This is a genomic window from Pseudomonas sp. FW305-25 (assembly GCF_017351415.1).
In the GTDB taxonomy this organism is placed as follows: Bacteria; Pseudomonadota; Gammaproteobacteria; order Pseudomonadales; family Pseudomonadaceae; genus Aquipseudomonas; species Aquipseudomonas chlororaphis.
On sequence record NZ_JACNDE010000015.1, the window covers coordinates 1 to 54,018 of the forward strand.

A 54,018-nucleotide genomic window follows, 5' to 3' on the forward strand; every position below is an offset into this window, starting at 1 on the left:
CGCGCCAGCCAGCCATGGGGCTTGTATTGATGGGAGCTCGCGGCAAGACTGCACGGCTCCGGCGCTTAATACCGGGCAGCCAAGGAGCCACCATGCCATCAAACAAACGCGAGCAGGCGCGTCTCGAACGCCGCCTGGTCGCCAGCCTCACCGACGCCTGCGAAACCGCCAAGGCAGAAATCGTCGGTTTCTCCTGGCTGACCCATGTGGTCGATTACGCGGCGTTTCCCGCCAGCCTGAGAGTGGTATGGGTATTCGACACCCAGGCCAGCAAGGCCCTGGCCCTGGCCTGCGGGCAGGGCGAGCGCATGCTCGAACTGACAGCCATGGCGCTGCATGACGCCGGCGTGGAGTTGCAGGCGCTGGCGGCCCATGTGCGGTACGACAGCGAAGAACAATGCCAGCGCATCAACGGCGGCAACTGGCAACAACGCCTGGCGCGGCTGGGCTGAGCGCCGCTGGCAAGCGCGGCTAAACGTCGCACCCGACCAAGGTCGCACACAACCTGTCATCCATTTGGCAGGAAGCGGGGCGCCTCGTTTTGCTACCATGCGTGGCTTTTACGGATGGGCCGCCTGGCGGGTCGTCTGGACTTTCGGCTCCTCAAAGGGCGGTAACGAATGAGTGTTTTGTTGAGTCGCCGCGAGGTGATTGCAGGTATGGGGATGTTGGGTCTCGGTCTTCTGGCCGGCTGCGATACCCGGGGCCAGCTGTCGTACAAATATGGCAAGGACCTGAGCGACAAGATCATGGGCCGTACCTTCAAGCTGAAGGACACCGAGGGCAACGTCAGGACGCTCTCAAGCTATAGCGGCCTGATGCCGATGGTGTTCTTCGGTTTCACCCAGTGCCCGGCCATCTGCCCCACGACGCTGGCGCGCGCGGCCCAGGCCAAGAAACTGATGGGCCGCGACGGCGACCGCCTGCAGGTGATCTTCATCACCCTGGACCCCGAGCGGGATACCCCGGAGGTCCTCGACGCCTACGTCAAGGCCTTCGACCCGTCGTTCGTCGCGCTGTACGGCACGCTGGAGCAGACCGCGGCCACGGCCAAGGAATTCGACGTGTTCTACGAGAAGATCCCCAGCGGTTCGACCTACACCCTGTCCCACACCGCCACCAGTTTTGTCTACGACTCCCGGGGCACGTTGCGCCTTGGCTTGTCCCAATCGCTTACCGCGCAAGAGTGCGCGGAAGATCTACTGACCGTCATGGAGGTCTGCTGATGTACCCGGCCCTGAATAAAACCGCTATCGCCCAACGCGCCAAACGCATCCTGATCGGCCTGTCCCTGCTGGGCCTGGCGGGCCAGGCCGCGGCCCAGACCCAGGTCGACGACGCCTGGGTACGCGCCACCGTCGCCGGGCAACAGGCGACCGGGGCCTTCATGACCCTGACCGCCAGCGACGACAGCAAGCTGCTCAGCGTCGAGTCGCCAGTGGCCAAGATCGTGCAGATTCACCAGTCGAGCATGCACAACGATGTGATGAGCATGCGCCCGGCGGACTTCGTTGCGTTGCCGGCCGGCCAGGCCGTGGCCCTGGACCCCCACGGTTATCACGTGATGCTGATCGACCTGGTCGCCCAGGTGAAGGAAGGCGACAAGGTGCCGCTGACCCTGGTGGTGGAAAATGCCAAGGGCGAGAAAGAGTCGATCAAGGTCGAGGCCCAGGCCCGCGCCCTGAATATGCCCGACCACAGCAAGATGCAGCATTGATGGTTGGCAGCACCTGCGACGACCGACAGCCAGGCTGACGCATGGCCAAGGAAATCGACAACCCCTGCATCGCCGTTTGCCAGTTGAGCGGCGACCTGTGCCTGAGTTGCGGGCGCAGCAAGGACGACATCCGCCAATGGAAGCGCATGAAGCGCCCGGAAAAGATGGCGGCGGTGCAGCGGGCGAGCCAGCGCTTGAAGACGCTGCGCAAGAAGGGCGGCGGCGCCAGCCGCTGATCTCCCCCCAGCCGGCCTCCAGCGCCGGCCTTCAGATTCCCGGCGTCTGCGCCGCACACTCCCGTAACCAGGCGATACAGGCCGAGACCCGTCGCGGCAGGGTCTCCAGGGCCGGGTGGACGATGTAGTAGTCGTATTCGCCGCTGCGGGTAAACCCGGTGAAGGGCAGCACCAGCTGGCCTTGCCCGATCGCCTCGCTGACCAGATGCTCGCGCCCGATCGCCACGCCGGCATGGTGGATGGCGGCGGTAACGCAAAGGTCCGAGCGATCGAAAGTCACCCCGCGTTTCGGCATGGCCACATCACCGCCATGCTGGCGAATCCACAGCGCCCATTCGGAATCGAAGGTGGCGTGGTCCCAGGCCAGTGAGTCATGCAGCAGGGTGCAGTGCTGCAGTTGCTCGAACGCGCCGGTCAATCCATGGCGTTCGGCGTATTGCGGGCTGCACACCGGTGCGACCCGCTCCTGCATCAGCTTGTGTGCCACCAGCCCATGGAACTCGCCATTGCCGTAGTACAGCGCCAGGTCGATCTGCCGGGTGCGGAAGTCGATGCGGTCGTTGCCTACGCGCAGGTCGAGCCTGACCCCGGGAAAGCGCTGGCCGAACTCGGCCAGGCGCGGCACCAGCCAGGAGTGGGCGATGGACGGGTGGGCGTACAGGGTCAGCGGCCCGGCCAGGTCGGCGTCGACCGGCTGGGCCAGGACTTCGGACAGCTCGCCCAGGGTCTGCTGGAGGATCGCGAAAATCCGTTCGCCGGCCTCGGTCAGCTCCACCCGTCGGGTCAGCCGGCGGAACAGCTGGATCGACAGCTCCGCCTCCAGCCGGGCGATGCGATGGCTGACCGCGCTGGCGGTCAGGCACAACTCATCGGCGGCCTTGCTGAAACTCAGGTGGCGGGCCGCGGCCTGGAAGGTGAACAGGTTCGAGAACTGGCTGCTGTTGAGCTTGGCATCCAGTCGGGGCGGTAGGTTGTACAAGCCGGCGCTTCTCCTGTCGGTCGGTTATGAGCCTTGCAGCACCCGGGCGCCTTGCGCCAGGTAGGCCTGCATCTCGGTGTCCGGGACCATGCTGCCGCCCGTGGCCCAGACCAGGTGGGTGGCCCGGGCGTAAGCCGCGGCGCTCAGGCCGCTGCGCTGCAGGTACTGGTCACGCTGTGCCTGCACCCGGGCGATGCCTGGGACACCAGCCACCGCCGAAGGCTCCAGGTACAGCTGTTGGTGCTTGGCCATCAGCCAGACCAGGGCATGCAGTTCGTCATCGCTGACGGTGTAGTAACCCTCGATCAGCCGCTGCATGGCGCGGCCGACAAAACCCGAGGCGCGGCCGACGGCCAGGCCGTCGGCGGCGGTGAGGTTGTCGATGCCGAAGTCCTGCACCGACACCTCGTCATGCAGCCCGGTGTGCACCCCAAGCAACATGCACGGCGAATGGGTGGGCTCGGCAAATATACAGTGAACGGCATCACCGAACGCCAGCTTCAAACCGAACGCCACGCCGCCAGGGCCACCGCCGACGCCGCAGGGCAGGTAGACGAACAGCGGGTGCTCGGCATCGACCCGGACCCCGGCCTGTTGCAGTTGCCGGCTCAGGCGTTCGGCGGCCACGGCGTAGCCGAGGAACAGGTCGGTGGAGTTTTCATCATCGACGAAATGGCAGGCCGGATCGGCGCTGGCCTGCCGGCGCCCCTGGGCCACGGCGATGCTGTAGTCGCTCTGGTATTCCATGACGTTCACGCCATGGGCGCGCAGCTTGTCCTTCTTCCATTGGCGGGCGTCGGCGGACATGTGCACCGTGACCTGGAAGCCTAGCCGGGCGCCCATCAGGCCGATGGACAGGCCCAGGTTGCCGGTGGAGCCGACGGCGATCCGGTAGTGGCTGAAGAACGCCCGGGCCTGGGGCGAGTCGAGCACGCTGTAGTCCTGGTCCGGGTGCAGCAGGCCGGCCTCCAGGGCCAGGCGTTCGGCGTGCTTGAGCACCTCGTAGATACCGCCGCGGGCCTTGATCGACCCGGAGATCGGCAGGTGGCTGTCCTGTTTGATCCACAGCGCGCCGGGCAGGGCTTGCCCATAGCGGCTGGCCAGCACCGCCTGCAAGGCCGGCAGCGGCTGGATCGGCGATTCGAGAATGCCGTGGCTGGCCAAGGTCTCGGGAAAAGCCACGCGAAAATACGCGGCGAAACGCGCAAGGCGGGCGCTGGCGTCGGCCACGTCGGCGGCGCTCAGCGCAAGATCGCTGAGGCCATCGGCCAGGGGCGCGCGGGTGGCGGTGAACCAGGTGGTTTCGCGCAACGCCATCAGCTCTTCGAGCAGCGGGAAGCGACGGGTCCAGGTAGCGAGTGGCTGGCCTGCGATCATGGGGAAGTCTCCTGTGGCAAAGGTTTAAACGAAATGAGAGAGGGCCAGGGTCAGCAGCAAGGCCACCGCCGAGGCCAGGACCGTGGCGCTGGTGAAGGTCTTGAGGGCATCGGCCAGCGACACCCCGAGGTATTCCTTGACCACCCAGAAGGCTGAGTCGGTGACGTGGGTCCAGCCGATGGCCCCGGCGCCGATGGCGACCACGATGATCTCCTTGCTGTAGCCGGAGTCGACGCCCAGGGTCGGCAGCACGATGGCGGCGGCGCTCATCATGGCCACGGTCGCCGAGCCCACCGCGAAGTGCATCAGGCCCGCCACCAGCCAAGCCAGGACTACGGGGTTGATGTCCAGCCGGGTCAGGGAATCGGCCAGCACCTTGCCCACGCCGCTGTCGATCAGGATGCCGTTGAAGGCGCCGCCGGCACCGATGATCAGCAGGATGCTGGCCAGCGGCGGCAGGCTTTTCTGGGTGTGCCCCAGCAGGTCTTGCATGCCCAGGCCACGGCGCAAGCCCAGGGACCAGTAGGCGAAGACCACGGCGATCAGCAGCGCCACCAGCGGGTTGCCGAAGAACGACAGCAGCCCGGACAGCGTCGAGCCGGCGGGCAGGGCGCTGGCGAAGGTCTTGCCGATCATCAGCAGCAGCGGCAGCAGGATGGTCAGCAACGTCAGCCAGAAGCCGGGCAGCACTCGTTCGCCACGGGCCTCGCAGCGCTCCTCGAGGAAAGCCGCCTGCCAGGGTTCGGCCTGGCTGCGCGCCACCAGGCGGATCCACAGCGGCCCGGCGACGATGGCGGTGGGCAGGCCGACGAGCAGGCCGTAGAGGATCACCTTGCCGACGTCGGCCCCCAGCAAGTGGGTAATGGCCATGGCCGCCGGGTGCGGCGGCAGCATGCAGTGCACGCACATCAGCGACACCGCCAGCGGCACGCCGAGGTGCAGCAGGTTGAGGCGGGTGGCCTTGGCCACCACGTACACCAGCGGAATCAGCAGGATGTAGCCGACCTCGAAGAACACCGGGATGCCGGCGATGAACCCCACCAGCATCATCACCCAGGAGGCGCGCCGCTCGCCCAGGGTGTCGAGCAAGGTCCGGGCGATGCGTTCGGCGCCCCCCGATTCCTCGAGCATCTTGCCGAGGATACTGCCCAGCCCGATGATCGCGGCGAGAAACCCCAGGGTATCGCCCAGACCCTTCTGGAACGATTCGAGCATGGCATTCAAGGGCATCCCCGAGCCCATCCCGACCAGGCCGCAGGCGGCGATCAGCGCCAGAAAGGCATGCACCCTGAACCTGACAATCAGCACCACGATCATCACGATCGCGGCTAACAACACCCACAGCAACGCGCCATTGCTTTGCATCGGCCAACCCTCTTATTGATTTTGTGACGGGGTCCGTCAAAGGACTTCGCGGGGCGAGAGTTAACGCTTGGCCGCGCGGGGCTGACAAAAGATCATTGCTCAGCAGATGGGTGATGCTGGGTCAGGCGTGGGAATGGGCTTGGGAATGGGAGCCGCGAGGCCGGTCCGGCCGTGGAGTCCCGGGCCACGGGCGTGACCCGGTCGAGGGGTGTGAGTCAGCCGGCAGTGCTTTCCGGCAGCTTGGCGATGACCTTGATCTCGAAGTCGAAGCCATAGAGCCAGGTCACGCCCACGGCGGTCAGCGTCGGGTGCGGCGCCTGGCCCCAGAACTCCGGCACCACCTTCCAGATGGCTTCGAATTTGTCCTCGGGATCGACGATAAACACCGTGACATCGATCACATCCTCGAAGGAGCTGCCGGCGGCCGCCAGGATGGCGTTGAGGTTGTTGAAGGCGAGGCGGACCTGGGCCTCGAGGTCCGGCTCGGGCGAGCCGTCGGCGGTGCTGCCGACCTGCCCCGAGACGAACAGAAAGCCATTGGAGCGGATCGCCGGCGAGTAGCGGTTGCGCTGGTAAAGCGCCTGGCGTCCGGGCGGAAAAACCACGTCGCGCTGAGTCATGTGTTGCCTCCATCGATAAGGGCCGAAGCCGGCCTGGAATGAACGATGAAGCTGACTCTAGGCACTTGCGCCGGGCCGATAAACCAGCAACCGTAGCCATCACTGTTTGTGGAATCCAAACAATCCAATGGTTAGCCGGGGTGGAAATGGACCGTTTCGATGCGATGCAGGCCTTTGCCCGGGTGGTGGAGGCGGGCAGTTTCACCAAGGCCGCCGACACGCTGCACATGAGCAAGACCAGCGTGACGCAACTGGTGCAGCAGCTGGAGGCGCGCCTGCGGGTCAAGTTGCTCAACCGCACCACGCGCCGGGTCCACCTGACCGCCGACGGCGCGGTGTATTACGAGCGTGTGGTGCGCCTGCTGGCCGACCTCGACGATGCCGAGACCAGCCTGTCCAGTGCCTCGGCGCTGCCCAGGGGACGCCTGCGGGTGGATGTGCCCAGCCCGTTGGCGAGCATGATCCTGGTGCCGGCGCTGCCCGGGTTTCACGCCCGCTACCCGGACATCCAGATCGACCTGGGCGTCAGCGACCGCATCGTCGATGTGCTTGGCGAGAACGTGGATTGCGTGGTGCGCGGCGGCGAGTTGACGGACCAGTCGCTGATGGCGCGGCGGGTCGGCGACCTCCAGCTGGGCGTGTATGCGGCGCCCGGCTACCTGGAGCGCCTCGGCGCCCCCGCGCATCCGCGCGAACTGGAGGATTCGTTGCATCGCATCGTCGGTTTTCTCTGGGCGCGCACCGGCAAGGCCTTGCCCTATGCCATGCACGGCCACGGCGAGAGCCTGCAGATCAAGGGCCGCTATGTGCTGGCGGTCGACGATGGCAATGCCTACCTCGCCGCCGGCCTGGCGGGCCTGGGCGTGCTCTGGCTGCCGGACTACATGGCCCGGGCGCATCAGGAACGGGGCGAGCTGGTGCGTCTGTTCGAGGACTGGCGGCTCGAGCCGATGCCGATCTACGTGGCGTTCCCGCCCAACCGGCATATCAGCATCAAGCTGCGGGTGTTTATCGACTGGGTCGCCGAGCTGATGGCCGAACATGCGCCCATCGCCAGCCGAGCAGGGGCGTGAAGCGACCGGTTACATGAATTTTCTGGGCGCCGCCCAGAAACCCGCCAGAGCAGCTTTACTTGTCCAGGCAAGTCGCGCCTGTAGATGGCCGTTCGGCCGCCGCATTCTGCCCGGGACCGGCATTGCGAGAAGGACACGGAGTGTCGTTCAACCCCGTACAAAACCCTTGTCGCCCCCCTGACATGAACGCCTGTTGAAGCAGTCGTTTGCTGGCCAGTACCTCATCGCGGTCTGGTCGCGCCCGTGCCATCGCAGCCCGGGCGCCGCCTCTTTAAAGGAGTAAAGACATGACTCAGTACGACAAACAGCTCAACAACCCCAAACAGCCGTCGCGCCAGGCACGCCTGGAAAGCACCGGCGCTGAACGCCTGACGCTGGCCAACGCCGGGCCGATCCAGATGGGCTTCTGGGTGCCCAACCGGGTATGGGCCACGGCCAAATTCCTGGTGCCGCTGCGCAACCTGATCGCCGAGAAGAAAAAGGCCGGCACCCTGACCCCGATGCGCACGCAAATCATCGAGTTCAAGACCTGGGTCACCCACAACAGCGTGTACCGCATGTGGGTCAACTCGATGATCGAACAGTCGAACGCCTACGTGGCGACCCTGGACGAGGCGACCAAGGAGCAGATCAAGGACACGGACGGCGATGCACTGTGGATCGCCGGCTACGACAGCTTCTTCGAGATTCTCAACGAGATCATCAGCACCTCCTCGTCGTTCAACACCACGGCCCAGGTCGGCACGCCGATGAACGCCTTCCTGGCGGTGTCGATGGGCACCGAGGCGGGTGTCGCGCTGTTCCATGACACGACCTTCAACCAGCAGTTCAAGAAGGTCCTCAATGCCTGGAATGCCTTCCTCAAGAGCAGCGCTTCCCTCGACAAGCTGGACATCAACGACCCGGAAAAAGAGGGCTCGTGGATCTCCGCGGCGGCCCATGAGGCCGGGGTCTGGACGCAGATGGAGCATGACCCGAACCTGCCCGGCTACGGCTTCGATTCCTGGAACGCGTTTTTTATTCGCAGGTTCGTGCCTGGCGCGCGGCCGTTCCAGGGCAATCCGCTGACCCAGGTCGATATCGGCTGCGAGACCACGCCCTGGCAGTACGAAAACGATGTGGCGTTCGAGACCGAGTTCTGGATCAAGGACGTCAATTACTCGCTGCTCGATCTGTTCGGCGGCCAGGAGCAGTGGGCCGCGCCGTTCCAGGGCGGGCAGGCTTACCAGGGCTTCCTGTCGGCGACCCACTATCACCGCTGGAATGCCCCGCTCGACGGCAAGCTGGTGCGCTCCTGGGTGCAGCCGGGCACCTATTTCGCCCAGCGTCCGGCCCAGGGCGAAGGCGAGGGCACCTGGGAGGGCACCGAGTCGCAGCCGTACCTGGGGCATGTCGCCGCCCGGGCGATCTTTGTCTTCGAGCACCCGACCTGCGGTTATGTCGCGCTGATCTGCATCGGCATGGTCGAGGTCTCGACCTGCGTGATCGAGCCGCCGTTCATCGTCGACGAAGGCGCGGCACCGGTGAACATCACCCGTGGCACCGAGATCGGGCATTTCGAGTTCGGTGGTTCGACTCACATGATGATCTTCCAGAAGGGCCGGGTGCAGTTGGAGGACTGGGCAGTGAACGCGGTCGCGCACCAGAACGACCCGCAACCGACGCCCATGGGCACGGTGATCGCCACGGCGCTGCTGAACAAGGGCTGAGCCGCCGAGTACAAGCGACGGCGCGCTCGCGCCGTCGCCTGCAAACCGCTGTCAGCCGCTGGCCTGGACCAGGTACTTGTGGAACCACGCCAGCGTCCGGTCCCAGGCCAGGGTGGCCGCCGCCTCGTCGTAGCGCGGGGTCGAGTCGTTGTGAAAGCCGTGGTTCACCCCGGGGTAGATATAGGCTTCGTAGGTCTTGCCCGCGGCTTTCAGCGCCTGCTCGTAGGCCGGCCAGCCTTCGTTGATGCGGGTGTCCAGTTCGGCGTAGTGCAGCAACAGCGGCGCCTGGATCCGCTCGACTTCCGCGCTGTCCGGCTGGCGCCCGTAGAAGGGCACGGCCGCCGCCAGTTCCGGGTAGGCCACGGCCGCGGCATTGGCCACGCCACCGCCATAACAGAAGCCGGTGATGCCGACCTTGTCGGTGCTGGCGTCGTGCTCGAGCAGCCATTGGACGGCGGCGAAAAAGTCGTTCATCAGCTTTTCCGGATTGATCTTCAGTTGCAGCTCGCGGCCCTTGTCGTCGTTGCCGGGGTAGCCGCCGAGGGAGGTCAGGCCGTCGGGGGCCAGGGCGAGGAAACCAGCCTTGGCCAGGCGCCGCGCGACGTCTTCGATATACGGGTTGAGCCCGCGGTTTTCATGGGCCACCACCACCGCCGGCAATTTGCCTTCGGCTTTCGCCGGGCGCACCAGATAACCCCGGACCTGTTCGTGGCCCTTGGGCGAGGGGTAGGTGATGTATTCGGCGACGATCGCCGGGTCGGTGAACGACACCTGTTCGGCCAGGGCGTAGTTCGGCGTCAGGGCGGCGAGGGTGGCGCTGGCGGTCAGCCCGACCAGGGTGAAGGCCGCCGCCCGGTCGAGAAACTCGCGGCGGCTGATCTTGCCGTGGGCGTAGTAGTCGTAGAGCTCGAGCAGCTCGGGGGCGAAGTCTTTGGCACTGAGACGTTGCATCGCGCGTTATCTCCTCACTCATGGGCGTCCGGGTGCCCCATGACTTGTGGGCGGGACGAATTCGCCCCGGTTGCCTCAGTAAAGCAAGCCTGGGCCCGGGCGGCCAATGCGCAGGGCCGGCGTTGTGTTTGGGCAAAGCCTTGGCTAATCTCGCATAAACACGCAAAAACAGGCATAACCATGCAAAACCAGCATTCTATCGCCGAACTGCCCCATGTGCGCCGGCAGAAGATCCTGTTGCTGCTCGAACGCGACGGCAAGGTCATGGCGTCCGAGCTGGGCCAGCATTTCGCGGTTTCCGAGGACACCATCCGCCGCGACCTGGCGGAGCTGGCCGATGCCGGGCTGCTGCAGCGGGTGCACGGCGGCGCGCTGCCACGGCCCAAGGACACCGGCAAGGATGTGTTCACCCGCCTGGGCGAAAGCAGCGAGGTCAAGCGCCACCTGGCCAGGCTCGGCGCGCAGCGGGTGCAGGAAGGGCAGATCGTGATGTTCGACTCGGGCTCGACCACGCTGCTGATCGCCCAGTCGCTACCTGCCGATATCGGCATCACCGCGGTCACCGCTTCGCCGCTGATCGCCGTCGCCCTGGCCGAATACGCGCGCAGCCAGGTGATTCTCGCCGGCGGCCGGCTCAACCCGGCGACCCTGTCTTCCGGCGGCCATGAGGCGGTACGCCTGATCCAGGGCATCCGCGCCGACCTGCTGTTCACCGGGGTGTGCGCGATTCACCCGGAGGTCGGCATCACCTCGCTGCACTTCGACGAAGTGCCGGTAAAGCAGGCCTTGCTTGACAGCGCTTCCCAGGTCATCGCGGTGACCACCGCCGACAAGCTCGGCGCGGTGGAACCCTTCGCCGTGGCGCCGTGCAATCGCCTGCATACGCTGATCACCGAGCAGCATCTGGCCTCGGGCAGCATCGAGGACTACCGGCGCCTGGGCATCGAGGTGGTGCAGGCGCCGGTGTGACGGCGGCGCCGCTTCAGGGTACTTTCTCTACCCATGAGCCTCGCCAACAGGACAGCGTGTCGCCATGAAACCGAGCTTCGAGCAGATCCCCACCACGGCCACCGCCTCCTGGTCGATGCTCGATCGGCGTCTGGCCGAGGACATTCCCTTCGAATGGCACCACCACCCCGAATACGAACTGACCCTGACCCTCAACAGTCGCGGGCAGCGCTATATCAGCGGCGATGTGCGTGCCTATGACGATTGCGACCTGGTGCTGGTGGGACCGAACGTGCCCCACAGCTGGAGTTCGCAGCAGCGGATCGACCCGCGCCAGCCCCATGTCGCCCTGGTGATCTGGTTTTCCGAAGCCTGGGCGACTGCCCTGGTCGAGCTGTTTGCGGAAATGGCCGGCCTGCGCCCCCTGCTGGCCGCGGCCCGCGGTGCCTTGCAGTTCAGCGGCGAGGCCGCGCGGGAGTCTCGCCCGCTGATCGAGGCCATGGTCGCCCAGGATGAACCGACGCGCCTGGTGTCGTTGCTGGCCTTGTTGACCCGCCTGAGTCGCGACCGTGGCGCCGAGAAGATCCTGCCGGCCGCCGCCGGCCCGGCGGTGCTTGAGGACGGGCGTCTGCAGCGGGTGCTGGAGCATATTCACGCGCATTACTGCCAAGCGTTGAGCATCGCTGAGCTGGCGCGGATGGCCTGTGTCAGCGTCTCGGCGTTTCACCGGATGTTCCGCCGCCATACCCGGGCGACGCCCCTGGAGTACATCGCCCGCCTGCGCATCGGCCGTGCCTGCGCGCTGCTGGTGCAAGGGCCGCAGACCCCGGTGACCCAGGTTGCCGAGGCCGTGGGCTATGGCTCTCTGGCCCTGTTCAATCGCCAGTTCAAGGCCCGGCAGGGCATGACCCCTTCGGCTTTCCGCCAGCGCCACCGCGCGCATTTCCAGTGACAGCATCCTGCTGCCAGCGGCGCTGGAAACGCCACAATCGTATCGGTCGACGCGCCAAACCCCACTGCCTGCGGCCAGGGCCCTGGGGTTTCATGGCAACAGCGCGGCGCCATGCTCGCGCTTCTCCCGACCCGAACGACACAGGCCATGACCATGAATCCTTACGCTGCCTTCCACTGCCAGACCCTGCCCGACAACTACCGTGAGCACATAGTGCGGATGAAGCGCGCCCTGCGTGCGCGGATCGGCGACGTACAGTCGCTGTTCGCCGAGGTCAGCGCCTTTATCGAGCAGGAGATCGCCTCGATCGATGCCCAGGGCGGCCAGGCCTGGCCGCAGCTGGACTATGCGCAGATCGCCGCGGGCCGGGTCAGCGCCGAACAGCGCGCGGCGATCCACCGGCGCGGTTGCGTGGTGGTGCGTGGGCATTTCGCCCGGGACAGGGTCAGCGCCTGGGACCAGGATCTGCTGGGCTATCTGGCGCGCAATGATTTCGAACGGGTTTACCGCGGCCCGGTCGACCGCTTCTTCGGCAACCTGGAGGCCTCGCGGCCGCAGATCTTGCCGATCTACTGGTCGCGGGCGCAGATGCAGTTGCGCCAGCACGAGCGCATGGCCCGGGTGCAGGTCTTTCTCAATCGGCTGTGGAAGAGCGAGTCCCAGGGCCGGCAATGGTTCGACCCGCAGGTGAATGCGCTGTACCCCGACCGGGTCCGGCGCCGGCCGCCGGCCGCCGGGCACCTGTTCCAGGGGCCTGGGCCCGCACACCGATTCCGGCGCCCTGGAACGCTGGCTGCACCCGGCCTACCTGAAGGTCTTCGACAGCCTTTACCGTAATGACTTCGCGGCCTACGACCCCTGGGACGCAGCGCATCGCACCGAGGTCGACGAGTACGCTTACCGCGACACGGTGACGTGCTCGGTGTTCAGGACCTTCCAGGGCTGGACCGCGCTGTCGGACATGCGTGCCGACCAGGGCGTGCTGCACTGCGTGCCGATTCCCAAGGCCATGGCCTACCTGCTGTTGCGCCCGTTGCTCGACGACGTGCCGGAAGATGAATTGTGCGGCGTGGCGCCGGGCCAGGTGTTGCCGGTTTCCCGGCAATGGCACCCGCTGTTGATGCAGGCCTTGCGGCCGATCCCCGAGGTGCGCGCCGGCGATTCGGTGTGGTGGCATTGCGACCTGGTCCACAGCGTGGCCGCCGTGGAAAACCAGCAGGGCTGGGGCAATGTGATGTACGTGCCGGCGGCGCCCATGTGCGCGAAAAACCAGGCTTATGCCAAGGCGGTGTATGACGCCTTCGAGCGGGGCGTATCGCCGCCGGACTTTCCCCGGGAAGACTATGAAAGCACCTGGCAGGGCCGGTTCGGCCCCGAGGAACTCAACGCCATCGGCCGGCGCGGCCTGGGGCTGGAGTGACCTCTGGGCTATCGGGGCTCAGGCCGAGGGCGGTGGTGTCTGCTGAGGGGCCGGGCGAGGGATGCCGGGCTTATTCGACCCGACGGAATACCAGCGCCTTCAAGCCGCTCTCGATATCGCTATCGGGAAACTCCGGCGGGTTGTCCAGGCGTTGCTCGAAGCGCAGGCCCGGGGCTTCGCGGGTGACACCGTCGATCAGGAAGTCCGAGCCGACGGCCGGGTCGTTCATGCAGGCCAGCACGCAGCCGTCGGCCGTGAGCAGTTCTGGCAGGCGCCGCAGCACCCGGGCGTAGTCCTTGGTCAGCAGGAAGCTGCCTTTCTGGAACGAAGGCGGGTCGATGATCACCAGGTCGTAGGGCCCGCCACTTTTTACCTTGCTCCAGGACTTGAACAGGTCGTGGCCGAGAAAGCTCACCCGGCTCAGGTCGTGGCCGTTGAGCCGGTGATTGTCGCGGCCACGGCTCAGGGCCGCGTGCGACATGTCGAGGTTGACCACATGGGTCGCGCCGCCTTCGATGGCCGCCACCGAGAAGCCGCAGGTGTAGGCGAACAGGTTCAGCACGCGCTTGCCCCGGGCATTGGCGCGCACCCAGTTGCGGCCGTAACGCATGTCGAGAAACAGGCCGTTGTTCTGCTTCTGGCCCAGGTCCACCCGATAGCGCAGGCCTTCCTCGACCAGGGTCCATTCATCGATAGGTTCGCCCACCAGCCAGTCCACCGGGCTTTGCAGCTGATAACGGTGTTGCAGCAGCAGGGTGTGGGCACCACAGGCCTGCCACTGCGGCGAGGTGCTGAGTGCCAGCAGCAACTGCTTGAGCGCCTCCAGCTGCTGCGGCTCCGGCTCCTTGAACAGCGCCACCAGCACCACGCCCTGCAGCCAGTCGACGGTCACTTGCTCCAGCCCCGGCCAGCAACGCCCGCGGCCATGGAACAGGCGCCGGGTTTCCGCCGGAGCGGACGCCAGGGCTGTCAGCAGGTGATGGTGCAGGATGGAGAGGGCGTCGGGGTTCATCGCAGGAGGGCCGGAAATAAAAGGGCGGGCATTTTAAACACAAATGCCGCGTGGGGAACGCGGCAAGTCAGTGGCCTGCACCCGTGCCGATGGCCGGGGCTATGTCGAGCGGGGCTGCCGATCAGGTGTGGAACAGGGCGATGGCAAAGGAAACCACGATCATGCAGGCGACCGCAAAATTGATATTCATGACGTACTTGTCCGACGGTATTGAAGGTGGCGCCATTCTGAAGGCATCGGTGGAAAATGAAAAATCCGCTTTCATGATTTGAATGATCGACGGCAGTGATGGTTGACGGCGGCGTGGCAGGAGGGCCGCCAGGCGGCGGGCGAGTGGATATCTGCACGAAGCTGATTATGCTTCAGGGAAACCTGGCAGCGATGCGAGGCCGTCAGCCTGTTTCCATGCTTTGTGCAATCCGTAGTTCGATGAGCTTCAGTTCGGTGACATCAGTTCAATGAGCTTCAGTTCGATGACATCAGCCCAGGGCCTGGGTGCGGCAAGGGTAGTAAGGCACTCCGGCCTATAACAAGAACAAGACGGAGAACCCTCATGCCGGCAATCGATAGTACAACCACGGGCAGCACGCCCAACCGCGGGATCACCCGGGAGGAGCGCAAGGTCATTTTCGCTTCGTCCCTGGGCACCGTATTCGAGTGGTACGACTTCTACCTCTACGGCTCGTTAGCCGCGATCATCGCCAAGCACTTCTTTGCTGGCGTCAACGAGACCACCTCCTTCATCTTCGCCCTCCTGGCATTCGCCGCGGGCTTTGCCGTGCGGCCGTTCGGCGCGATCGTGTTCGGCCGCCTGGGCGACATGATCGGGCGCAAGCACACCTTCCTCATCACCATCGTGATCATGGGGGTCTCCACCGCTGTGGTCGGCCTGCTGCCCAGCTATACGACCATCGGTGTGGCAGCGCCGATCATCCTGATCAGCCTGCGCCTGCTGCAAGGCCTGGCCCTGGGCGGCGAGTATGGCGGCGCGGCGACCTATGTGGCCGAGCACGCCCCCAAGGGCAAGCGCGGCTACTTCACGTCGTGGATCCAGACCACGGCGACCCTGGGCCTGTTCCTGTCGCTGCTGGTGATCCTCGCCTGCCGCACGATCCTCGGCACCGAAGCCTTCGAGGCCTGGGGCTGGCGGATTCCCTTCCTGCTGTCGATCCTGCTGCTGATCGTCTCGGTGTACATCCGCCTGCAACTGAGCGAGTCGCCGGTGTTCCAGAAGATGAAGGCCGAAGGCAAGTCGTCCAAGGCGCCGCTGACCGAGTCCTTCGCCCGCTGGGACAACCTCAAGATCGTGATCATGGCGCTGCTCGGCGGCACCGCCGGCCAGGCGGTGGTCTGGTACACCGGGCAGTTCTACGCGCTGTTCTTCCTGCTGCAGACGCTCAAGATCGACCCGCAGACCGCCAACCTGCTGATCGCCGGCTCGCTGCTGATCGGCACGCCGTTCTTCATCCTGTTCGGCAGCCTGTCGGACCGCATCGGTCGCAAGGGCATCATCATGGCCGGCTGCGTCCTCGCGGCGCTGACCTACTTTCCGATCTTCCATGCGCTGACCCAATACGGTAACCCCGACGTCTTCAGCGCCCAGGCGCGCAACCCGGTCACGGTGATCGCCGATCCCGCCCAGTGCTCGTTCCAGTTCGACCCAGTGGGCAAGGCCAAATTCACCAGTTCCTGCGACCTGGCCAAGAGCGTGCTGGCGAAGAAAGCCATCCCTTACGCGAACGAGAAGGCCGAGCCGGGCGCCGTGGCGCAGATCCGGATCGGCGACAAGGTGATGGCGAGCTTCGAAGGCACCGGCATGCCGGCCGCCGACTTCAAGGCGCAGAACGATGCCTTCGTCGCCACCCTGGGCAGCGCCCTCAAGGACGCCGGCTACCCCGAGAAGGCCGATCCGGCCAAGACCAACTATCCGGCGGTGCTGGCATTGCTGACCCTGCTGGTGATCTACGTGACCATGGTCTACGGCCCGATCGCCGCCTGGCTGGTGGAGCTGTTCCCGGCGCGCATCCGCTACACCTCGATGTCGTTGCCGTATCACATCGGCAACGGCTGGTTCGGCGGCTTCCTGCCGACGGTGGCGTTCGCCATGGTGGCGGCCACCGGGGACATCTACTACGGGCTCTGGTACCCGATCGTCATCGCGGTGATGACGGCGATCCTGGGCACCTTGTTCCTGCCGGAAACCAAGGATCGGGACATTCACCACACTTGAGGTGCGCACGTCCTCTCCCGCCTGGGAGAGGGCGTGCCTGTGATTGCGCGCGACGCAACGCCAAGTCCCATCCTTATCGAGTTCATCGAGGGCGCTCCTTGAGCGGCCAAGCCGAACATCCGCTTTAGCCCGTCGCAGTGGTTCAACGCTCCAGGCAGCGGGCGCCACGGCCTTTCCCCATTCAAATCAATTGCAACGCCTCTCCACGTTCATCAAACCGTGTCGCTCAGGGGTATGTCCTGTCGTTTTTTGGAATTGCCGGATTTGAATAAAGGTGCTTATATGAATTCATGTATTAATGTATCCAATTATCCAGGTAGCCAAAAATGCAACCTCTACCCTGTGAGCTCATCAAGGATCAGTGTTTCGTCGCGGGTCACTGGATCGAGGCGCCAGACAAGCGAACGTTCAGCGTGACCAATCCGGCTACCGGCCAGGCGATTGGCTCGGTGCCCCGTGTGGGCGCTGCGCAGACCCTGGATGCCATTGAGCGAGCCAGGCTGGCCCAGCAGAGCTGGAAGATGCAGCCCGCCAAGGAGCGGGCCAGGCTGTTGTTCCAATGGGCCGAGCTGGTTGAGTCGCACACTGAAGAGCTGGCCCGCATCCTGACGGCGGAGCAGGGCAAGCCGCTGGCCGAGGCGCGTGGTGAAGTGGGCTCCACGGTGGCCTATCTGCGCTGGTTCGCCGAGGAGGCGCGTCGTATCGAGGGGCAGGTGCTGCCGTCGCCTTCGGAGGACCAGCACTACCTGGTTTTTCGCGAACCGGTGGGCGTGTGTGCGGCGATCACCCCGTGGAATTTCCCTTCATCGATGATCGCTCGCAAAGTCGCCCCCGCGCTGGCGGCGGGCTGCACCCTGATCCTCAAGCCCGCGGAGCAGACACCGTTGTCGGCATTGGCCTTGGCTGCCCTGGCAGAAGAGGCTGGTTTGCCGGCAGGGGTCTTCTCGGTGATTACCGGGGATCCGCAAGAGATTGGCGACGTGCTGTGCGCGAGCGACACGGTAAGAAAGATCAGCTTCACCGGGTCTACCCAGGTGGGGCGCATGCTGATCGCGCAATGTGCCCCGTCCATCAAGAAGCTGTCGCTGGAACTGGGAGGCAACGCACCTTTTATCGTCTTCGAGGATGCGGACCTGGACGCCGCCGTGAAATCCCTGGTCGCGGTCAAGTTTCGCAACGCCGGGCAGATGTGTACCAGTGCCAACCGCGTTCTGGTGCATGCGGGCATTTACGATGAATTCCTCGAGCGTTTGATTGACGCGGTGAAAGCGCTGAAGGTGGGCGATGGCCTGGACCCAGGCACGCAGGTCGGCCCTCTGATCGACGGACGTGCCGTGCATAAGCTCGACGCCTTGATCGGCGATGCCGTGGTCGGGAATGCGCGCCTGTTGCTGGGCGGCAGCCGGCACTCGCTGGGCGGCACGTTCTTTGAACCGACGGTCCTGGCAGAAGTGGATGCCTCAATGCGCATGGCCCGTGAGGAAATCTTCGGGCCGGTTGCCGCCTTGTATCGCTTCTCTTCAGAGGAAGAGGCCATCGCCATGGCCAACGCCACCGAATACGGTCTGGCTGCCTATTTCTTCAGTCGGGACATGGCGCGGGTGTTCCGTGTGCTGCGCCAGTTGGAGTACGGCATGGTCGGCGTCAACAGCCATTTGATCGCCAATGAAGTCGCGCCTTTTGGCGGAGTCAAACAATCCGGACTGGGCCGCGAAGGGGCCCGGGAAGGAATCAATGAGTATCTGGAAACCAAGTTCGCTTGTATTCAGGTTTGAGTTAAGCCCTTTCCATGCTGAGTGAAAAATAATGCACAAAACATTCAACTGGGATCTTCCCTATCCATCGCAAAAGATGCCGCTGCTGGCGAAGAACGTTGTCACCACTTCGCAGCCGCTGGCGGCGCAAGCCGGCGTGCGAATGCTGCTGGCTGGCGGTAATGCGGTAGATGCGGCGTTGGCCACGGCAATCGCCCTGACCGTGGTCGAGCCGGTCATGAACGGAATCGGCGGCGACCTGTTCGCCCTGGTATGGGACAACGGCCAGCTGCACGGTCTCGATGCCTGCGGACGGGCCCCCGCGGCTTGGGACCTGGAACATTTTGCCGGCCAGCGCCAGATGCCGACCAAAGGTTGGGACAGCGTGACGGTGCCGGGGCAGGTAGCGGGTTGGGCAGCCCTGTCGCGACGTTTTGGCAAGTTGCCGTTCCCGCAGTTGTTCGGGCCGGCGCTCGAGTATGCGCAGGAGGGGTTCGCTGTCAGTCCGCAGATCGCCCGACAGTGGCAGGCCCAGGCCCCCGACCTGATGGAGCAGCCAGGTTTTCGCGAGGCCTTCACGCGAGACGGTAAATTGCCTGCGGCAGGTGACTGGTGGCGTTTTCCCGAGCAGGCGGCGTCGCTTCAGAGCATCGCGCAAAGCCATGGCGAAAGTTTCTATCGTGGCGAGCTCGCCGAACGGATCCTGGCCTTCGCCAGGCAATGCGGAGCCGCCTTGTGCGCTGACGACCTGGCGGCCATGGAAGTGGAATGGGTCAAACCGATCAGCCAGGACTTTCGCGGCTACACCCTGCATGAGATCCCGCCCAGCGGCCAGGGCATCGCCGCCCTCATGGCGCTGGGCATGCTCGAGTCGTTCGATATTGAATCCATGGGCCTCGACAGCCCCGATGCCTATCACGTGATGATCGAAGCCATGAAGCTCGCCTTTGCGGATCTGCATGCGCATGTCGGTGATCGCACGCACATGAAGCATTCGGCCGAGGCGCTGCTGGACAAGAACTATCTGCGCCAGCGTGCACAGCTCATTCAGCCCCAGGCTTCATCGGTGGTCGCCGGTACTCCAGCGCTTGGCGGTACGGTCTATCTCGCCGCGGCGGACGCCGACGGGATGATGGTTTCGTTTATCCAGTCCAACTACAAGGGCTTCGGCTCCGGGGTCGTCGTGCCCGGCACCGGCATCAGCCTGCACAACCGTGGCATGGGGTTTGTCCTGGAGCCTGGGCATGTGAACCAGGTCAGCCCGGGGAAAAAGCCCTTGCACAGCATCATCCCGGGTTTCATCAGCCGGGGAGGCGAGCCGGTCATGGCCATGGGGGTGATGGGCGGCAGCATGCAGGCGCAAGGTCACCTGCAAATGATGACGCGCCTGGCCTGCTTCGATCAGAACCCGCAGGCCATGAGCGATGCCCCGCGCTTTCGCGTCGAGGCGGGGCCCGTCGTTCACCTGGAGGCGCATACCCCGGCCCATGTCATTGAATCGCTGAAAAACCGCGGTCACCACCTGCAGATCCATGAGCCCGGGAGCATGGAGTTTGGCAGCGCCCAGCTGATCCAGTGCGGCGCAAACGGCAGCTACGTTGCCGCCTCCGATTCCCGTCGTGACGGCCAGGCTGTCGGTTACTGATCCACCCCATACAAGAGAATAAAAACATGCACGCACCTACCGAACAGAACCTTTCCCGCCTCGATGCACAGCATCACTTGCACGGGTTCAGCAATGCAGTGAAGAACCGCGAGGAAGGCTCGCTGATCATGGACCGCGGGGAGGGCATCTACGTTTTTGACGAGCAGGGTGAGAAGTACATCGAAGCACTGTCCGGCCTCTGGAGCGTGGCGGTCGGCTTCAGCGAGGAGCGCTTGGTCGAAGCGGCTGCACGGCAGATGAAGAAGCTGCCGTTCTACCACACCTTCACCCAGCGCTCGAACCAGCCCTTGGTTGAACTGGCGCAAAAGCTGATCGCCCTGGCGCCTGTTCCCATGAGCAAGGCCTTCTTCACCAACTCCGGTTCCGAGGCCAACGACACGGCGATCAAGCTGGTGTGGTATCGCGCCAATGCCTTGGGGCAGCCACAGAAGACCAAGATCATCTCGCGCAATCGTGCCTACCACGGTGTAACGCTGGGTGCCTCCAGCCTGACCGGCCTGCCTCATGTCCAGGGTGGTTTCAACGCGCCGTTGCCGGGTTTCTTTCATTTGACCGCGCCGCACTATTACCGCGAAGGCCGGCCGGGTGAGTCCGAAGCGGATTTTTCCCAGCGCCTGGCACAGGAACTGGAAGCGCTGATTATGCGCGAGGGGCCGCAGACCATTGGCGCCATGTTCGCTGAACCCTTGATGGGCGCGGGAGGGGTAATACTGCCACCGGCCGGTTACTGGACCTTGATCCAGGCGGTCCTTGAAAAGCACGACATTCTGCTGGTCGCCGATGAGGTGATCTGCGGCTTCGGGCGGACCGGCAAGATGTTCGGCAGCGAGCACTTCGGCATCACCCCGGACATGATGGTGCTCTCCAAGCAGCTTTCATCTTCCTATCTGCCGATTTCCGCTTTGCTGATCAACGAAAAGGTCTACTCGGCCGTCGCTGCGCAAAGTGCGAGTCGCGGCACCTTTGGCCATGGCCTGACGGCAGGGGGGCATCCGGTGGCTGCCGCGGTGGCGCTGGAGAACATCAAGATCATCCAAGAGCGTGAATTGGTGGCGAAGGCCTGTGCCCTGGGCGAATACCTGGCCACTCGCCTGGCCAGGCTTGCCGCGCATCCGCTGGTAGGCGAGGTGCGGTCCCTGGGTTTGATCGGGGCGATCGAACTCGTTGGCAACAAGGATGACAAGACGCCATACCTGGCCGCCGGAAATCTGGGGACGATGATGTCCGCTGCGTTGTTCCGTCGTAAGGTCATTACGCGCAATATCGGTGATGCCATTGCGTTGTGCCCGCCGTTGATCATTACTCAAGAGCAACTTGCAGACCTGTTGGACCGTTACGAAGAGGCGCTGGCCGAAGTGACTGCCGAGGTCCAGGGCAGTCGTTGAAACACGAGACAGGAGCACGGCGGCATGAAAGTTGAACAGCGTTTAAAAGAGATGGGCATTGAATTACCGCTTGCCGAAGTGGGCGAACATTACTACGGCACCAAATATGGAAAAATGAAACCTCACTATATCAGCGGCAACTTGTTGTTTCTGTCCGGGCAAACCGCCGGGTTGAATGCCCAAGGCGAGGCGAGATATCCCGGCCGCGTAGGGCGTTCCATTGATGTCGATCAGGCGCGTGAAGCGGCAAAGTTGACGGGTATTAATTGCATTGCCGCGATCAAGAATGCCATTGGTGATCTGGATCGCGTAGTGGGTATTGCCAGGGTTCTTAACTTTGTAGCCTGCGACATTGATTTTACCGAGCCGCATCTGGTGTCGAGCGCCATGAGCGATTTACTGGTGGACGCCTTTGGGGAGACAATAGGAATTGCCCCAAGGGCAACCATCGGAGTCACGTCGCTAGCGGACGATTACTGTTTCGAAACTTGGGTGACTGTCGAGTTTTCCTGAGCATATACAGAGGGTGTCATGGCTGAGCAAATCGAATTTAACGGACTCGCACTTTCGGCTGAAGGTGAGGCATATCGCTTCATCGAAAGCGGAATCCGGCAGGGCCGTTATCGCGCGGGAGAGCGGCTCGTCGCCGAGGATATTGCCGCTGAAATCGGCATGAGCCGAATGCCGGTACGCGAAGCCTTCCGCAGGCTTTCCGCCGAAGGACTGCTGCATATCAGGCCGAACCGCGGGGCAATCGTGCGCGGCTTGAATGCGCAGGAAATGCGCGAAGTATTCGAAATTCGTGCCAGCCTTGAAGCCCTGGCGGCCGGTCTCGCCATGCCCAGGCTGACGCCGCAATCCATTGCAACTCTGGAACATTTGCTTGACCAGATGGAACTGTGCAACTCGGATTATTCCGAATGGGTCACTAAACATCGTGAGTTCCATGAGTACCTGTCGGGATTGGCCGGCATGCCACGTCTCAATGCTCAGCTCGTCGGCTTGCATTCCTCGCTGGAGCCTTACATGCGCATATGGCTTGAACATGCGGATAAGCCGATGACTTCGCGGGATGATCATGCGGGCATTATTCGAGCCCTCAAAAGTGGCGATCAGGCGTTGGTAGAGTCGGTGGTGCGGGAACATGTAAGGGCTACGATTCCTGCACTGGTAACTTTAGTAAGTTAATAACCTGGCGAGAGCCGTCAGTTAAATTTACTACTTGTTTCAGCGTGACCTCCTTAGTTGTCAAGGAGGTCGCGACAGGGATGTTTCGCCTTGAATTCAACAATAACAATATTTAAAGAGGTGCAGCATGTTCAAACGAATAGTATCAACTGCGGCATGCAGTGCAGTGCTGTTATGTTCCGTTGTCTCGCGTGCGTCGGAACCTGTCCAGGTCGGCTTTACCGCCACCTTGACCGGCGATTTCGCTTCCTACGGCCTGGATGTGCGCAAAGGCTTTGAGTTGGGTGTCGAGAAGGTCAGGTCGGAGGACGACGTGAACCTCCAGGTCAAGGTGTCCGACGATCACGGCCAGCCCAACGATGGCGTGTTGGCGGCGGGGCGTTTCTGCGAGGACCAGGACACCCTGGCGGTGGCCGGCTACACCTTCAGTTCGGTCGCCCTGGCTGCCGCACCGATCCTGAAAAAGTGCCAGATGCCGATCGTGGCCTCGGCGATCACCAGCCCGCAGCTGACGGGCATCAACCCGTACTTTCGGCGCCTGATCATGACCGACGCGGCCCAGGGCGCGATGATGGGCGAGTACGTCGCTCGGACGATGGGAGTCAAATCGCTCTACATCCTGTACCAGCAGGACGATTACGGCATCGGGATCAACAAGGCTTTCGCCGATGCCTTCGTGGCGGCGGGCGGCACCCTGGCCGGGCAGAACAGCTACAACCTGGGGACCAAGGATTTCCGGACCATCCTCGCCGGCGTCAAGCAGCGCAAGCCCGATGCGATTTTTATCGGCGGCTTCTACACCGAGGCAGCGATGATCGCCAAGCAGACCCAATCGCTGGGCATCAACGCCCGCCTGATCGGCACCGATGGCGCGCTGTCGTCGCAGCTTGTGCAGTTGGGCGGCAGCGCCACCGAGGGCATGACGCTGTATGGCATGTTCGATAGCCACTCGCAGACGTCAGCGCAAACTGCAGCGTTCGTCCAGCAATACGTTGCCAAATACCAGCAAGAGCCCAATGGCTGGGCGGCCTTGGGCTACGACACGGCGTTGACCCTGGGCGCGGCGGCGAAGGCTGCGCGTGCCAGCGGCCCGCTCAATCGAGCCTCCATGAACGATGCACTCAGCAGCATCGAGCGCCTGCCAGGCGCGACCGGCGACATCTCCTTCCAGGCCGACGGAGACCGATCGGGTTCACTGCATTACTTCACTGTGAAAAGTGGCAAGTTCGTTCTAGCCGACCAGTAATGACATCGCGGTGTGCGGGGGCGGTTTGCCGCCCCTGCAAAACCGCTGGAGATCCTCATGCTTTACTTTGAGCAGCTTCTGATAAATGGCCTGATGCTCGGGGCCATTTATGCCCTGGCGGCGGTGGCTTACACGCTGGTTTACGGTGTAGTCAAAATGGTGAATTTCGCATTTGGCGAGCTGTTCATGCTGGGCGCCTTTATCACCTTGTCACTGATGTTGCCCGAGCTTTCACTGTTCGGATATCAGGTGGCGATGCCGAACCTGAACTTCTTCCTGGCGGCCCTGGTCGCGATGGTGTCGGTGGCGGCGCTGGGAGCCCTGATCGACCGCATCGCCTATCGGCCGCTACGCAATGCCCCGCGCATGGCTTCGCTGATTACCTCGATTGCGGTCTCGGTACTCTTGCAGAGTCTGGCCCAGACCGTCTGGGGGCCCAGCTCGCTGAGTTTTCCAGAGACGCCCCTGACGCGTCTGCCGGCGCTCCAGCTCGGTGAAATCATGGTCACCGGCGTTGAATGGCTGGTCATGGCTTCCGCGCTGGTGGCCATGATCGCCCTGCAGCTGTTCGTCCACTACACCTCGCTGGGACGGGCGATGCGCGCTTCGGCTCAGGACCCGACGGCCGCTTACCTGGTGGGTATTCCAGTGAACCGGATCATCGGCCTGGCCTTTGTGCTCGGTTCGGCGTTCGCCGCGTTTGCCGGCACTCTCTATGCGCAATCCTTCGCGTTCGCCAGCCCCACCATGGGCTTCGCGCCCGGCTTGAAGGCGTTGACGGCGGCGGTGCTTGGTGGGATCGGCAATATTCCCGGGGCCGCGGTCGGTGGGTTGTTGCTCGGCCTGGTCGAATCGCTGTGTTCCGGCTATATCCCCGGCGGCGCCATCTATCAGGACGCCCTGAGTTTTGTCCTGCTGGTGCTGCTACTGCTGGTCCGTCCGCAGGGGCTGCTGGGCAGGAAGGAAATGAATAGCCATGCCCGTGGAAGCCTGACCAGTGACAGAACCGACAAAGGCTCATGGGTCACCGCGCCATTGCGCCTGCTCGATGGTGTGTTCGCTTCACGCCTGATGGCGAGCAACCTGGTCAAGTTCGTCGCCATCGCCGCAGCCGTAGGTGTCGGTTTTGGTATCCAGTCCGACTACTGGCTCGGCATTCTGGTGATGGTCCTGCTCTATGGCATGCTCGCCAGCGGGCTGAACATCGTGGTCGGCTTCGCGGGCTTGCTGGACCTGGGGTTCGTCGCGTTCTGGGCCGTCGGGGCGTACTACACCTCGATCGTATTCGTCAGTGTGCTTCAGGGTGTCTATGGCCTGGACATCGCCGCCACCTGGTGGGTGCTGTATGCCAACCTGATCATTGGCGGGCTGATTGCCGCCCTGTTCGGGGTATTCCTGGGCTACCCGACGCTGCGGGTCCGCGGCGACTACCTGGCGATCATGACCCTGGGTTTCGGTGAAATCGTGCGCGTCGTCGTGACCAACTGGGTCCCGGTGACCAATGGCCCTATGGGGATTCGCGGGATTCCGTTGCCCATGCTGTTTGGCTACGAGATTGGCTCGACCCGGGCGCTTTACTTCTTCGCCCTGGCACTGAGCGTCGTGCTGCTGTTCTGCATTGGCTGGGTCGTGCGTTCCTTCGTCGGCAGGGCCTGGGTGGCGCTGCGCGAGGATGACGACGCGGCGGAGGCGATGGGCATCCACGGCACGCGCTACAAACTGCTGGCTTATGCGTGCAGCGGATTTGTCGGTGGTCTGGTCGGGGTGTTCTACGCGCACTTCCAGCAGTACATCAGCCCCATCAGCTTCACGCTGTTCGAGAACATCGTGATCCTGATGCTGGTGGTGCTCGGCGGTATGGGAACCATGATCGGGCCCTTCGTCGGTGCCGCGGTATGGATCGTGTTCCTGCAAGCCTCCCTCAATATTCCCTTTGTCGAGAGCTTCCCCGAGTCTCGATACATCCTGCTGGGCGCCATGCTGATCGCATTGATGCTGTTTCGTCCCAGTGGTTTAGCCGCCAAGGCCCGTCAGCGTCTTGTAATGGGGTAATCCGATGATGCCTGTAGTCAACAATCATGAGCTTTTCACACCCCTGCTGGTCGAGCCGATGACCGCGCAAAAACCTGTCAGTCGAGCCGATATGAGAGCCAGCGTTGTTCTGCGAGCCAGCGAATTGACCGTGCGCTTTGGTGGCCTGAGCGCGGTCAGCCATTTGAACCTCGAGGTGCGCAGCCATTCGGTGCATGCGCTCATAGGCCCGAACGGCGCCGGCAAGAGCACGGCGGTCAATGCCTTATCGGGATTCGCCGTTCTCGATGCAGGAAATGTCACCATCGGCGACAAGACCTCGGGTCACTGGACCGCCCACGCCATCGCCCAGGCAGGCTTGGCGCGGACTTTCCAGAATATCCGTCTGTTCGGCGAGATGACGGTTCTGGAAACCGTCCTGGTGGGGCGTCATGCGGGTTTCCAGGGCGGGTTGTTCGCGGCCCTGTTCAGGACAAGGTCCGCGGTCGAGTTCGAGCGCAACACAGTGGAAGAGGCCAGGGCGTTGATCCGGTTTGTCGGGTTGCCGCCCAATGTCGAAGGGGTGCCAGCCAATTCATTGCCCTATGGCCATCAACGTCGAGTGGAAATCGCCCGCGCGTTGATCTCCAAGCCCAAGGTGTTGCTCCTGGACGAACCGCTGGCGGGCATGAACGTATCGGAGAAGGCGGCTCTGAGCGAGTTGATCGACCAGGTCCGGGAAAGCGGGGTGGCGATCCTGCTGATCGAGCACGACATGGACGTCATCCGAAGCCTTGCCAACTTCACGACCGTGCTTTACCAGGGGAAAAAATTGATCAGCGGGACCACCCATGACGTGCTGAGCCATGCAGAAGTCCAGGCTGCCTATCTGGGGAGGGCCAAAGCATGAATCAGCTTCTTGAGGTCAGCAGCCTCTGCGTGGCGTATGGCGGTATCGAAGCGGTGAAGGGCATATCCCTGTCGATAGACAAGGATGAAATCGTGAGCCTGATCGGCAGCAACGGTGCCGGCAAGACCACGACGCTGCGGGCCATTTCCGGCCTCTTGCCGTGCAAGAGTGGCAAGGTGAGCTTCCAGGGCAAGGACATCACCACGCTTTCACCTGATGCGCGAGTGCGCATGAGGCTGGCTCATGTGCCCGAGGGGCGTCACGTATTCCCGGGATTGACGATCGAGGAAAATATAAAGCTGGGCAGCTACACCCGCCATGATCGCAAAGCCATTGCCGACGACATCGAGGACATGTACCAGCTGTTCCCGATCCTGAAGGAGCGACGCAAGCAGCAGGCGGGCACCATGTCCGGCGGCGAGCAGCAAATGCTGGCCATTGCCCGGGCGATGATGTCCCGCCCGGAGCTACTGATCTTGGATGAACCGACCATGGGGCTTTCACCGAAAATGATTGAGGTGGTACTCGATACCCTTCGAGAGATTCGCTCGCGGAAAACACCGATCCTGCTCGTCGAACAGAACACAGTGGAAGCCATCCAGATGGCGACTCGCGTGTATGCCCTGCGTGTCGGCGAGATCGTTTCCGTGCTGGCGGGGGAAAGCGTGACCGAGGAAGCCTTGAAAGACTTCTACCTGAGCTAGCGCAGGAGCAGGTCTTTGCGTGCAGCAGCGCACGTTGGGTTTTCCAGCTCAGGTAGAAGCGGGCCGCTGACAGAGGGCCCGTTACCCCTCAATTGTGCTGCACGATCTGGATCAGGTTGCCGCACGTATCGTCGAAGACCGCGAGGGTCACCGGGCCGGTAACTGTCGGCGCTCGGGTGAACTGCACACCGGCGGCGCTCAGCCGGGCATATTCGGCGTGTACATCCTCGACCCCGAAGAAAGTGGAGGGGATGCCATCGCGTTTCAGTGCCGAGGTGAATGGCTTGGCGGCCGGGTGAGCGTCGGGGGAGGTCAGCGTCAGCCAGCGATGCTCGCCCATGGCAATGTCGTGCTTGAGCTGAAAACCCAGCACGTCCCGGTAGAAGGCCAGGGCCTTGGCCTGGTCGTCGACGACCACGCTGGTGATCACGATCTTCATGGGTTTGTTCTCCGTATTGATGCGCGAATGGCCAGCAGGATATCGAGGGCCTGTCGGCGATAAGTGCCTGACAGGGATAATAGTCGGGCAGCAGCGTCTCCCTCGCCCTGGAGTGTTACAGGCTGCCACCGGGCGAGGAGGGCGGGCCGGGTTTTCCCGCCGATTCCCGCACGACCCGGCGCCGGGGTTGTAAACTGGCGCCCTTTATCCCCTCGAACAAGAGAGCCCCATGGCCAACCACGATATCGATTTCATTCCCGATCCCGACGCGGACTCCATCTCCTCCGACGTTGCCGGTTTCGCCGGCATCCTGGTCTCCACCCAGATCCCCACCCGTGCCGACGGCAGCCTGGAGCTGGGCGACATCACTGCGCAGAGCGAGTGCACCCTGCAGGCGCTCAAGGTGGCCCTGGAAAAGGCCGGCAGCTCCATGGACCGGGTCCTGCACCTGACCATCTACCTCACCGACATGGCCGAGCGCGCGGCGTTCAACGAGGTCTACCAGCGCTTCTTCGCCAAGCCCTGGCCGGTGCGCGCCGCCGTTGGCGTGGCGTCCCTGGCGGTCGAAGGCATGCGTGTGGAAGTCACCGCGATGGCGGCCAAGGGCTGAGTTTGCGGCGTTATCCGGTGGTGCCGCTCGGCGAGTGGGCGCCACCGGGCAGTACACGGGTGCCGGTCAGGCGTTTCGCCGCTACAATGCGCGCCTCGACGAGCCTGACTAAAAAAATATGTCCTTGCCCAAGCATCACCTGGAATTGCTCAGCCCTGCCCGCGATGTCGCCATCGCCCGCGAGGCCATCCTGCATGGCGCCGACGCCGTGTACATCGGCGGCCCGAGCTTCGGCGCGCGCCACAACGCCTGCAACGAAGTGAGCGAAATCGCCGGGCTGGTGGAGTTCGCCCGCCGTTACCACGCGCGGATCTTCACCACTATCAACACCATCCTCCACGACAACGAGCTGGAGCCGGCGCGCAAGCTGATCCACCAGCTGTACGACGCGGGCGTCGATGCGTTGATCGTCCAGGACCTGGGCGTGATGGAGCTGGACATTCCGCCGATCGAGCTGCACGCCAGCACCCAGACCGATATCCGCACCCTGGCCCGGGCCAAGTTCCTCGACCAGGCCGGCTTCTCGCAACTGGTCCTGGCCCGCGAGCTGAACCTGCAGGAAATCCGCGCCATCGCCGACGAGACCGACGCGGCGATCGAGTTCTTCATCCATGGCGCGCTGTGCGTGGCCTTCTCCGGCCAGTGCAACATCTCCCATGCGCAGACCGGCCGCAGCGCCAACCGTGGCGACTGCTCCCAGGCCTGCCGCCTGCCGTACACCCTCAAGGATGAAAAGGGCGGCGTGATCGCCTATGAGAAGCACCTGCTGTCGATGAAGGACAACAACCAGAGCGCCAACATCCGCGCCCTGGTGGAAGCCGGCGTGCGTTCGTTCAAGATCGAAGGGCGCTACAAGGACATGGGCTATGTGAAGAACATCACTGCCTATTACCGCCAGCGCCTGGACGACGTGCTCGAAGACCGTATCGACCTGGCCCGCGCTTCCAGCGGCCGCACCGCGCACTTCTTCCTGCCCGACCCGGAAAAGACTTTCCACCGCGGCAGCACCGATTATTTCGTTACCGATCGCAAGATCGACATCGGCGCCTTCGACTCGCCGACCTTTACCGGCCTGCCGGTGGGCGTGGTGGAGAAAGTCGCCAAGCGCGACCTGCACGTGGTGACCCATGAGCCGTTGTCCAACGGTGACGGCCTCAACGTGCTGGTCAAGCGCGAAGTGGTGGGTTTCCGCGCCAACATCGCCGAGCCCAAGGGCGAGTTCGAAGAGGACGGCGAGAAGCGCTATCGCTATCGCGTCGAGCCCAACGAGATGCCGGAAGGCCTGTACAAGCTGCGGCCGAACCACCCGCTGAACCGCAACCTCGATCACAACTGGCAGCAGGCCCTGCAGAAGACTTCGTCCGAGCGTCGCGTGGCCCTGAGCTGGGTCGCGCGCCTGCGCGAAGAACAGCTGGAAGTGACCGCGACCAGCGAAGAAGGCATCAGCGCCAGCGTGACCCTGGACGGCCCGTTCGGCGTCGCCAACAAGCCGGAGCAGGCGCTGGAGCAACTGCGCGACCTGCTCGGCCAGCTCGGCACCACGCAGTACCACGCCATCGACATCAAGCTCGATGCGCCGCAGGCTTACTTCATCCCCAACTCGCAGCTCAAGGCCTTGCGCCGCGAAGTGATCGAAGCCTTGACCGCCGCGCGGGTTGCCGCTCACCCGCGTGGCAGCCGCAAGGCCGAGACCACGCCGCCACCGGTGTACCCGGAGTCGCACCTGTCGTTCCTGGCCAACGTGTACAACCAGAAGGCCCGCGACTTCTACCATCGCCATGGGGTGAAGCTGATCGATGCGGCCTACGAGGCCCACGAAGAGGCCGGCGAAGTGCCGGTGATGATCACCAAGCACTGCCTGCGTTTCTCCTTCAACCTGTGCCCGAAACAGGCCAAGGGCGTCACCGGCGTGCGCACCAAGGTGGCGCCGATGCAGCTGATTCACGGTGACGAAGTGCTGACCCTGAAGTTCGACTGCAAGCCGTGCGAGATGCACATCATCGGCAAGATGAAAGGCCACATCCTCAACATGCCGCAACCGGGCAGCGTGGTCGGCCACATCAGCCCCGAAGACCTGCTCAAGACCATCCCTCGCGCTCCGCACTGAGTGGCGGGCGCGGCGCCATCACGGCGTCGCGCTCGTTCAAGCGCTAGCTGTCGCGCATCAACGCCATTGTCGACTGGGTCGGCAATGGCGTTGTTGTTTCTGCGAACTGCCTTAACGCGCTGGATCTTCCTCGGCGCGCAACTGAACACTCATGTCGTCGCAGCTTTGCGACCAGTCTTGCAGCCACTGTGGCAACTCGGGAGAGGTGTCCACGCCCAGCTCGTGGACGAATTCGCCGGGGGCGATGGTGCCTTTGGCCGAGCGGAACAGCCCGCGCATCACCACCACGCCGATCACCCGGCCTTTGCTCACGAAGCGGTGTTCCATAAAGCTCCATTTCTCGTCCCAGCCGAGGATCCGGCTATGGATCTCGAAGGCTTCGAACAGCTTCAGTTCACGGCGGAATTTGCCCCACACATCGCCAACGATCGGCACGGCCCTGTGGCGCAGGGCCACGCGGTAGGCGCCGCTGCGCAGGACGAAGTCCATGCGCCCGAGGTCGGCCAGGGTGAAGTAGCGGCCATTGGTGACGTGGCGGTTGAGGTCGAGGTCGAGTGGCCAGACGCGCATGCGCACCACGGTAGTGGCCAGGCCTTCGACCGGCTTGCGCCACGGACGACGAAACAGCATGAGCAGCATGCGGAACCAGAGATTCATGAGTACACCGATGATGGAAAAGGATGGCCGCACTTTAGGCAAGGGGGATCGGCTAAGCTAGGTGCGCAAATGACATTTTTCATGCGAAAAGCGCAACGGAATCCACTATGCACGTCACCTTGCTCCTGACCGATCACTGTTCCGCCGCCAGCGCCACCCTGGCCCTGGAAGTGCTGAGCGCCGCCAACCTGTTCGCCGACAGCGCCAGCGCGCCGTTCGAGGTGGTGGTCGCTTCGCTCGATGGCGCCGATGTCAGCGCCTGGGGTGGGCAGGCGCTGCGGGTGCAGCGCTCGGTGGCCGAGATCGCCCAGACCGATCTGGTGCTGATCCCCGGTTTTCTCTTCACCCTGAAGGAGGCCTTGCCGGCATTTGCCAGGCATGGGCCCTGGTTGCGGCAACAGCATGCCCGGGGCGCGGTGCTGGCCTCGATGTGCACCGCCACCTTCCTGCTGGCCGAAGCCGGCCTATTGAAGGGCGCCCGCGCCACCACCCACTGGGCCTTCGCCGAGCTGTTCCGGCGGCGTTATGCCGGGGTCGAGCTGGACGAGGGGCAGCTCCTCTGCGAGGACGATCGCCTGATCACCAGCGGCGGCGCGAGCGCGGCCATGGACCTGCTGCTGCATTTGGTGCGGCGTTTCGCCTCCCTGGAGCTGGCGCAGAAGTGCGGCAAGTACCTGCTGATCGACAAGGTGCGCAGCGAGCAGTCGGTCTATGTCATGTGGTCGCTGCCCAAGAGCCATGGCGATGGCGAGATCCTGCGGGTGCAGGACTGGCTGGAGGAACACTTCGACCAGCCACTGCTGATCGACGACACAGCCCGCCGTTTTGGCTTTGGCGTGAGGAACTTCAAGCGCCGCTTCAAGGAGGCCACCGGCTACACGCCCCTGGCCTATCTGCAGACCCTGCGCCTGGAGAAAGCCAAGGAGCTGCTGGAGTCCACGCGCATGACCCTGGACAGCATCACCTACAAAGTGGGCTACGAAGACAGCAACTCGTTTCGCCGGCTGTTCCAGCAACGGGTCGGCCTGCTGCCGGCGGCGTATCGCAAGAAGTTCCAGGCCGGTGCGAGTTGATTCGCAGGCGAGTGCCGAAGCTTGCGCAAGCTTCCGCTTCTGTAGGAGCGCAGCTTGCGCGCGAAGAACGCTAACACAGTGGGGCAGGCTTTCGGCGTCGCGGCCATCGCGGGTACGTCGGAGCGCCACCCGCTCGCTCCTACGACAGGGGGGGCGGCGACCCCGGCTCGTCGAGGTTGTCGATGTGCTTGAAGCGCTCCACCAGGAAGTCGATCAGGCTGCGCACCCGCGCCGACAAGTGCAGCTGTTGCGGGTAGACCGCGTAGACGTCGGCGCGGGTCGGCGTCTGGTCCTCCAGCACCAGGCGCAGGCGGCCGCTGCGCACGTAACGGGCGATGTCCCATTCGGCCCGCAGCAGGATGCCGTAACCTTCCAGGGCCCAGTTCAGGGCCACCTCGCCGTCGTTGCAGCCCAGGGCGCCGCGGACCTTGATGTTCTGCGTGCGCCCGCCGTTGGTGAAGCTCCACACCCCGTAGGGCGTCTCGTTCTGGCGTAGGAAGATGCAGTTGTGCTGCTGCAGGTCCGCCAGGCGTTGCGGCACGCCATGCTTTTGCAGGTACAGCGGCGAGGCGCATAACAGGCGGCGGTTGGAGGCGATCTTGCGCGCATGGAAAGCCGCGTCCGGCAGGCTGCCGAAACGGATGCCCAGGTCGAAGCCGTGGGTCGCCAGGTCCAGCGGGTGGTCGCTGATTTCCAGCTGGATTTCCACCTCGGGGTAGCGCGCGAAGAACGCGGCCAGGGCCGGGCCGATGTAACGCCGGCCGAACCCCAGGGAGGCATTGACCCGGATCAGGCCCTTGGGTGTCGCCCGGCTGCTGCCGAGCAGCTGCTCGACCTCGTCGATCTGGGTCAGGATGCGCGCCGCGTGGGAGAAATACAGCTCACCTTCAGTGGTCAGGCTCATGGAGCGGGTGGTGCGGTTGACCAGGCGGATGCCCAGCCGGGCTTCCAGCGCGGACAGGCGCTTGCTCACCGCCGGCGGGGTGACGCCCAGCTCCCGGGCGGTGGCGGCGAGGCTGCCCTTGTTCGCCAGCAGGTAGAAAAACGACAGGTCGAGGCTCGGGTTCATTGGTAACTCAAAGTTATGTATGTAGTGATTTTGAGTAACTCATGGGGCTTTTCTCACTACATATACTCCGCCCACACCCTGTCTGGACAGCCTTGTCCGACAGGCACAACAAGAAGGTAACGAGAAAGGGGTGGACCATGAGTGCATACACAATTGCCGCGATCCCGGGTGATGGCATCGGTGTGGAAGTGATCGCCGCGGGCGTCGAGGTGTTGCAGGCGCTGGCGAAGAAGTCGGCCTTCCAGCTGGACTTCAAACACTTCGACTGGAACTCCGACAACTACCTGAAAAACGGCTACTACATTCCCGAAGGCGGCCTGGCGGAACTGAAGACCTTCGACGCCATCTTCTTCGGCGCGGTCGGCGCCCTCAACGTGCCGGACCATATTTCCCTGTGGGGCCTGCGCCTGCCGATCTGCCAGGGTTTCGACCAGTACGCCAATGTGCGTCCGGCGCGGGTGCTGCCTGGGGTGAAAAGCCCGTTGCACAACGGCGAGCAGATCGATTGGGTGGTGGTGCGGGAAAACTCCGAGGGCGAGTACTCCGGCAATGGCGGCCGGGTGCACCGCGGCTTGCCCGAAGAGGTGGCGACCGAGGTTTCGGTGTTCACCCGGGCCGGGGTCGAGCGCATTCACCGTTTTGCCTTCGAGCTGGCGCAAAGCCGTCCGCGCAAGCACCTGACCCTGGTCACCAAGTCCAACGCCCAGCGCCATGGCATGGTGCTGTGGGATGAAATCTTCTATGAGGTCGCCCGGGACTTCCCGGACGTCAGGGTCGACAAGGAACTGGTGGACGCGGTGACCACACGCATGGTGCTGAAACCGGCGACCCTGGACGTGATAGTCGCCACCAACCTGCATGCCGACATCCTCTCCGACCTGGCCGCGGCGCTGTCCGGCAGCCTGGGCATCGCCCCGACCGCCAACCTCAACCCTGCGCGGCGTTTTCCCTCGATGTTCGAGCCGATCCACGGCTCGGCCTTCGACATCACCGGCAAGGGCGTGGCCAACCCGATCGCGACCTTCTGGACGGCGGCGATGATGCTCGAACACCTGGGTGAAGCAGCCGCGGCCAAGCAACTGATGTCGGCCATCGAGGCGGTGACCGAGAGCGGCCTGCACACGCCTGACCTGGGCGGCACGGCCAGCACCCGGCAGATCACCGACGCGGTGCTCGCCCTGATCAATCGCTGATTCACAGTCGTACTGCGGCACAACGCCAGGGGGCGGGTCGCGATCCGCGACCCTGGCATTTCCTGACAACAATAAGAATCAGGGCCCTGTGATGAAAAGAATACTTGGCAAACTCTATGTGCAAGTCCTTATCGCCGTGATGCTCGGCGCCCTGGTCGGGGTGCTGGTACCGGAAACCGGCGCCGCGCTGAAACCCTTGGGCGACGCCTTTATCAAGTTGATCAAGATGCTCCTGGCGCCGGTGATCTTCCTCACCGTGGTCACCGGCATCGCCCGCATGGAAAGCATGAAGGAGCTGGGCCGGGTCGGCTTTCGCGCGCTGATCTATTTCGAGGTGGTCTCCACCCTGGCGCTGGTGGTGGGGCTGGTGGTGGTGGACGTGTTCAAGCCCGGCGCCGGCATGAACATCGATGTCGCCAGCCTCGATACGTCCAGCCTGGGCACCTACACCAGCGCCGCCAGGCACGCCTCGTTCATGGACTTCGTGCTCAACATCATTCCCGACACCATCGTCGATGCGTTCGCCAAGGGCAACGTCCTGCAGATCCTGCTGTTTTCCATCCTGCTGGGCATTGCCCTGGCCCAGGTCGGACCTCGGGGCAAGTTCTTCGTCGATGCCCTGGATAGCCTGATGCAGGGCATGTTCCGCATCGTCAACATGGTCATGCGCCTGGCCCCCATCGGCGCGTTCGGTGCCATTGCCTTCACCATCGGCAAATACGGTTTCGGCTCGCTGTTTTCCCTCGGCAAGCTGATGGCCTGCGTCTACCTGACCTGCGTGCTGTTCGTGATCTTCGTGCTGGGGCCGATCTGCCGCTACAGCGGTTTCAGCCTGTGGAAGTTCCTGCGTTTCATCAAGGAGGAGCTGTTCACCGTGCTCGGCACCAGCTCCTCGGAGTCGGTGCTGCCGCAGATGATTTCCAAGATGGAAAAGGCCGGTGTGTCCAAGCCGGTGGCCGGGATGATCATTCCCTCGGGCCTGACCTTCAACCCGGACGGGCAGGCGATCTACTACACCATCGCCGCCATCTTCATCGCCCAGGCGACCAACACGCCGCTGACCCTCACCGATCAGTTGATCGTGCTGGCGGTGCTGATGTTCACCTCCAAGGGCTCGGCGGGGGTCACAGGTTCGGGGTTCATCATTCTGGCGGCGACCCTGGCGTCGCTGGGCACCATTCCGGTGGCGGGCATGGTCCTGCTGTTGGGCGTCGACCGCTTCATGTCGGAAGCGCGGGCGATCACCAACACCATCGGCAACGGGGTCGGCACCCTGGCCATCGCCAAATGGGTGGGGGCACTGGACACGGCGAAGATGCACAAGGCGTTCAATGGCGAAGTGCAAGAGGCGCAGCCGGCGCCTGACAGCACGCCGCCGGCGAAAGGGGCTGGCACCTTGCTGCCCGGCCTGGAGAAGGCCTCTCGGGCCTAGGCAGCCCTGGTCGCCTACAAGGCCTTGCTCATGAAGATCCGGCTGCTGCCCGCGGGTTCGCAAGGGATCTCGCCGAAGCGTTGCCAGCCGTGTTTTTCGTAGAATGACGGCGCCTGGAAGCTCAGGGTGTAGAGCACGGCCGAGCGGCAGCCGCGGCGCCGGCCTTCGTCTTCGCAGGCTTGCAGCAGCCGGGCGCCGAGGCCCGAGCCGCGCAGGCTGTCGGGCAGGTAGAACAGGTCGATGAACAACAGGCCCAGGGAGGTGCGGCCGCTGATGCCGCCCAGGACCTGGCCGGTCTCCGGGTCCTTGAGTTCCACGGCCAGCGGCTGGCGATCGTTGTAGCCGGTCATCTGCTCGTTGAAGTCGGCGAGGCCTTGGCCGAGCAGGGTTTCGAAGGTGCTGTCGATGGTGTCGCTGATAACGATCAAGGGGCTGGCCGTGACGGCGGGTTTCATAGGGAGCATTCCAGTTCAGGCGTCGCGCAACAGGTCGTGGGCGTCGAGCAGACGGTAGGCGATTTCCGGGTTCTTCTCCAGGCCGCGGCGGATCGCGGCGGGAATCGACTGGCGGGTCTTGCGACACAGGCCCGGCAGCTCGTCGAGCTGGATGGCGATGCCGCGCATGCTGCGCACTTCGTTGAAGCTGGGGGCGATCTGCACGCGGATGCCCAGCAGTTCGTACATCCGCCGCTGCATGTGTTCGAGGTCGCTCAGGCTTTGCAGGTTCTCCAGCCGCTCGAGCAGGCGCTTTTCCTCCTGGCGGGTCAGGCCGAGGATGCGCAGGTCGGTGCCAGGGGTTTGCAGCAGGCGCTCGCGATCGCAGTTGCAGGCACCGGGCGGGCAAGGCTGGCGGATCTGGAAATCGGGCATCTATGGACTCCACTCGAAGCGATCGCGGATCGCCGTTGCCCACGGGGTTGCCTGGAAATATACACAGACGGGGCAGGCTGTGGCGCGGCAATCGACGACCATGCCGGCGATTTTTTCAAGGCTGCCGGCGCCGCCACAACAGCCGCCCGTAGACCAGGGCGTTGATCAGCAGCACCAGCGCGCCGAGGCCCAGCTGGATCTGCGGCGTCAGCCCGGCCGGGTAGATCAGCGGGATCAGGTAGTGTTCGATGAAACCGTCGCCATACCCCTGCTGGCCGGCACCGTGGCGCAGGCGGTTTTCCCATTCGGTCAGCGGGCAGGGCAGGTGGAAGACTTCGACCGCCACGCCCCAGGTCGCGGCGGGCAGGTGCAGCCAGGCCAGACGCGGCCACTTGAGCACCAGCAGGCCGCCGAAGAGTACGAACAGGATAAAGGTCAGGTGCAGCGATACCAGGGCGTCAGCGGCGAAGCGGTAGAGCATGTCGAGTCTCGTTGCGGTCAGGGGTACAGCAGGGGGTCAGGTCCGCGCGCGGTCGAACCAGCCCAGCGCGGTGCGCCAGATGCAGATGCCCAGGAAGTACGCCGACATGGCCAGCCACAAGCCCATCACCCACGGGCCATTGTAGGGATGGTTGATCACCAGCGATAGGCTGCACAGCAGCCAGATGGCAGTCACCGCGATATTCACCGGCATGAAGCGGCGCACGCGGAAGGGGTGGAGGAATTTCATCCGGGTCAGGGTCAACAGCGCCAGGACCACGATGCTCGACAGGCTCAGCCAGGGTGTCGGGGTAAGGATGTACAGCGCCAGCGCCACCACGTTCCAGGCCGCGGGGAAACCGACGAAATAGTTGTCCTTGCTCTTCATGTTGACGTTGCAGAAGCAGAACAGTGACGACACCAGGATCACCGAGGTCGCCAGCAGCGCGCTGTAGTCCGGCAGCGGGATGTAGCGATAGATGAACAGCGCCGGGATGAACACATAGGTCAGGTAGTCGATCACCAGGTCCAGCACCGAGCCGTCGAAATGCGGCAGCACCGACTGCACATTGACCTTGCGCGCCAGCGAGCCATCGACCCCATCGACGATCAGCGCCACGCCCAGCCACAACAGGCAGGCCTTGGGCTGGTTGTCGAACAGCGCCAGGGTGGCGAGAAAGGCCGTGACCACGCCGGTCGCGGTGAAACCATGGGCGCCCCAGGCTTTGAGACTGGCGATGTGTCGGGTCGTTATCACGGGCGTTCTCCAGGAAATGAAACCAGCCATACGACGCCCCATTGGAAGAAACGGGGGCTGATCGCCAAACCTGGCCAGATTGCATCTATCGACCGGGCAGGCGGCGATAAGGTTCACCCTTGCCCGTGTCTTTGTCAGGCCGCTCATGGACTTGCCCGCGTGCAGCAGGGCGCCAAGCCCGTGGCGGCTTATAAGACTGTAGCCACAGTTGGCCGGGACGAGCCTTGGCGAAAGCGAATTCCTTCCCGGCGCCGGGGAGGCAGGGTGCCTCGCCGGAGCGGTCACTTCCTGTATTGCGTGGCTACATTCCGTTGGCGAAGGGCACGGCGCGGATATCGATGCGCGAGCGCAGGTGCTTCAGCGCGCCGGCGTATTCGGCCAGGACTTCCAGGCTCCAGTCGGCGCGGGCACGCAGGTGGCGTTCTTCAGGCGTGGGCTCGGAATGCGCATTGAATACGCCTTCCACCTGGCGAACGATCAGCTGTTCCGGCAGGTAGCAGATCCGGCAGTTCTTGTAGCTGGAGGCCCGCAGCTCGGCGAGCGGGTAGGCGCCACCGAGGCCGGCCGAGACCCCGACCAGCAACGCCGGCTTATGCCCCAGCTCGGTGTGGCCGGCATACACGAAGAAGTTCTTGATGGCCGGGCAGGCCATGCCGTTCCACTCCGGCGTCACCACCACCAGCGCGTCGGCCTGCAGCAAGCTGGCCGAGTACTGGCTCCAGGCGCTGTTCGAGTCCGGGCTTGGCCAGAGCGGCAAGGGCGAGCGCCCGAGGTCAAGCAACGTGACCTGCTCGCAGAGTTTCAGCTGTTGCAGGCGTTGGCCCAGGTAATGGGCGACCTTGGCCGACTGGCTGCCGACTTGGCTGGAGCCGGCGAGCAGCGCGATATGCAGGCTCATTGCACCACCTCCTGCTTGGCTTCGGGACGCGCTGCGGGTTTGGGCGAACGCACCAGCGGCCAGAACAGTTCCTGCTGCCAGCTGATGGGGCGCAAGTCTTCGATGCCATAGGCGATGGGCCGGCGGCGAGTGATTTTCGCGGTGCCGAACAGCACGTCCCAGAAGAACAGCAGATTGCCGAAATTGCCTTTGTAATGGGTCACCCCGTCCTTGGCGTTCAGGCCGTGGTGGGCGGAGTGGGTGGAAGGGGTCGAGATGGTCCGCTCCAGCAGCCACATCAGCGGGCGCAGGGCCGGGATGCGATAGAGCCTGTCGTCCCAGGCGACGCTGCTGTGGGCGGCGAAGATCACCGTCATCTTGACGATCAGGTAGCCGTAGTAGACCGGCGCCAGGCCCAGGTAGATGAGCGCGCCGGAGAGCCAGATGCCCGGCATCAGCAGGTAATAGAAGCTGTTGTTGCGGTAGACGATGCGGATGCTCATGTACGGCGCCGAATGGTGCGCGCGGTGCAGCGCGTAGAGGAACGGCAGGCGGTGGGTCAGGCGATGCCACCAGTACTGGGTCATGTCATCGAGCAACAGGAACAGGGCCGCGCCCGCCATCCAGTGCAGGTCGCCCAGGCTGTTCTTCAGGGACGGCGCGAAGGTGTCGAGCAGCAGGGTGCTGAGGAACATCACCAGGGGGAAGGTGAGGCCCAGCAACAGCGAGGAACCGATGATCTCGATCAGCACATCGCGGCGCTGGCCCTTGGGCTGGCGAAAGCAGGTACAGGCGATTTCCAGGAGGATGAAACCGAGGAAAATCCCGGCCACGACCAGGATTGGATTGTTGGCGAGCATTGTTGTATTCATGGCAATCTCGAGTCAGGCCCGACATGGGCATTGCCCGAACAATAAGAAACCAAGAGCCGCCCGGACCCTATGCGCGAACTGGACAAAAACACTGGCGAAGAGGCCAATCAACCGGTCCGCCGTTTTCACCGGGGCCAGCTCGGCCGGGTGCTGGAACGGGTGCTGCAGCGCCAGACCCGCGGCGACCGCCAGGATTACAACCTGCTGGAACTGGAACAGTTGTGGCGCCTGGCGGCGGAGCGCGACCCGGCCATCGGCCTGCACCTGTTCGGCGAGTTCACCCCCCAGGACCTGCACGTACTGGCCTACATCTGCCTGTACTGCCCGGACGTGCGCGGTGCCATGCAATGCTGGGCCGACTACGCCGCGCTGGCCTCGGACATGGACAGCCTGAAGCTGGTCAGCGACGGCGATCTGCTCGGCGTCGAACTGTGCATCGACGCGCCCGCCGGGCTGACCCGCTACGTGGTGGAGCATTACTGCGTCATGGCCCTGACCCAGATGCGGCAAAGCACCGGGCAACCCGTGCAACCGGTACGCGCCTGCTTCAGCCATCCGCGCCCGGCGTACCACGCGCAATACCGCCAGTGGTTCGGCGACAACCTCGAATTCGACTGCCTGCACAACTGCCTGTACTACGACCAGGCCACCCTGCGCCTGCCGCTGCTGACGCGTCACGCCGGTATGCAGGAGTTGTTGCGCAGCGAGCTGGACCGCCGCCTGGCCCAGCGCCTGCAACTGGCCGGCTGGACCGGCAAGGTCGCGGCCAGCATGCGCGACAGCCTGGCCCGTGGCGTGGTGCCGAGCCTGGAGAACCAGGCCGAGGCGCTGTACCAGAGCCCGCGCACCTTGCGTCGGCGCCTGGAGGAGCAGGGCATGACCTTTCGCCAGTTGCTCGATCAAGTCCGCGCCGAGCTGGAGCAACAGCTGGAGTTTCTCGGCGAGAGCCGCGTCCAGGTGGCGGCCCAGCTGGGTTACGGTGATCTCGCGGCGTACCTGCATGCGCGCAAGCGCTGGAAGCGCGACTGAATCCATCAGGCTCGCGGCATCACCGCAGGCGTTGCGCGAATTCCTTGTAGGAATCCACCGCATAAAAAACATGAATTTTATTTATCGAATTCGAGCCTGTAGCGTGGCCCCGTCCCTGACCGATGGAGCGCTCCAATGTCCACCCCGCAGCCGTTGTCTCCCGCCGAACGCTACTGGCAGCGTAACCTCGCGGTGTGCGCCCTGGGGGCGTTCACCACCATTGTCGCGATGACCCTGCTGCTGCCGTTCCTGCCGTTGTACGTCGAGCAACTGGGGGTCAGCGACCCGGCGGCCATCGTCCAGTGGTCCGGCGTGGCGTTTGGCGCGACCTTCCTGTCGGCGGCGATCACCGCGCCCTTGTGGGGCCGCCTGGGTGACCGCTATGGGCGCAAGCTGATGCTGATCCGCGCTAGCCTCGGCATGGCCGTGGCCATGTCGCTGATCGGCCTGGCGGAGAACGTCTGGCAGTTGGTGCTGTTGCGCCTGCTGGCGGGCTTGTTGGGTGGCTATGCCTCGGGGGCGACCATCCTGGTCGCCACGCAAACCCCCAAGGCGCGCTCCGGCTGGGCCCTGGGCGTGCTGTCTTCGGGGATCATGGCCGGCAGCCTGGCCGGGCCATTGGTGGGTGGTCTGCTGCCGCCGCTGATCGGCATCCGCAACACCTTCTTCATCGCCGGGGCGGTGATCTTCGTGACCTTCCTGGCCACCACCTTCCTGTTGCAGGAGGCTCCGCGCGAACCGCGCCCTGCCACGCAAAAGGGCCAGGCGCCGGACAACTCCTGGGCGTCGGTGAAGGACAAGAGGCCGGTGCTGAGCATGTTCGCGGTGGCCTGTTTGCTGATGTTCGCGACCATGTCCATCGAGCCGATCATCACCGTGTACCTGCAGGAACTGAGGGCGGAAAAGGTCACCCTGATGGCGGGGCTGGTGATGTCCGCCGCGGCCCTGGGCAGCATCATTTCCGCGTCGCAGCTGGGTAAGCTGGCCGACCGTATCGGCCACTGGCGGGTGCTCACTGTGTGCCTCGCCGCCGCGGCACTGCTGCTGATTCCCCAGGCGCTGGTCAGCGCGCCCTGGCAACTGGTGCTGCTGCGCTTTCTCATGGGCCTGGCCCTGGGCGGCCTGTTGCCCTGCATCTCCAGCATCATTCGCCATTCGGTGCCGGAAAACATCGCCGGGCGGATGCTCGGCTACTCGACCTCCAGCCAGTACGTCGGGCAGGTGCTCGGCCCCCTGGCCGGGGGCTTTCTCGGCGGGCACTTCGGCATGCGCACGGTGTTTGTCGGCACCTGCGGCGTCATGGCCCTGTGCGCTCTTGTCACCTGGTGGTTCGGCTCGATGAAACCTGCCGTGGCGGTGGCAGGCGAAGCCGGTTAGACCGGGCCGGCGCCACGCCGCGCACTGCGCTCGACCATGGCGACGATGCTGTCGAACAGTTCGTCGCGGGCCTGCTCACGGCTGATTTCTCCGGTGGCCGCGGCATGGGACAGCGCCTCGGCCGCCCCGAGCATCGCCCGCAGGCCAGCCGTGGCTATGGTCCCGGGCGCCGCGAAGGGGGCGAGGGCGGCGCGGCATTTTTCCAGGAAGATCAGCTCGTACTCCTCCTTGATCCGCGCCAGTTCCGGCGAACTGGCCAGCGCGGCGATCACCCCCGGGATCTCGCGGCCTTGGGTCAACACACAATCGACGTAAGAGCCGGCGATGACCGCCGCGCGGCTGGCCAGGGTCGCTTCGCTGCGGTCCAGGGCGGCGTCCATCAGCAATGTCTGGCGGGCATCGAAGTCCTGGTACAGCGCCGCCAGCAATCCTGCGCGGGTGACGAAATGGTCATAGACCACCGGCTTGGTCACCCCGGCCTGTTCGGCGAGGCGGCCCAGGGTCAGGGCTTCGGTGCCTTCCGCGCCGATCAATTGCCAGGCCACTTCCAGCAACTGTTGCAGGCGCTCTTCGCGGGACAGGCGGCGACGGGGGGGTGAAGCCTCGGAGGGGGTGCTTGACATGCTTATATACCAAAAGTAACTTGCCGTTCGTAACTTACCAAAAGTATATAGGGCCTGGTTGCCGCCCTCAATCCAATTTGCCTCTATCGGCAGGAGTCTTCGCCATGCATGCGCTTATCGTTGTCGCCCACCATGATCCCCGCTCCCTCAGCCACAGCCTGGCGGCCCAGGTCGCCGAGGGGCTTGGGCCGTCCCACTCGTTCGAGATCGCCGACCTGTTCGCCGAGGCGTTCGATCCACGCTTCAACGTCGCCGACCACGCGGTCCATCGCCGGCAGGAACAGCCACCGGCCGACGTGCTGGCCGAGCAGGCGCGCATCGACCGCGCCGATGCGCTGGTGCTGGTCTATCCGGTGTACTGGTGGTCGATGCCGGCGCTGCTCAAGGGCTGGATCGACCGGGTGTTCGCCAACGGCTGGGCATTCGATTTCAACCTCGAAGCCAATCGCTTTGAGAAGAAACTCGGGCATCTGCGGGTGCATCTGCTCGGCGTCGGTGGGGCCGATGCCGGCACCTACGGGCGCCACGGCTACGAGGCGGCGATGAAGACCCAGATCGACCATGGGATCTTCGACTACTGCGGGGCGCGGGTGCTGACCTCGGAGCTGCTGCTGGAATCGGAAAGCCAGGATCCGGCGCTGCATCTGCACACGGCCCGGGTCATCGGTCGCGATCTGTTCAGTCGCGCCAGCGCCGCCGCGGCGGTTCAGGCGGGATGAGGGGATAAGGCTCCGCGACGTCCCGGTCGCGGAGCGCAGGACGGCTTCGGCCGTCAGTGCCCGGCGGGCTGCGCCTGTTGAGTGAGGATGGCCCTGGCCAGTTCTTCATCGCTGGCATTGAGGCCTGGGTTTTCCTGGCGGATTTTCTGCAGCACCGACTCCAGGTAGACGCCACGGATGGCGCCACCGCTGGCGACGAAGCTGGAGGCGTCGTCTCGGGCGGGAATCACCATCTTGTCGTCCTTGAAGGTCGAGTACAGCGAGGCGGAAACCCCTGCGGAGGTGGCGACATCACCCGCATCGACACGGGCCATGGCTGAACCTGCGGGCAGACAGAGCAACAACGAAGAAACGAGTAATAGGCGGCGCATGAGGGCGTCCTCCGACAGCGTGAAGCGAAAAGGAAGTACTACACAATCTAGGATGCGCGGCACTGCCCGGGAGTTCCCTGGGCGCTCGCGGTGGCCGCTGGCCGGGCGTTTTCTGTGGGGCAGCCAGCAGCCCCCGGCATTGCACCGGGGGCTGTGATCACTGGGCTGTCAGCTCACGACCCGGTAGCACGGCACATAGGCCGCGCCGCCCGGCAGTTTCATCCGGTGCTGCTGGACGAAGGATTTGAGCAGGTGATCCAGCGGCTGCATGATCGCGGTGTCGCCGTGGATTTCGTACGGGCCGTGCTTCTCGATCAGGCGGATGCCCTTGTCCTTGACGTTGCCGGCGACGATGCCGGAGAACGCGCGACGCAGGTTGGCCGCCAGCTCGTGGGACGGCAGTGCACGGTCCAGTTGCAGGCTGGCCATATTGGCGTGGGTCGGGTCGAACGGACGCTGGAAGCCTTCGTCGATTTTCAGCAGCCAGTTGAAGTGGAAGGCGTCGTTGCGTTCGCGGCGGAACTGCTTGACCTCCTTGAGCCCCTCGGTCATCTGCCGGGCGACCTCGGCCGGGTCGTCGATGATGATCTGGTACAGGCTGTGGGCCGCATCGCCCAGGGTCGCGCCGACGAAGGCGTGCAGTTGCTCCAGGTAGGGCGCGGCGCTTTTCGGCCCGGTGAGGATCACCGGGAACGGCAGCTCGCGGTTGTCCGGGTGCATGAGGATACCCAGCAGGTACAGGAACTCCTCGGCGGTCCCTGCGCCGCCCGGGAAGATGATGATGCCGTGGCCGACGCGGACGAAGGCTTCCAGGCGCTTCTCGATGTCCGGCAGGATTACCAGTTCGTTGACGATCGGATTCGGCGCCTCGGCGGCGATGATGCCCGGCTCGGTGAGTCCCAGGTAACGGCTGCCGCTCATGCGCTGCTTGGCATGGGCGATGGTCGCGCCCTTCATCGGGCCTTTCATCACGCCCGGGCCGCAGCCGGTGCAGACATCCAGTTTGCGCAGGCCCAGCTCATGGCCGACCTTCTTGGTGTACTGGTATTCCTCGGTGCTGATCGAGTGGCCGCCCCAGCACACCACCATCTTCGGTTCCACGCCCGGGCGCAGGGTGCGGGCGTTGCGCAGCAGGTGGAAGACGTAGTCGGTGATGCCCTGGGAGCTCTCCAGGTCGATGCGCTGGCTGGCCAGTTCGCTTTCGGTGTAGACGATGTCGCGCAGGGCGCTGAACAGCATTTCCCGGGTGCTGGCGATCATCTCGCCATCGACGAAGGCATCGGCCGGGGCGTTCAGCAGTTCCAGGCGCACGCCGCGGTCCTGCTGGTGGATGCGGACTTCGAAATCCTTGTAGGCGTCGAGGATGGTCTTGGCGTTATCGACATGGGCGCCGGTGTTGAGGATGGCCAGGGCGCACTGGCGGAACAGGGCATAGATGCTGCCGGAACCGGCTTCGCTGAGTTGTTGCACTTCACGTTGGGACAAAGTCTCCAGGCTGCCTTTGGGGCTGACCGAAGCGTTGATGACGTGTCTTGAATGCATTCTGGATTCCTTGAAAGCGAGACCACCGGCCCCTGCGGGCCCATGGCTTAAGAATAGTGAGCGGCGGGCGGGACGCCGGGAAAAACATTCTCCCGGGCTTCACCACGCGAAGGCAAACGGGGCCACTGGAACGTGCGGCGCGTCCGCCACGCTACTTTCTCACAGCTGGTGGTCCGAAGCGAAAGCGGCGTGCATCGCCCTTGGCTATGCTCAGCCCAGTTACCCATAGGGCTGGGGAGCGCAACCCCAGGCCAACAGCATCGGACGGCGGCAACCATGAGCATTCCTTCACAGATCCGCCCCATCGAGGTACCAGCCAACCAGTCCTGTATCACCAGTGAGTTCGAAATCGAAGCCGGGCATCGCTACCGCTTCCTGGTGGAAGGCCTGTGGGCCGATGCCTCGGACCCGCCGACCAAGCCCGAGGGCGTGGCGCACCCAGGCGGCATCCGCGAGGGCTTCGGCTGGGCCAAGCGCTTGCCCGAAGCGGCCTGGATGGCGCTGCTGGTACGGACCAAGGGCCTGGCGGGCCAGTCGCCCTGGCGCCTGCTCGGGCGCGGCGACGGCGTCTGGTCGGACCTGCCGCCGGGGCGCCTGCAGTTCTGCGCCAACGACGTGCCCGGCTTCTACCGGAACAACTCAGGGAAGATGGACGTCAGGGTGATCGATGTCACCCGGGGTGGCTAGCGGGGCTCTTGGCGGGTGCGCAGAGCGGCTTTGGGGCAGGTGTGGGAGCAAGGCGCCTCTGGCGGTGATCCCGCTGCCGCCGGCGCAACCGGCGGTGCGTGCGCGGTCTTGCCCAGCACCTCGGCAGGCCGAGTGAATTTATCGGCCAGGCGCTGCTCATAACTCTAAATGGCGTAATCGCGCCAGGGTTGTGTACGTAGTCAGGGAGCGGCATCCACATGAGCCCAGTTTCATCTGTCAATCCAGGCCAGCCTTGTCGTCTGCTGTTAGTGGTCGAGGACGAGCCGATGATCCTGGAGTTCCTCTGCGAGATCCTGCAGGACGAGGGCTTCGCCACCCAGGCCATGCCTCGCGCGGATGAGGCGCTGCAGTTCCTGGAAAGCCACCCGGACCAGGTGCGTCTGCTGCTGACCGATATCAATATGCCGGGCACCTTGAACGGCGCGGGCCTGGCCAATCGGGTGCGCGAGTGCTGGCCGGAAATGCCGGTGCTGGTGATGTCCGGTTATGAGACGCCGCAGAGTTCCGGCATCCGCTATCCGGTGTCGTTCATCCGCAAACCCTGGACCATCGGGCAGATCCTCGGCAGTGTCGACGAGGCGTTGAACAAGGCGGGGAATAGGTAGTTGGGCGGGGCGCTGGCGAGATGAGGAGCGAAGCGGCTTTCGACCACCCAGGACCTTGGGTCCTCGGTGATCGCAAGGGAGGGTGAGCTAGCGGCTCACTCTTTGACGCTCATGAACTCTTTGGCCCAGACGATGTACTCCTCGGGCTGGGTGTAGGTGTGGGCCAGCTCGGTGGCGCTGAGGTCCGAGGCCTGGGTGAAGATCTGCCGCTGTTCGCGCAGGCAGTCGTAGGTGGCCTTGATCGCCGCGAAGTACGCCGCGTGGCCGTCGACGATGATCTTCGCGCCCAGTTGCGCCAGGCGCGCATCGTCGCGCAGCGCCGGGTTGCCGTAGGTCACCAGCATCAAGGGGACCGACAGGTGCTCGGAGATCTGCTCCAGCTGCTCGAAATCCTTGATCCCGACCATGCAGATGCCGTCGGCGCCGGCGCGCTCGTATTGCTGGGTGCGGCTGATGATTTCCTGGATCGGCAGGATCGCCGCGTTGGTCCGGGCGATGATCGCCAGTTCCGGGTCGACCCGTGCTTCCAGGGCCGCGCGGATCTTGCCCACGCCTTCGGCGACCGAGATCAGGTCGGTGGACTTGCGCCCGAACTGGGCCGGCAGCAGGGTGTCTTCGATGGTCAGGGCGGCGACGCCGGCGCGCTCCAGTTCGACCACGGTGCGCATCACGTTGAGGGCGTTGCCGTAGCCATGGTCGGCGTCGGCGATCACCGGCAGCTGGGCGACGCGGCCGATGCGGGTGGCCTGCTCGGCGAATTCGCTCAGGGTGATCAGGGCGAAGTCAGGCGCGGCCAGTACCTGCAGCGAGGCGACGGAGCCGCCGAGAATGCCCACTTCGAACCCCAGGTCGGCGGCGATCCGCGCCGACATCGGGTCGAATACGGAGGCGGTGTGAAAGCAGGAGTCTGAAGCGATCAACTCGCGAAAACTACGGCGTAAATCTTGATGAGACAGCCTGGACATACGAACTCCCGGAAGGAGGTAAAAGAGATGCCGACGATAGCGTCGAGTCAAAAATGCAATCGGTCGTCCAGCGCGCCTGTGTAGAAGGGGCGCTGCGAAAACCTGGGCAGATGAAGACGAAGCAAGCAGGTGTGAAACGGCGGGTGACGCCGCACCGGATGGAAAAAGCCAGGCGGGCGCTCTTGTTATGGCCGGGATGAAGGCTATCACGCCGCCGCGGCGAAAATGATGACGAATTCGTATGGGCCCATGCCAGAACGGCATAGGCCATGCCGGTTGTCATGGGCGCCAAGGCGGGTCGACCATGCCGAACAAGAAGGTTCGGTTATCACTGGCATTTATGGGAGCGTCGATCTGTAGCGGCGAGGACGAGAGTACGCAGCGCTTGTCGCAACGCCTCGAGCCAGGGGAAAGGCTCAATAAAATGTCAGAATTTGAGTCCGGGTCTGGACCTTTTCCCCTGATGCGCAATCATTAGGACGTGGATACCCAAAGGAGAGACGCATGTTCATTCGGTCATTGACCCTCGCAACGCTGCTCGCTGTCGTCGGCCCCGCAATGGCGGCCGACAACGAAGGCCCTCTGGCCCAGGATCAGGGCAAGGTGCGCCCACTGATCGTCATCGCTCCCAGCACCGTGGACCCAACCCTGGTGGCGCTGAAGAAGTCCCTCGACGAGCCGGCCAACCGCCAGGCCTTCAGCGAACGCAACATGGTGCTCTACACGGTGATCAACACCATCGGCCAACGCGACGGCAAGGACCTGGACCCGCAATCGACCATGGCGTTGATCCGCAGCCTGAAGCTCGGCGCCGGGGCGCAGACCAAGGTGATCCTGGTGGGCAAGGACGGTGAGAAGAAGCTCGAGCATTCCGGGGCCATCGAACTCAAGGAAGTCTTCAGCACCATCGACCAACTGCCGGCCGCGGAAAAGGAAGCCACCGCGCCGGCATTGGCGCCGGTCTCGGAAGTCAAGGCGGCCCACGCCGGCAAGGCCGCCAAATCGGGCAAGCCTGCGGCACCACCCAAGCCGCTGGACGACTGAGCCTGGCCGTCACCGTTTCCTGATAGCGCATCGCGGGCAAGCTCGCTCCTGCAGAAACATACAGGCTCCTGTAGGAGCGAGCTTGCTCGCGATGGCGTTCTAACTCACCTCGCCTGACCTCGCTGACCATCAGGCATCGGTCACGACACTGCCAGCATTTCTGCCTCTTTTGCTGCACCGCCATCACCTTCAGCGCTTTGCAGCGTCCGGCTGACCCCGCGCACGATCATCTCGACTTCCCGTTCATCGATGATCAGCGCTGGCAGCAGGCGGATGGTGGTGCCCCGGGTCACGTTGATCAGCAGTCCGTGATCCTGCGCCGCCCGTAGCGCCAGCTCGCGCTGCGGGGCTTTGAGTTCGATGCCGATCATCAAGCCCAGGCCGCGCACCTGCAGGACCTGCGGGTGATCCGCCAACTCCACCCGCAAGCGCTGCAACAGGTGCTCGCCCTGGCGCCTGGCGTTGGCCAGCAGGCCTTGTTCCTCGATGATCTCCAGCACCGTGCAGGCCACCCGGCAGGCCAGCGGGTTGCCGCCGAAGGTGCTGCCGTGGCTGCCGGGGGTGAACAGCTGCGCGGCCTTGCCCCGGGCCAGGCAGGCGCCGATGGGGAGGCCGTTGCCCAGGCCCTTGGCCAGGGTCATCACATCCGGGACCACACCCTCGTGCTGGCAGGCGAACCACTGGCCGGTGCGGCCGATACCGGTCTGGATCTCGTCGAGCATCAGCAGCCAGTTGCGCCGGCTGCACAGCTCGCGCACGGCCTTCAGGTAACCGGGCGGGGCCAGGCGGATACCGCTTTCGCCCTGGATCGGCTCCATCAGCACCGCGGCGATACGCGGGCCGTGGGCCTGCGCGGCTTGCTCCAGGGCGGCCAGGTCGCCGAAGGGCAGCTTGAGAAAATCCCCCGGCAGCGAGTTCAGGCCCAGGCGCACCGCCGGCCCGTCGCTGGCCGCCAGGGTGCCCAGGGTACGGCCGTGGAAGGCGTTCTCCATGACAATCACCAGCGGCCGCTCGATACCTTTGTGCCAGCCGTGCAGCCGCGCCAGCTTCAGCGCGGTCTCGTTGGCTTCGGCGCCGGAGTTGTTGAAGAACGCCCGGTCCATGCCAGCCAGTTGGGTCAGCCGCTGCGCCAGCCGCTGTTGCCAGTCGATGCTGTACAGGTTGGAGGTGTGCAGCAGCAGGCCGGCCTGTTCGCGGATGACGCTGACCAGTTTGGGATGGGAATGGCCGATGCCTGTCACCGCCACACCGGCCACCGCGTCCAGGTATTCGCGGCCGGCCTGGTCCCAGAGGCGGGTGCCCAGGCCGTGGGTGAAGCTCAGGGGCAGCGGTTGATAGGTGCTCATCAGGCAGGTGGCGGTCATGACGGGTCGCTCCATCGAGTGGGGTGTGCTGGCAGTATCGTTAGCCACCTGAGCTAGATAAACTCGTCAATTCTTTAATCATCTTCAAGTCAGGGTTGATAATGGATCTGTTCCAGGCGATGACGGTGTACGTGAAGGTGGTGGAGGCGGGAAACATGACCGCCGCCGCCCGTGAGTGCGGCCTGTCCACCACCATGGTCGGCAATCACCTGCGGGCCCTGGAGCAGCGCCTCGGGGTCAGCCTGCTCAGCCGCACCACAAGGCGCCAGCGCCTGACCGAGTTCGGCGCCGAGTATTACCAGCGTTGCCTGGCGGTGCTGGGGCTGGTGGCGGACTCCGAGCGCATGGCGGAACAGGTCCAGGGCGAGCCGTCCGGCACCCTGCGCATCACCGCGCCGCTGACCTTCGGCACCGAGCGCCTGGCACCGGCGCTGAGCGAATTCCAGCAGCGCTGCCCGCAGGTCAAGGTGGAACTGACCCTGGCCAACCAGCGCTTCGATTTGATCGATGGCGCCTTCGACGTGGCTTTTCGCCTGGGCAACCTGGACACCACGTCGCTGATCGCCCGGCCCCTGGAGGACTACACCCTGACCATCTGCGCCGCGCCGGACTACCTGGAGCGCTGCGGTACGCCGCAAGTCCCGGAGGACCTGCAACACCACAACTGCCTGGCGTTCGCCTATCCGGCCGGTGACGAGTGGAGCTCCACCGCCACTCAATGGCCGTTAAGTGGGCCCGAGGGGGACGTACTGATCCCGGTGTCCGGTTCACTGCTGACCAACACTTCGTCCGGCCTGCACCGCGCGGCGCGGGGTGGCCTGGGGGTGGTGATGATGCCCGATGCCCTGGTGGAGGAAGATCTGCAACAGGGGCGGCTGGTGCCTGTGTTGCAGGACTATCAATTGCCCTTGCGAGCGATGCACCTGCTGTACGCCCAGGACCGTTACCGCCTGCCCAAGCTGCGCAGCTTCGTCGAATTCGCCTTGGAGAAATGGGGGCGCTAAGCAGCGCCAGGTCATGAAACAAAGACCCCGCCGTACCGGTCTGGCAGCGACGGGGTCGGGTTCACGCAGGTTCGGTCAAGCCAGTTCGACAGGCTTCAGGCTGTCCCAGGACTCCACCGGCCCCGGATTGTTTGGTTGGCTGCCGCCGCCAAAGCAGACCGCCAGTTTGTTCAGCGCATTGATCGCGGTGGTGACCGCGCCTTCGGCCCAGCCGGCGGTCCAGGACACATCGTCGCCGGCCAGGATGAAGCGATCGGGATTGTCCGTGCCGATGCCGCTCATGAATTGGGAAAAGATCCTGCGCTGATATTCGTACTGCCCTGGCAGGTTCATTTTGAAGGCGCCCAGGTACAGCGGCTGGTCTTCCCAGTTGTGTTCCACGAACGCATCGACCGTGCTGTATTGCTCGTTGAGCTTGATATCCGGGTAGAGGTTGGCCAGCAGGTTGGTGCACAGATCGACATGCTGCGGCAGCGGCGCGGGGCGGTCGCCGAGGAACTTCAGGGCGTCGTCGTTCCAGGTGTAGGACAGGAAGATCCCGCTGCCCTTGTATTTGCCCTTGCTGGCCGAGTAGTCCACCAGGTAGGTGCCGCGGGTCAGGCGGTCGGAGAGGGTGATGCTCATCTTGCGTTGCTCACCCTCTGCCACCGGGTCGTTCCAGAACGGGCGCTGGGTGGCGGCGAAAATCTTCGCCGACTGCATGTAGTGGGTGTACATGATGGCTTCCCAGGTATCGATGGGCAGCAGGCTGTCCATGGCGGGAAGGCTTTGCGGGTTTCCCGAGTAGCGCAGTTTGTCGAGGATCCGCACATGCGGGGTGTAGATGACGCTGGGGAAGTCGCACTGCTGGGTCTGCCGGGTGCGGGTGTCGGTAATGGAGACGCGGAAGGAGCCGTCCTGCTGGCGTTCGATGTGTCGCACCTCCTGGTGGAACGGGTCGGCGAATACCTCGCGCGACAGCGCTTCGACCGTGGTGTCCGCGCCCCAGTGCAGCATCGCGTCCCCCAGCTCTTTCGGGGTCTTCGACCAAAGCCGTTGCGGCAGGCTGGAGGAGCCGTCGAACATCAGTTGGTGGTCGGCATCCAGGCCGGTGTACAGCACGCGCAGCAGTTCGAGGATGCTGTTCGGGTAGTCGGTGTTCCAGCCGCCGGTGCCGAAGCCGATCTGGCCGAACAGGTCGATATCGGCCTTGCTCCAGCCGGAGTTTTCCAGGAGCGCGGCGTAGAAGCTGACATCGTCGCCACTGGTGCCGGTCGCGGGGTTGACGATGGCATTCCACAGCTTCTTGATCGTCTGTTGACTGATGGAGCCTTCGGTCATCGCCTTTTCCATGGCGGTGAAATCGTAGGTTTCCAGGAAGTTATCGAAAAACTGGTTTTCCAGGTCGGTGTATTCCGGTGGTTTTTCAAAGCACGGGCGGCCGTCAACTTCGTAGTAGACTTTTTTCCCGCGGTAATCGACCACGGTGCTGAACGCCGCGGCGGTGCCCGGGTTGGGAAAGTCCGCCGAGTTGTCGGTCATGCCGACTTTTTTGAAGTAGTGGAACAGCGCCTTGCCGGACACCGGAAAACGCATCGCGCCCAGTTCGCAGAGCACCTGGTCGCCCGGGTTTTCGGGGTCGCCCTGGAGCTTGGAGTAGAGCCGCCCGCCGATGCGCTCCGAGGCTTCGACCACCACCGGGTGCAGGCCCATGCGCATGGCCTCATAGGCGGCGACCAGGCCGGCGACGCCAGCCCCGACGATCAACACTTTCTGCCCATAGTTCGCCGGGTCTACCTGGCAGGGGGGAAGCTTTCGATTAGCCGCGCTCTGCAAATACTTGGCGTAGTGAAAGGGGAAGTCCGGAATCAGCGCGGTGACGTCCTTGTTCATGCGCAGGGGAGAGCGGTTGGTTCTTGAAGGAATCGCAGACATGGGGTTTCTCCTTGAAAGTCATTTCCATGTGTTTCCACTTGCTCGATGGCTCTAAATCAATAGTCGCCAGAGGTCCAAGCCTAGAACAGATTCCGGGATGCATAGGGTCGGGCGGGGGTTGTGCCTGCGCGGGGCAGCAGCGCGAGAGCGTGAGAGGAGAATTTGATGCCCGATGCCCTGGTGTCGGAGGACCCGCAGCAGGGCTGGCTGGCTTTAGGCCGACTCGCTGGCCAGCAGCATCATCGCCGCCGACAAGGTGTGGCCGTCGGTGATCCGGCCGGTGGCAATCATCGTCATCAATTCCTGGCGACTGACCCACAGCAGATGGTCCACTTCACCATCGGTGGCGGCGGCCTGTTGCTCGGCAATCTGCACCTGACACACCGCCACCGCGCTGGCGATCAGCGACGTATTGCTGTGCAGCAGGCCCAGTTCGCGAACGTGCGACGCCTGCCAGCCGGTTTCCTCCAGCAATTCGCGGGCCGCGGCGTCAACGGCACTTTCCCCGGCATCGATGGCGCCGCGGGGAAACTCGATGGACGGGCCGCCGATGGCCCGCCGCTTGAGGTTGACCAGCATCAGCCGGCCATCGGCCAGGGTCGGCACGGCCACCACGCCGTTCACCGCCCGGGGTTCCTTGATGATGAAGTAGCCCTGCTCACGGACCACCTTGAAATACGGGGTTTCCAGCAGGCACTGGTGGTTGTCGGCGATGGAACTCATGGGGGGTATCACTCCAGAAAACAGCGATCGAACAGGTACAGCTCGGCGGGCTTGAGATTTTCCATTGTGGCTTGCGGCCGACCGCCGTCGCCGCTTTTCTTGCGTCCGGTTTCGCGCAGGTAACCGGCTTCGCTCATCTTCAA

Annotated in this window: 56 protein-coding genes (1 of these 56 only partly in view); 33 read left to right on the forward strand and 23 right to left on the reverse strand. The window is 64.1% G+C overall.

Features of this window, described 5'->3' with window-relative positions:
* Nucleotides 1–92: 92 nt before the first annotated feature.
* The 4 genes from J4E58_RS15975 to J4E58_RS15990 all read left to right on the forward strand — a co-directional run bounded on the left by J4E58_RS15975 (nt 93) and on the right by J4E58_RS15990 (nt 1,953).
* On the forward strand, nt 93–452 hold the full coding sequence (locus J4E58_RS15975; RefSeq protein WP_087088195.1) for a hypothetical protein: 360 nt from the start codon (nt 93–95) through the stop codon (nt 450–452).
* Nucleotides 453–620: 168 nt separating this feature from the next.
* On the forward strand, nt 621–1,226 hold the full coding sequence (locus J4E58_RS15980) for an SCO family protein (RefSeq protein WP_087088193.1): 606 nt from the start codon (nt 621–623) through the stop codon (nt 1,224–1,226).
* Nucleotides 1,226–1,717 carry a copper chaperone PCu(A)C gene (locus J4E58_RS15985; RefSeq protein ID WP_053260577.1) on the forward strand — a complete coding sequence of 164 codons (492 nt, stop codon included), beginning with the start codon at nt 1,226–1,228 and terminating at the stop codon, nt 1,715–1,717. Before J4E58_RS15980 ends, J4E58_RS15985 begins: the two co-directional genes overlap by 1 nt.
* 41 nt (nt 1,718–1,758) lie before the next feature.
* Entirely contained in the window at nt 1,759–1,953 is a 195-nt protein-coding gene (locus J4E58_RS15990; RefSeq protein WP_087088191.1) for a DUF1289 domain-containing protein, read from the forward strand.
* A 31-nt stretch (nt 1,954–1,984) separates the two neighbouring features.
* On the opposite strand, the gene dsdC is transcribed toward J4E58_RS15990, so the two are convergent.
* The 4 genes from dsdC to J4E58_RS16010 all read right to left on the reverse strand — a co-directional run bounded on the left by dsdC (nt 1,985) and on the right by J4E58_RS16010 (nt 6,294).
* Nucleotides 1,985–2,932, reverse strand: coding sequence for a DNA-binding transcriptional regulator DsdC (gene dsdC / locus J4E58_RS15995; RefSeq protein ID WP_087088188.1), 948 nt, complete (start codon nt 2,930–2,932; stop codon nt 1,985–1,987).
* Nucleotides 2,933–2,956: 24 nt separating this feature from the next.
* A complete protein-coding gene (locus J4E58_RS16000) occupies nt 2,957–4,309 on the reverse strand; it encodes a D-serine ammonia-lyase (protein WP_087088186.1) in 1,353 nt (450 codons plus the stop codon).
* A 24-nt stretch (nt 4,310–4,333) separates the two neighbouring features.
* The gene (locus J4E58_RS16005) at nt 4,334–5,674 is read right to left on the reverse strand and encodes a gluconate:H+ symporter (protein ID WP_087088184.1); all 1,341 of its coding nucleotides are present in this window, start codon (nt 5,672–5,674) and stop codon (nt 4,334–4,336) included.
* Between the two features lie 215 nt (nt 5,675–5,889).
* On the reverse strand, nt 5,890–6,294 hold the full coding sequence (locus tag J4E58_RS16010; protein ID WP_087088182.1) for a RidA family protein: 405 nt from the start codon (nt 6,292–6,294) through the stop codon (nt 5,890–5,892).
* 146 nt (nt 6,295–6,440) lie between these two features.
* Between J4E58_RS16010 and J4E58_RS16015 the strand changes: the two genes are divergently transcribed.
* Nucleotides 6,441–7,367 carry a LysR family transcriptional regulator gene (locus J4E58_RS16015; protein WP_087088180.1) on the forward strand — a complete coding sequence of 309 codons (927 nt, stop codon included), beginning with the start codon at nt 6,441–6,443 and terminating at the stop codon, nt 7,365–7,367.
* 287 nt (nt 7,368–7,654) lie between these two features.
* A complete protein-coding gene (locus J4E58_RS16020; RefSeq protein WP_087088178.1) occupies nt 7,655–9,076 on the forward strand; it encodes a phosphatidylserine decarboxylase family protein in 1,422 nt (473 codons plus the stop codon).
* A 51-nt stretch (nt 9,077–9,127) separates the two neighbouring features.
* On the opposite strand, the gene yghX is transcribed toward J4E58_RS16020, so the two are convergent.
* Entirely contained in the window at nt 9,128–10,027 is a 900-nt protein-coding gene (gene yghX / locus J4E58_RS16025; RefSeq protein ID WP_087088176.1) for a YghX family hydrolase, read from the reverse strand.
* A gap of 180 nt (nt 10,028–10,207) precedes the next feature.
* Here yghX and J4E58_RS16030 point away from each other — a divergent pair, with 180 nt between their 5' ends.
* The 4 genes from J4E58_RS16030 (at nt 10,208) to J4E58_RS31970 (ending at nt 13,347) form a co-directional block, all read left to right on the forward strand.
* Nucleotides 10,208–10,996 carry a DeoR/GlpR family DNA-binding transcription regulator gene (locus J4E58_RS16030; protein ID WP_087088174.1) on the forward strand — a complete coding sequence of 263 codons (789 nt, stop codon included), beginning with the start codon at nt 10,208–10,210 and terminating at the stop codon, nt 10,994–10,996.
* A gap of 64 nt (nt 10,997–11,060) precedes the next feature.
* The gene (locus J4E58_RS16035; RefSeq protein WP_087088172.1) at nt 11,061–11,927 is read left to right on the forward strand and encodes an AraC family transcriptional regulator; all 867 of its coding nucleotides are present in this window, start codon (nt 11,061–11,063) and stop codon (nt 11,925–11,927) included.
* Between the two features lie 147 nt (nt 11,928–12,074).
* A complete protein-coding gene (locus J4E58_RS31965) occupies nt 12,075–12,764 on the forward strand; it encodes a YbiU family protein (protein ID WP_256583236.1) in 690 nt (229 codons plus the stop codon).
* On the forward strand, nt 12,709–13,347 hold the full coding sequence (locus tag J4E58_RS31970) for a YbiU family protein (RefSeq protein WP_256584105.1): 639 nt from the start codon (nt 12,709–12,711) through the stop codon (nt 13,345–13,347). The genes J4E58_RS31965 and J4E58_RS31970 overlap by 56 nt, the downstream gene beginning before the upstream one ends.
* Before the next feature lie 70 nt (nt 13,348–13,417).
* Here the strand turns inward: J4E58_RS31970 and J4E58_RS16045 are convergent, their stop codons facing one another.
* Nucleotides 13,418–14,359, reverse strand: coding sequence for a class I SAM-dependent methyltransferase (locus J4E58_RS16045; RefSeq protein ID WP_087088170.1), 942 nt, complete (start codon nt 14,357–14,359; stop codon nt 13,418–13,420).
* 140 nt (nt 14,360–14,499) lie between these two features.
* On the opposite strand from J4E58_RS16045, the gene J4E58_RS31975 reads away from it, so the two are divergent.
* From J4E58_RS31975 to J4E58_RS16095, 11 genes are all read left to right on the forward strand, one after another.
* A complete protein-coding gene (locus J4E58_RS31975; RefSeq protein WP_256583235.1) occupies nt 14,500–14,631 on the forward strand; it encodes a hypothetical protein in 132 nt (43 codons plus the stop codon).
* A gap of 281 nt (nt 14,632–14,912) precedes the next feature.
* Nucleotides 14,913–16,589, forward strand: a complete 1,677-nt coding sequence (locus J4E58_RS16050; RefSeq protein WP_087088168.1) for an MFS transporter — start codon at nt 14,913–14,915, stop codon at nt 16,587–16,589.
* A gap of 326 nt (nt 16,590–16,915) precedes the next feature.
* Nucleotides 16,916–18,364 (forward strand): NAD-dependent succinate-semialdehyde dehydrogenase, encoded by a 1,449-nt coding sequence (locus J4E58_RS16055; protein ID WP_087088166.1) that lies wholly within the window; start codon nt 16,916–16,918, stop codon nt 18,362–18,364.
* A gap of 31 nt (nt 18,365–18,395) precedes the next feature.
* Nucleotides 18,396–19,988 (forward strand): gamma-glutamyltransferase family protein, encoded by a 1,593-nt coding sequence (locus tag J4E58_RS16060; RefSeq protein WP_087088164.1) that lies wholly within the window; start codon nt 18,396–18,398, stop codon nt 19,986–19,988.
* A 26-nt stretch (nt 19,989–20,014) separates the two neighbouring features.
* Nucleotides 20,015–21,394 carry an aminotransferase gene (locus J4E58_RS16065; RefSeq protein ID WP_007924918.1) on the forward strand — a complete coding sequence of 460 codons (1,380 nt, stop codon included), beginning with the start codon at nt 20,015–20,017 and terminating at the stop codon, nt 21,392–21,394.
* 24 nt (nt 21,395–21,418) lie between these two features.
* Complete coding sequence (locus J4E58_RS16070; RefSeq protein WP_007924927.1) at nt 21,419–21,907, forward strand: RidA family protein; 489 nt, start codon at nt 21,419–21,421, stop codon at nt 21,905–21,907.
* 18 nt (nt 21,908–21,925) lie between these two features.
* Complete coding sequence (locus J4E58_RS16075; RefSeq protein WP_007924929.1) at nt 21,926–22,582, forward strand: GntR family transcriptional regulator; 657 nt, start codon at nt 21,926–21,928, stop codon at nt 22,580–22,582.
* Between the two features lie 127 nt (nt 22,583–22,709).
* A complete protein-coding gene (locus tag J4E58_RS16080) occupies nt 22,710–23,828 on the forward strand; it encodes an ABC transporter substrate-binding protein (RefSeq protein WP_087088162.1) in 1,119 nt (372 codons plus the stop codon).
* Between the two features lie 57 nt (nt 23,829–23,885).
* Nucleotides 23,886–25,880 (forward strand): ABC transporter permease subunit, encoded by a 1,995-nt coding sequence (locus J4E58_RS16085; protein WP_087088159.1) that lies wholly within the window; start codon nt 23,886–23,888, stop codon nt 25,878–25,880.
* A gap of 7 nt (nt 25,881–25,887) precedes the next feature.
* The gene (locus J4E58_RS16090) at nt 25,888–26,748 is read left to right on the forward strand and encodes an ABC transporter ATP-binding protein (RefSeq protein WP_256583234.1); all 861 of its coding nucleotides are present in this window, start codon (nt 25,888–25,890) and stop codon (nt 26,746–26,748) included.
* Nucleotides 26,745–27,452, forward strand: a complete 708-nt coding sequence (locus tag J4E58_RS16095) for an ABC transporter ATP-binding protein (protein ID WP_087088157.1) — start codon at nt 26,745–26,747, stop codon at nt 27,450–27,452. Before J4E58_RS16090 ends, J4E58_RS16095 begins: the two co-directional genes overlap by 4 nt.
* An 88-nt stretch (nt 27,453–27,540) precedes the next feature.
* On the opposite strand, the gene J4E58_RS16100 is transcribed toward J4E58_RS16095, so the two are convergent.
* Nucleotides 27,541–27,891 carry a VOC family protein gene (locus J4E58_RS16100; protein ID WP_087088156.1) on the reverse strand — a complete coding sequence of 117 codons (351 nt, stop codon included), beginning with the start codon at nt 27,889–27,891 and terminating at the stop codon, nt 27,541–27,543.
* Nucleotides 27,892–28,120: 229 nt separating this feature from the next.
* Between J4E58_RS16100 and J4E58_RS16105 the strand changes: the two genes are divergently transcribed.
* Nucleotides 28,121–28,501, forward strand: coding sequence for a RidA family protein (locus J4E58_RS16105; protein WP_009043240.1), 381 nt, complete (start codon nt 28,121–28,123; stop codon nt 28,499–28,501).
* Nucleotides 28,502–28,619: 118 nt separating this feature from the next.
* On the forward strand, nt 28,620–30,608 hold the full coding sequence (locus J4E58_RS16110) for a U32 family peptidase (RefSeq protein WP_007924947.1): 1,989 nt from the start codon (nt 28,620–28,622) through the stop codon (nt 30,606–30,608).
* 111 nt (nt 30,609–30,719) lie between these two features.
* Here J4E58_RS16110 and J4E58_RS16115 read toward each other — a convergent pair whose 3' ends face one another.
* Complete coding sequence (locus J4E58_RS16115) at nt 30,720–31,265, reverse strand: thioesterase family protein (protein ID WP_087088154.1); 546 nt, start codon at nt 31,263–31,265, stop codon at nt 30,720–30,722.
* Between the two features lie 107 nt (nt 31,266–31,372).
* Here J4E58_RS16115 and J4E58_RS16120 point away from each other — a divergent pair, with 107 nt between their 5' ends.
* Complete coding sequence (locus tag J4E58_RS16120) at nt 31,373–32,338, forward strand: GlxA family transcriptional regulator (protein ID WP_087088152.1); 966 nt, start codon at nt 31,373–31,375, stop codon at nt 32,336–32,338.
* Nucleotides 32,339–32,477: 139 nt separating this feature from the next.
* Here the strand turns inward: J4E58_RS16120 and J4E58_RS16125 are convergent, their stop codons facing one another.
* Nucleotides 32,478–33,407, reverse strand: a complete 930-nt coding sequence (locus J4E58_RS16125; RefSeq protein ID WP_087088150.1) for a LysR family transcriptional regulator — start codon at nt 33,405–33,407, stop codon at nt 32,478–32,480.
* Nucleotides 33,408–33,544: 137 nt separating this feature from the next.
* Between J4E58_RS16125 and J4E58_RS16130 the strand changes: the two genes are divergently transcribed.
* Nucleotides 33,545–34,600 (forward strand): tartrate dehydrogenase, encoded by a 1,056-nt coding sequence (locus J4E58_RS16130; RefSeq protein WP_087088148.1) that lies wholly within the window; start codon nt 33,545–33,547, stop codon nt 34,598–34,600.
* Between the two features lie 91 nt (nt 34,601–34,691).
* Entirely contained in the window at nt 34,692–36,032 is a 1,341-nt protein-coding gene (locus J4E58_RS16135; RefSeq protein WP_087088146.1) for a dicarboxylate/amino acid:cation symporter, read from the forward strand.
* Nucleotides 36,033–36,046: 14 nt separating this feature from the next.
* On the opposite strand, the gene J4E58_RS16140 is transcribed toward J4E58_RS16135, so the two are convergent.
* The 6 genes from J4E58_RS16140 to J4E58_RS16165 form a co-directional block, all read right to left on the reverse strand.
* On the reverse strand, nt 36,047–36,487 hold the full coding sequence (locus tag J4E58_RS16140) for an N-acetyltransferase (RefSeq protein ID WP_087088145.1): 441 nt from the start codon (nt 36,485–36,487) through the stop codon (nt 36,047–36,049).
* A 15-nt stretch (nt 36,488–36,502) separates the two neighbouring features.
* Nucleotides 36,503–36,901 carry a hypothetical protein gene (locus J4E58_RS16145; protein ID WP_087088143.1) on the reverse strand — a complete coding sequence of 133 codons (399 nt, stop codon included), beginning with the start codon at nt 36,899–36,901 and terminating at the stop codon, nt 36,503–36,505.
* Nucleotides 36,902–37,016: 115 nt separating this feature from the next.
* The gene (locus J4E58_RS16150; protein WP_007924961.1) at nt 37,017–37,382 is read right to left on the reverse strand and encodes a DUF2784 domain-containing protein; all 366 of its coding nucleotides are present in this window, start codon (nt 37,380–37,382) and stop codon (nt 37,017–37,019) included.
* A 36-nt stretch (nt 37,383–37,418) separates the two neighbouring features.
* Nucleotides 37,419–38,138 carry a phosphatidylcholine synthase gene (pcsA, locus tag J4E58_RS16155; protein WP_087088141.1) on the reverse strand — a complete coding sequence of 240 codons (720 nt, stop codon included), beginning with the start codon at nt 38,136–38,138 and terminating at the stop codon, nt 37,419–37,421.
* Between the two features lie 301 nt (nt 38,139–38,439).
* The gene (locus J4E58_RS16160) at nt 38,440–39,036 is read right to left on the reverse strand and encodes an NADPH-dependent FMN reductase (RefSeq protein ID WP_087088139.1); all 597 of its coding nucleotides are present in this window, start codon (nt 39,034–39,036) and stop codon (nt 38,440–38,442) included.
* Complete coding sequence (locus tag J4E58_RS16165) at nt 39,033–39,887, reverse strand: sterol desaturase family protein (protein ID WP_087088137.1); 855 nt, start codon at nt 39,885–39,887, stop codon at nt 39,033–39,035. The genes J4E58_RS16160 and J4E58_RS16165 overlap by 4 nt, the downstream gene beginning before the upstream one ends.
* Before the next feature lie 69 nt (nt 39,888–39,956).
* Here J4E58_RS16165 and J4E58_RS16170 point away from each other — a divergent pair, with 69 nt between their 5' ends.
* Together J4E58_RS16170 and J4E58_RS16175 are read left to right on the forward strand one after the other, a co-directional pair.
* Nucleotides 39,957–40,916 (forward strand): AraC family transcriptional regulator ligand-binding domain-containing protein, encoded by a 960-nt coding sequence (locus J4E58_RS16170; RefSeq protein ID WP_087088135.1) that lies wholly within the window; start codon nt 39,957–39,959, stop codon nt 40,914–40,916.
* Nucleotides 40,917–41,051: 135 nt separating this feature from the next.
* Entirely contained in the window at nt 41,052–42,293 is a 1,242-nt protein-coding gene (locus J4E58_RS16175; protein WP_087088133.1) for an MFS transporter, read from the forward strand.
* On the opposite strand, the gene J4E58_RS16180 is transcribed toward J4E58_RS16175, so the two are convergent.
* Nucleotides 42,290–42,916, reverse strand: coding sequence for a TetR/AcrR family transcriptional regulator (locus tag J4E58_RS16180; protein WP_009043262.1), 627 nt, complete (start codon nt 42,914–42,916; stop codon nt 42,290–42,292). The genes J4E58_RS16175 and J4E58_RS16180 overlap by 4 nt on opposite strands.
* 104 nt (nt 42,917–43,020) lie before the next feature.
* On the opposite strand from J4E58_RS16180, the gene J4E58_RS16185 reads away from it, so the two are divergent.
* Nucleotides 43,021–43,635: an NAD(P)H-dependent oxidoreductase gene (locus tag J4E58_RS16185; protein WP_087088131.1), complete on the forward strand. Its 615-nt coding sequence runs from the start codon at nt 43,021–43,023 to the stop codon at nt 43,633–43,635.
* Between the two features lie 53 nt (nt 43,636–43,688).
* On the opposite strand, the gene J4E58_RS16190 is transcribed toward J4E58_RS16185, so the two are convergent.
* Nucleotides 43,689–44,006: a DUF2388 domain-containing protein gene (locus tag J4E58_RS16190; RefSeq protein WP_007924983.1), complete on the reverse strand. Its 318-nt coding sequence runs from the start codon at nt 44,004–44,006 to the stop codon at nt 43,689–43,691.
* Between the two features lie 168 nt (nt 44,007–44,174).
* Nucleotides 44,175–45,548 carry a nucleotide 5'-monophosphate nucleosidase PpnN gene (ppnN, locus tag J4E58_RS16195; protein WP_007924984.1) on the reverse strand — a complete coding sequence of 458 codons (1,374 nt, stop codon included), beginning with the start codon at nt 45,546–45,548 and terminating at the stop codon, nt 44,175–44,177.
* A 276-nt stretch (nt 45,549–45,824) separates the two neighbouring features.
* Between ppnN and J4E58_RS16200 the strand changes: the two genes are divergently transcribed.
* Together J4E58_RS16200 and J4E58_RS16205 are read left to right on the forward strand one after the other, a co-directional pair.
* On the forward strand, nt 45,825–46,235 hold the full coding sequence (locus J4E58_RS16200) for a hypothetical protein (RefSeq protein ID WP_087088129.1): 411 nt from the start codon (nt 45,825–45,827) through the stop codon (nt 46,233–46,235).
* Nucleotides 46,236–46,453: 218 nt separating this feature from the next.
* Nucleotides 46,454–46,861, forward strand: a complete 408-nt coding sequence (locus J4E58_RS16205) for a response regulator (RefSeq protein ID WP_087088127.1) — start codon at nt 46,454–46,456, stop codon at nt 46,859–46,861.
* Between the two features lie 95 nt (nt 46,862–46,956).
* Here the strand turns inward: J4E58_RS16205 and J4E58_RS16210 are convergent, their stop codons facing one another.
* The gene (locus tag J4E58_RS16210) at nt 46,957–47,826 is read right to left on the reverse strand and encodes an oxaloacetate decarboxylase (protein WP_009043268.1); all 870 of its coding nucleotides are present in this window, start codon (nt 47,824–47,826) and stop codon (nt 46,957–46,959) included.
* Between the two features lie 504 nt (nt 47,827–48,330).
* Between J4E58_RS16210 and J4E58_RS16215 the strand changes: the two genes are divergently transcribed.
* Complete coding sequence (locus J4E58_RS16215) at nt 48,331–48,870, forward strand: DUF4174 domain-containing protein (RefSeq protein ID WP_087088125.1); 540 nt, start codon at nt 48,331–48,333, stop codon at nt 48,868–48,870.
* Between the two features lie 140 nt (nt 48,871–49,010).
* On the opposite strand, the gene J4E58_RS16220 is transcribed toward J4E58_RS16215, so the two are convergent.
* A complete protein-coding gene (locus J4E58_RS16220; protein WP_087088123.1) occupies nt 49,011–50,234 on the reverse strand; it encodes an acetylornithine transaminase in 1,224 nt (407 codons plus the stop codon).
* A 101-nt stretch (nt 50,235–50,335) separates the two neighbouring features.
* On the opposite strand from J4E58_RS16220, the gene J4E58_RS16225 reads away from it, so the two are divergent.
* Nucleotides 50,336–51,238, forward strand: coding sequence for a LysR family transcriptional regulator (locus tag J4E58_RS16225; protein WP_007924992.1), 903 nt, complete (start codon nt 50,336–50,338; stop codon nt 51,236–51,238).
* A gap of 75 nt (nt 51,239–51,313) precedes the next feature.
* On the opposite strand, the gene J4E58_RS16230 is transcribed toward J4E58_RS16225, so the two are convergent.
* From J4E58_RS16230 to J4E58_RS16240, 3 genes are all read right to left on the reverse strand, one after another.
* On the reverse strand, nt 51,314–53,152 hold the full coding sequence (locus tag J4E58_RS16230; protein ID WP_087088121.1) for an NAD(P)/FAD-dependent oxidoreductase: 1,839 nt from the start codon (nt 53,150–53,152) through the stop codon (nt 51,314–51,316).
* Nucleotides 53,153–53,365: 213 nt separating this feature from the next.
* Nucleotides 53,366–53,875, reverse strand: coding sequence for an NUDIX hydrolase (locus J4E58_RS16235; RefSeq protein WP_087088119.1), 510 nt, complete (start codon nt 53,873–53,875; stop codon nt 53,366–53,368).
* An 8-nt stretch (nt 53,876–53,883) separates the two neighbouring features.
* Nucleotides 53,884–54,018, reverse strand: the end of a protein-coding gene (locus tag J4E58_RS16240) for an NUDIX hydrolase (protein WP_087088117.1). Its footprint extends 573 nt past the window's final position; 135 of the gene's 708 nt are visible here — the last part of the coding sequence; its start codon lies off the right edge, out of view; its stop codon occupies nt 53,884–53,886.

Excerpts from the sequence above, each read along its gene's own strand:
- J4E58_RS15975 (WP_087088195.1), top strand. The coding sequence starts at position 93 with ATGCCATCAAACAAACGCGAGCAGGCGCGTCTCGAACGCCGCCTGGTC.
- J4E58_RS15980 (WP_087088193.1), top strand. The coding sequence starts at position 621 with ATGAGTGTTTTGTTGAGTCGCCGCGAGGTGATTGCAGGTATGGGGATG.
- J4E58_RS15985 (WP_053260577.1), top strand. The coding sequence starts at position 1,226 with ATGTACCCGGCCCTGAATAAAACCGCTATCGCCCAACGCGCCAAACGC.
- J4E58_RS15990 (WP_087088191.1), top strand. The coding sequence starts at position 1,759 with ATGGCCAAGGAAATCGACAACCCCTGCATCGCCGTTTGCCAGTTGAGC.
- J4E58_RS16000 (WP_087088186.1), bottom strand. The coding sequence starts at position 4,309 with ATGATCGCAGGCCAGCCACTCGCTACCTGGACCCGTCGCTTCCCGCTG.
- J4E58_RS16005 (WP_087088184.1), bottom strand. The coding sequence starts at position 5,674 with ATGCAAAGCAATGGCGCGTTGCTGTGGGTGTTGTTAGCCGCGATCGTG.
- J4E58_RS16010 (WP_087088182.1), bottom strand. The coding sequence starts at position 6,294 with ATGACTCAGCGCGACGTGGTTTTTCCGCCCGGACGCCAGGCGCTTTAC.
- J4E58_RS16015 (WP_087088180.1), top strand. The coding sequence starts at position 6,441 with ATGGACCGTTTCGATGCGATGCAGGCCTTTGCCCGGGTGGTGGAGGCG.
- J4E58_RS16020 (WP_087088178.1), top strand. The coding sequence starts at position 7,655 with ATGACTCAGTACGACAAACAGCTCAACAACCCCAAACAGCCGTCGCGC.
- yghX (WP_087088176.1), bottom strand. The coding sequence starts at position 10,027 with ATGCAACGTCTCAGTGCCAAAGACTTCGCCCCCGAGCTGCTCGAGCTC.
- J4E58_RS16030 (WP_087088174.1), top strand. The coding sequence starts at position 10,208 with ATGCAAAACCAGCATTCTATCGCCGAACTGCCCCATGTGCGCCGGCAG.
- J4E58_RS16035 (WP_087088172.1), top strand. The coding sequence starts at position 11,061 with ATGAAACCGAGCTTCGAGCAGATCCCCACCACGGCCACCGCCTCCTGG.
- J4E58_RS31965 (WP_256583236.1), top strand. The coding sequence starts at position 12,075 with ATGACCATGAATCCTTACGCTGCCTTCCACTGCCAGACCCTGCCCGAC.
- J4E58_RS16045 (WP_087088170.1), bottom strand. The coding sequence starts at position 14,359 with ATGAACCCCGACGCCCTCTCCATCCTGCACCATCACCTGCTGACAGCC.
- J4E58_RS31975 (WP_256583235.1), top strand. The coding sequence starts at position 14,500 with ATGGCAAAGGAAACCACGATCATGCAGGCGACCGCAAAATTGATATTC.
- J4E58_RS16050 (WP_087088168.1), top strand. The coding sequence starts at position 14,913 with ATGCCGGCAATCGATAGTACAACCACGGGCAGCACGCCCAACCGCGGG.
- J4E58_RS16055 (WP_087088166.1), top strand. The coding sequence starts at position 16,916 with ATGCAACCTCTACCCTGTGAGCTCATCAAGGATCAGTGTTTCGTCGCG.
- J4E58_RS16060 (WP_087088164.1), top strand. The coding sequence starts at position 18,396 with ATGCACAAAACATTCAACTGGGATCTTCCCTATCCATCGCAAAAGATG.
- J4E58_RS16065 (WP_007924918.1), top strand. The coding sequence starts at position 20,015 with ATGCACGCACCTACCGAACAGAACCTTTCCCGCCTCGATGCACAGCAT.
- J4E58_RS16070 (WP_007924927.1), top strand. The coding sequence starts at position 21,419 with ATGAAAGTTGAACAGCGTTTAAAAGAGATGGGCATTGAATTACCGCTT.
- J4E58_RS16075 (WP_007924929.1), top strand. The coding sequence starts at position 21,926 with ATGGCTGAGCAAATCGAATTTAACGGACTCGCACTTTCGGCTGAAGGT.
- J4E58_RS16080 (WP_087088162.1), top strand. The coding sequence starts at position 22,710 with ATGTTCAAACGAATAGTATCAACTGCGGCATGCAGTGCAGTGCTGTTA.
- J4E58_RS16085 (WP_087088159.1), top strand. The coding sequence starts at position 23,886 with ATGCTTTACTTTGAGCAGCTTCTGATAAATGGCCTGATGCTCGGGGCC.
- J4E58_RS16090 (WP_256583234.1), top strand. The coding sequence starts at position 25,888 with ATGCCTGTAGTCAACAATCATGAGCTTTTCACACCCCTGCTGGTCGAG.
- J4E58_RS16095 (WP_087088157.1), top strand. The coding sequence starts at position 26,745 with ATGAATCAGCTTCTTGAGGTCAGCAGCCTCTGCGTGGCGTATGGCGGT.
- J4E58_RS16100 (WP_087088156.1), bottom strand. The coding sequence starts at position 27,891 with ATGAAGATCGTGATCACCAGCGTGGTCGTCGACGACCAGGCCAAGGCC.
- J4E58_RS16105 (WP_009043240.1), top strand. The coding sequence starts at position 28,121 with ATGGCCAACCACGATATCGATTTCATTCCCGATCCCGACGCGGACTCC.
- J4E58_RS16110 (WP_007924947.1), top strand. The coding sequence starts at position 28,620 with ATGTCCTTGCCCAAGCATCACCTGGAATTGCTCAGCCCTGCCCGCGAT.
- J4E58_RS16115 (WP_087088154.1), bottom strand. The coding sequence starts at position 31,265 with ATGAATCTCTGGTTCCGCATGCTGCTCATGCTGTTTCGTCGTCCGTGG.
- J4E58_RS16120 (WP_087088152.1), top strand. The coding sequence starts at position 31,373 with ATGCACGTCACCTTGCTCCTGACCGATCACTGTTCCGCCGCCAGCGCC.
- J4E58_RS16125 (WP_087088150.1), bottom strand. The coding sequence starts at position 33,407 with ATGAACCCGAGCCTCGACCTGTCGTTTTTCTACCTGCTGGCGAACAAG.
- J4E58_RS16130 (WP_087088148.1), top strand. The coding sequence starts at position 33,545 with ATGAGTGCATACACAATTGCCGCGATCCCGGGTGATGGCATCGGTGTG.
- J4E58_RS16135 (WP_087088146.1), top strand. The coding sequence starts at position 34,692 with ATGAAAAGAATACTTGGCAAACTCTATGTGCAAGTCCTTATCGCCGTG.
- J4E58_RS16140 (WP_087088145.1), bottom strand. The coding sequence starts at position 36,487 with ATGAAACCCGCCGTCACGGCCAGCCCCTTGATCGTTATCAGCGACACC.
- J4E58_RS16145 (WP_087088143.1), bottom strand. The coding sequence starts at position 36,901 with ATGCCCGATTTCCAGATCCGCCAGCCTTGCCCGCCCGGTGCCTGCAAC.
- J4E58_RS16150 (WP_007924961.1), bottom strand. The coding sequence starts at position 37,382 with ATGCTCTACCGCTTCGCCGCTGACGCCCTGGTATCGCTGCACCTGACC.
- J4E58_RS16160 (WP_087088139.1), bottom strand. The coding sequence starts at position 39,036 with ATGAGCCTGCATATCGCGCTGCTCGCCGGCTCCAGCCAAGTCGGCAGC.
- J4E58_RS16165 (WP_087088137.1), bottom strand. The coding sequence starts at position 39,887 with ATGAATACAACAATGCTCGCCAACAATCCAATCCTGGTCGTGGCCGGG.
- J4E58_RS16170 (WP_087088135.1), top strand. The coding sequence starts at position 39,957 with ATGCGCGAACTGGACAAAAACACTGGCGAAGAGGCCAATCAACCGGTC.
- J4E58_RS16175 (WP_087088133.1), top strand. The coding sequence starts at position 41,052 with ATGTCCACCCCGCAGCCGTTGTCTCCCGCCGAACGCTACTGGCAGCGT.
- J4E58_RS16180 (WP_009043262.1), bottom strand. The coding sequence starts at position 42,916 with ATGTCAAGCACCCCCTCCGAGGCTTCACCCCCCCGTCGCCGCCTGTCC.
- J4E58_RS16185 (WP_087088131.1), top strand. The coding sequence starts at position 43,021 with ATGCATGCGCTTATCGTTGTCGCCCACCATGATCCCCGCTCCCTCAGC.
- J4E58_RS16190 (WP_007924983.1), bottom strand. The coding sequence starts at position 44,006 with ATGCGCCGCCTATTACTCGTTTCTTCGTTGTTGCTCTGTCTGCCCGCA.
- ppnN (WP_007924984.1), bottom strand. The coding sequence starts at position 45,548 with ATGCATTCAAGACACGTCATCAACGCTTCGGTCAGCCCCAAAGGCAGC.
- J4E58_RS16200 (WP_087088129.1), top strand. The coding sequence starts at position 45,825 with ATGAGCATTCCTTCACAGATCCGCCCCATCGAGGTACCAGCCAACCAG.
- J4E58_RS16205 (WP_087088127.1), top strand. The coding sequence starts at position 46,454 with ATGAGCCCAGTTTCATCTGTCAATCCAGGCCAGCCTTGTCGTCTGCTG.
- J4E58_RS16210 (WP_009043268.1), bottom strand. The coding sequence starts at position 47,826 with ATGTCCAGGCTGTCTCATCAAGATTTACGCCGTAGTTTTCGCGAGTTG.
- J4E58_RS16215 (WP_087088125.1), top strand. The coding sequence starts at position 48,331 with ATGTTCATTCGGTCATTGACCCTCGCAACGCTGCTCGCTGTCGTCGGC.
- J4E58_RS16220 (WP_087088123.1), bottom strand. The coding sequence starts at position 50,234 with ATGACCGCCACCTGCCTGATGAGCACCTATCAACCGCTGCCCCTGAGC.
- J4E58_RS16225 (WP_007924992.1), top strand. The coding sequence starts at position 50,336 with ATGGATCTGTTCCAGGCGATGACGGTGTACGTGAAGGTGGTGGAGGCG.
- J4E58_RS16230 (WP_087088121.1), bottom strand. The coding sequence starts at position 53,152 with ATGTCTGCGATTCCTTCAAGAACCAACCGCTCTCCCCTGCGCATGAAC.
- J4E58_RS16235 (WP_087088119.1), bottom strand. The coding sequence starts at position 53,875 with ATGAGTTCCATCGCCGACAACCACCAGTGCCTGCTGGAAACCCCGTAT.